Origin of the sequence: Nocardiopsis suaedae, from assembly GCF_027706745.1 — a bacterium.
Taxonomy (GTDB): domain Bacteria; phylum Actinomycetota; class Actinomycetes; order Streptosporangiales; family Streptosporangiaceae; genus Nocardiopsis_A; species Nocardiopsis_A suaedae.
Genome location: NZ_JAQFWP010000042.1, coordinates 1 through 57671, shown reverse-complemented (window position 1 = coordinate 57671; position 57671 = coordinate 1). Strand labels below are relative to the sequence as shown.

The following is a 57671-nucleotide window of genomic DNA, read 5'->3' as shown; positions in this document are numbered from 1 at the left end:
CGCCAGCGGTGACATCACGCGTCGCGGGCTCGACGACGTCGGCATCGTCGGGCAGCCGAACCCATCGATCGGTCCACCCCACCGGTGCTGACTCGGTGGAAAAGCCGACGACCGGCGTCTCGGCCTCGGCGGCGATCACGGCGGCCCGACGGACATGACCGACCCCGAGGTGGTGTCCGTAGTAACCAATCATTCAGTGGGATAGGCCTTCCTTGCCTGCGCTGCGACCAGAAGTTTGCGTGGGGAGGGCTCGCGCCACAGCATGAACAACACGACAGTGCCCAAGCTGATGGCGGAAGAGATCACACCGGCGATGATCAGAAGGGTGTCTTTTTCAATCAGGGACCAGCCGACGGCTAATGCCACCAGCGAGCTGCCCATGAAGATCGAACGGACACCCCAGTACCCGAGCATGCCAAACCGGAGTGGGTTTCGCTGGACGAACCCCTCCCATCCCAGGGCCCCGTTCCCACGGTGCAGTTCGACGTTCTGCGCAAGATACAGGGCGCATCGGCTGACGGAATGCGCGTGATTGAGCCAGGTGGTGCCGAGGATCAGAGCCAGCACCGGGTAGACGAAGGCCAGGCCGGAACTACTCGTCTGGGCGGCTACTCCGAGCACCGCGCCCACACTCACCACGACCAGTGAAACGATCTGCGACTGCAGTTCGATGAGCTTGATTATCTCCGAACGAATACTCACATATTCCGCGACGACCAGTTCATCGTGAACGGAAACACCGACAGGCTGCTCACCGACGACATCCTCCACGCGACCACCCCACCCCTACCGCTTCGACGCCTCCGAGCCACGGCAGTACTCTCAAAGAAGCACGCAGTTCAGGAGCACGCAAGGCCCGCCCCGGAGCGACTCTTGGAGAGACCGGTCCGAAACTGTTCCGACGCACCGGACAAGGGCTGGGCACAGTGGTGGATCCGGATCAGATCGTTGCCATCGGCGACACTCTGGGGGATGTGTCCAAAGCCCATCCGGGCAAGACAGGCGATGGCGGTGGACACCGGTGATCGCGCGGCGGCGATCACCGGGTCAGCGGATTCCGCGCCACCGTACTGCCGCGAGTAGGGCGGCGACGCTGACGAACGAGACGGCCAGCAGGTAGTAGCCGGGTGACTCCTGCCGCCCCGTGGTGGCCACGAGTGCGGCCGCGATCGTCGGGGTGAACCCCCCGAAGGCCATCACGGTGGTGTTGTAGCTGAAGGACAGGCCGGTGGCACGCGAACGGACCGGGAAGGCGTCGGCCATCACCGAGGGCAGTGCCCCGTAGTACAGCGCCTTCAGCAGGCCCAGGACGACCATGACGACCACCAGCACGCCGAAGGTGCGGGCCGCGGTCAGCCACAGGAACAGCGGGACGACCGAGACGCCGATCAGCAGGGCGGCGGGGAGCATGATCCTGACGCGGCCGACCATGTCGCCGGCCTGGCCGACGAGCGGCGTGACGAAGGTGAGGATCGCCCCGGTGATCACCAAGGACAGGAACGAGAAGGAGGGGGAGAGCCCCAGCTCGCTGATGCCGAACGTCGGCAGGTACTGCAGGATGAAGTTCAGCGTGGTGGACACCACCAGCACGCCGCCCGCGATCAGCAGCCCGCCCCACTGGTACCGGAACAGCCCACCGAGCTGGGCGGACACTCGCTTTGCGCCGTCGTCGGAGTCGGCCATCGCCGGGGAGTCGTCGACATGGCGGCGGATGTAGTAGCCGACCGGCCCCACGAGCAGGCCGAAGGCGAAGGGGATGCGCCAGCCCCACGCCGTCATGTCCGCGTCGGACAGCAGCGCGGTCAGCCCGGCGGCGAACCCCGCCGCGAGGAGCGTCGCCAACCCCTGGCTGGCGAACTGAAAGCTGCCGAGGAAGCCGCGCCGTCGGCCGTTCTGCTCGACGAGCAGCGATGTGGCCGCGCCGAACTCGCCGCCGGCCGCGAACCCCTGGATGAGGCGCGCCGCCACGATGCCCAGCGGCGCGAACAGGCCGATGGTGGCGTAGCCGGGCATGACGACGATCATGCCGGTCCCGATGACCATCAGCCGGATACTGAGGACGAGGGCCTTCTTACGCCCCCGGCGGTCGGCGTAGGAGCCCAGCAGCAGCCCGCCCAGGGGACGGATCAGGTAGGTGACGCCGAACACGCCGAAGGCCTGCACGAGCTGGACGCTGGGGGCGGATTCGGGGAAGAAGACGCGGCCGATGTAGATGGCGAGCATCGCATAGATCGCGATGTCGAACCATTCCAGGGCGTTGCCGATGGTGGCCGCCGCGATCACGCGGACGGGCCGCGTGGTGGGCGCCGGGGCGGCGGCGTCCGGCGACGGGGGCGAGGGCGTGGAAGCGGCGGACGACATGGTTCTCCCAAGGACGGGGACGGGGGGTCAGCGTGGGACGCGTGTACTGGGAGAGCCGACGCTCCTCGGCGTCGTCGCGGTGGACACCGGCGGGGGCGGTGCCTCCCCTTCGCCCGCCGCCCCCAGGTCATGGAACAGTCCCGCGGCCATCTCCAGGCCCTGGCGGGCCACGGTCACCAGCAGGTGTTCGTCGGGGGCGTGCTGCCGGCAGCCGGGGTAGGAGTGCGGCATCCAGATCGTGGGCACCTGGAGGAGGTCGGTGAACACGTGGTTGGGCAGGGAGCCGCCGATGTTCGGCAGGACGGTCACCGGCCCGCCGACACTGCGTTCCAATGAGGCGGCCGCCCAGTGCACCCATGGGTGGTCGAGGTCGGTGCGGCTGGCGGGGAACGCCTGGGGGATGCGCACGCCGACCATGGGGTAGCCCTGGGCATCGAGGTGGGCCCGCAGGGACCGGGCCATTCCGTCGAGGTCGGTGCCGACCACGAACCGTAGTTGGAGCACGGCGCGGGCGCGGCCGGGGATCGCGTTGACCGGGGCGTCGACGTCCCCGGCGTCGAGCGCGATGACCTCCACCGTGTTCCACCCGTACAGCCGTTCGGCCGGGGTGAGCGCAGGGTCGGCCCAGTCGGTGTCGATCGCGCCCCCGTCCGGAGACGTGGTGAGGTGGACCCGGGACAGTGCGGTGCGGACCGGGTCCGGCAGGCGCTCGGGGAGCAGCGCGGGGCAGGTGATGCCGCCGTGCCCGTCGACCAGTGTGCCGATGGCGCCGGTGAGGGTGGTGGCGGCATTGCGCAGCAGCCCGCCCCAGTTTCCCGAATGGTGGTCGGCGGGACGGAGGTCCGCGTCGAGCTCGATGGTGGCCCCGCCGCGCGCGCCGAGGAACAGGGTGGGGGTCGAGGCGGTGAGCCGGGGGCCGTCCGAGGCGATCAGCACGTCGGCTCGGAGTTCGTCCCGGTGGGCGCGGACGAATGCGTCCAGCCCCGGCGAGCCGATCTCTTCGCCGGTTTCGAACAGCATCGTGAGGTTGAACCCCAGGCGCCCCCGTACGGCCAGAACCGCCCGGAGCGCGGCGAGGTTGATCAGATGCTGGCCTTTGTTGTCGGCCGTGCCCCGGCCGTACCAGCGGTCCCCGACGGCGGTGAGGGTCCACGGGTCGCGGCCGTCGCCCCACTGGCCCGCCTGGCCGTCGACGACGTCGGCGTGCCCGTAGCACACGACGGTGGGGCGTTCCTCGTCCTCGACGCGGGTGGCGATGAGGAACGGGCCGCCGGCGTCGGCGGGGTTGGCGGCGAGGGTGACGGTGCACCCCAGCTCCTCGAGGATCGGCCCCAGCGCATCGCGCAGGTATGCCTTCAGCGCAACGCTCCCTTCGGGGCGTCGGCTCTCCGTGGGGTAGGCGACGAGTTCCGAGAGCTCGGCGAAGAACGCCCCGGAGTCGAGGTAGTCCCTGGCCGCGGCGGTGGCGGTGGTGCGGTCCATATGTGTTGCCCCTGATAGCACTGCCGGTGTGCCAGGAGATTAACCGTGGGCGTACAGTTGTGGCCAATGCCGATTTTCGGTGCCTGCCTTGCAATCGACGCAACGATGCCGGTGGTTCACTGTGCCCCTCGTCCCCGCCGCCCTGCGTTACTTCCGTGAGGTCGCCCAGACCGGCTCGATCGCCGTGGCGGCGGACAACCGCCACATCACGCCCTCCTCCATCAGCCGGCAGATCGCCAAGCTGGAGTCGGAGATCGGACGCCCGCTGTTCGACCGGCATCCCCGGGGGATGACGCTCACCGAGGCCGGCCGCCGGCTGCTGGCCCACGTCCACCGCAGCGAGCTGGACGCCTCGGCGCTGCTGGCCGAGATGCGCACCCTGGACCCCGCCGGGTTCCGCAGGATCGTCGTGGCCTGCACCGAAGGCTTCGCGCATTCCGTGGTGCCCCAGGCGATGTCCCGGCTGCGGCTGATCCACCCCGCGATCACCTTCCGCCTCGACGTCGTCGGCCGTGAGGAGGCGACCCGCCGCGTGGCCGAAGGGGACGCCGACGTGGCCGCCACCTTCGCCATCGGAGGGCAGGAGGACGTGTCCGTCGACCACTCCGCCGTGGTGCCCACCTTCGTCGCGGTGCGGGGGGACCACCCCTTGGCCGACCGGGACCGGGTCGGCTTCGCCGAGCTGTGCGACCACCCGCTCGCCCTGTCGGCCGAGGGCGCCAGCCAGCGCGAGCTGTTCGACATCGCCGCCCGCATCGAAGGGGTGGAGGCCACCGTCGCCCTCGAGTGCGACCGGTTGGCCCCGGTCTACGCGTTCGTCCGCTCCGGCGGAGGAGCGGCCCTGGTCAGTGGCCTGGGCATGGACGGCGACCCGGACGGGGGCCTGGTCCACATCCCTCTGGCCCACCCCGTCTTCGACCGGCGCCGTGCCCAGATCCAGACGATGATCGGCGGCCGCAGGGGACCTGCGGTGTCCGACTTCATCAACCTCCTGGTCTCCCTGCTCCCCCATGGGGACACCGGGCGGGGGTCCGGTCCAGGCCGTACCCGCCCGCAGTGACGGGTGCCCCTGGCAGGGCTCCCGCCCCCCGTGAGGGGCGGCGGCGCATGCGCGCGGGGAGTCGGCGGGAAGGGGGCCATCGGCTCGGGAGACGCGCATCACCGCGGCCGAGCAGGCGGCGAAGACCAGGGCGCCGACCGGTGGACGGCGGGCGTCGGGGCGGGATCCGGGATTCGATGCGTCTTGCGGGAATATCTGTCTAGGAAGATACTGTTCCGTCAGGCAATGATCCGCGGGACGCGGATCCCGTCACCGGGAGGCTCACACCCCATGAAGCTCGTCTACGTCTTCGACGCCTACTGCGGATGGTCGTACGGCTTCGCGCCCACCCTGGCCGAGGTCGTTCGGCGCCACCGGGACCTGGAGGTCGACGTGGTCTCCGGGGGCCTGTTCACCGGCGCGCGCCGCGTGCCGATCAGGGAGTTCGGGTACGTCCAGGGCGCCAACGCCAAGATCACCGAACTGACCGGGGCGGCGTTCGGCGCCGGATACGCGCGGCTCATCGCGGACGGCTCGTTCGTCATGGACTCCGAGGCCGCCGCCCGGGGCGTGGCGGCGCTGAGGCGGATCGCGCCCGACCGCGCCGTGGAACTGGCCGCCGCCCTGCAGCACGCGTTCTACGTCGACGGCCTGAGCCTGTCCGACCCGGCGACCTACCGCACGGTCGCCGAGGCGAACGGCCTGGATCCGGACACCGTCGCCGACGCCTTCTCCGCACCGGAGTCGGCGGCCGAAGCCGAGGCGGACTTCTCGCGGTCGGCCGCACTGGGGGTCGACGCCTACCCCACCCTGCTGGCCCTCGACGGCGGCCGCGCGACACGACTCGCCGTCGGCCACGCCGGTGCCGACGAAATCGACCGGCGCCTGGCTACCTTTGCCCCTACGTCCTGACGCCCGACCTGCGGCGTTCTCATCCGACGCCCTGCCCGACCCCCGCGCCGTACCTCCGTACGGGCCGCATCTCCACATGAAAGGCCACGCCATGAGCACGCTCGACTACCAGGTCTTCGACCTGAACTTCCCCGCCGGTTCCAAGAACAAGACCGCCACCCTGATCACCGGCGAGGAGCAGGCGGTCCTCATCGACGCCGGGTTCACCCGCGCCGACGGCCACCGGCTGGCCGCCGAGGTCCTCGACTCCGGCAAGGAGCTGACCACGGTCGTCATCAGCCACGGCGACCCCGACTTCTACTGGGGCGCCGAGGTGGTCGCCGACGCCTTCCCCGAGGCCGAGATCGTCGCCACGCCGCCGGTGATCGAGCACATCGGGAAGTCCTATGAAGGAAAGCTCAAGGCGTGGGAGGCCGTGGGGGCCAACCGCCCGACCCGCCTGGTCGAGATGGCCGAGCTGACCGGCGACATCACCCTCGAGGGACACGTGTTCCAGCTCAAGGGCGGCCACCCGGCGCTGGCCGACCGCCACTACCTGTGGCAGGCCGACCAGCGGGCCATCGTCGGCGGTGTGCTGCTCTTCCAGAACGAGCACGTCTGGGTCGCCGACACCGCCGCCCCCGAGGAGCGCGCCGCGTGGATCGAGGTGCTCGACGAGATGGCGGCGCTGGCGCCCGCCTTCGCCGTCCCGGGCCACCGGCTGCCGACCGACGCCCTCGACGCGAGCCCGATCGCCTACACCCGCGACTACCTCACCGCCTTCGAGGCCGAACTCGACAAGGCCGACAGCGGCGCGGAGCTGACCGACGCGATGGTCGCCCTGTACCCGGATTCGGGGATGCTCATCGCGGCCCAGCTCGGCGCGAAGGTCGTCAAGGGCGAAATGTCCTGGGGCTGACCGGCCCCTCCCGCAGTCCGGTGCCGGTGGACCCGACACATCGGCACCGGACCGGGACCGCCGCTCCGCACGTTCCCGCCCGCACTCGACCCGAAAGGACCCCGCCATGACCGGACCTTCCGACTTCGCGACCTCCCCTGCCCCCGCCGACGTGGTACGGCGCCAGTACATCGCCTCCGCCGACGGCGATCTCGAAGCCCTGCGCGCCACGCTGGCCCCCGACGTGGAGTGGACCGAGATGGCGGGCTTCCCGCTGGCCGGTACCTACCGCACCCCCGAGGGCGTCACGTCCGCCGTCATGGAACGGCTGGCCGAGGAGTGGGACGGCTGGGCGGCCCATGACGACACCTACGTCGTCGACGGCGAGAACGTCGTCGTCCTGGCCCGCTACACGGCGACCAACAAGGCCACGGGCAAGGACATCGACGTCCGCGTCGCCCACCACTTCACCGTCCGCGGCGGGCTCATCGTGCGCTTCGAGCAGTTCGTGGACACCGCCAAGGTGCGCGAGGCGATGGAGGACTGACCCACGGGGCGCCCCGGCCGGTCGGAGGGGCGCTCCGCCGCCGGAGACGCCGGTCGCGCGGGCCGGTGTGCCCCGACGAGCCCGATGATCCGAAGATGCCCGACGCCGTCCTGGACGATCCCGTCGGCACCGCACTTGGATACGGGTGGAATCGAGCTCGTCGGGGCCGGGAACCCGGTGGTGGACGGTGGTGCGCGGCTTCGCCCTGCTCCACGCCTGCCTTGGCCGCCCGACCACCACGGCCCCGGGTCTCCGCACAACGATACGAACGTCCGCCCGTGACGGGCCCGTGGGCACTGTCGCCGCGGCACCGGGCGGCGGAGTGTGGCGATACGGGGCCGTTCCGCCGGAGCACCGCACCGCGCGGACGGGCCGCCCGAGCGACGAACGAGGAGAGGGCGATGCGGAGCACCGTCGCCGACGTCATGACGACCGCGGTCGTCTCGGTCACCGAGGACTCCGGGTACAAGCAGATCGTGCAGGCCCTGGTGGAGCACGGGGTCAGCGCGCTGCCGGTCCTGGACGCCGAAGGCCGGGTCCTCGGTGTGGTGTCCGAGGAGGACCTCCTGCACGAGGAGTTCAAGGGCGTGGGCGGCGGAGGCGACCGCCGGCCGCCGCTGGGGTCCCGGCTGCGCGAACGGCTCCGGAGTTCCGCCGCCCCGTCCGCGCACTCCGACGAGGACGCCGTGGCCACCACCGCGGCCCGGCTGATGACCAGCCCGGCGGTCACGACCCGCCCCGAAGCCCCCGTCGTGGCGGCCGCCCGGCTGATGGCGCGGCGGGGGGTCAAGCGCCTGCCCGTGGTCGACGACGGTGGCACGCTGGTCGGCGTGGTCTCCCGCCGCGACCTGCTGCGCGTGTTCCTGAAGGGCGACGGCGACATCGCCACCGCCGTCGATGCCGAGATCGGCTTCTTCCTCGACACGCCGGACGCCGCCCGCGTCTCCGCGGTGGTGGCGGACGGGGTGGTCACGCTGGCCGGGACGGTGCGCCGGCGCAGCGGGGCGCGCGCCCTGGCCCGGCTCATCGGCCGGATCGACGGCGTGGTCGCCGTCGACGACGAGCTGGCCTGGGAGACCGACGACCTCCTGGCCCCCCGCACCGAGCCGTGAGAGCGGGGGCCGGTGCGTCCGGGCGGGCCCCCGTACCCGACGGTGTCCGCGGAACAGCCGAGACGAAGGAGCGACCATGCTGGTCGATGCCGTGATGACCGCACCGCGTGCCGTGCTCTCCGCGGAGGCGACGGTGAGCGAGGCCGCCCGCCTGTTCGTCGAGCGCGGTGTGGCGGCCGCCCCGGTCCTCGACGGAAGCGGAGGGCTTCTCGGCATCGTCACGGAGATCGACCTTCTGCGGGAACGGTACGAGTACGACCCCCGGGCCTCGGCGCGTCCGGTGGCGGAGCCCCCGGCGCCATTGGCGGAGCGCGTCTCCGACGTGATGACGCGCGAGGTGGTGACCGTCACCGAGAACACCGACGCGGCCCGGTTGGTCGACCTGATGGTGCGCGACCGGATCCGGTGGGTCCCCGTGGTGCGTGCGGGGCGCGTGGTGGGCATGGTGGGCCGCGGTGACCTGCTGCGGATGCAATGGCGGCCCGACGCCGAAACCACGTCCGACCTGCGCTCCGCGCTCGCCGAGGGGGCGCCCTATCTGCACTGGTGGACGGCGGAGGTCCGGGACGGGGTGGCCTACCTCGATTGTCGCGGCGCCGGCCCCGAGGAGTGCCGGACGGCGGAGGGGGTCGCCCGTACCGTAGCCGGGGTCGGTCGCGTGGTCGTCGACGCCTGAGGCGCGAGGGCCCGAGGCCGCTGCGCAAGGACGTACGGAGGGCCCCACCGCACGGGCGGAAGTGCCCTGCCCCCGATCAGTCCTGCGCCCCGATGGTGGAACCATGGCGAACCCTGAGAGGGCCGATGGCGGTCCCGTCCACCCGCGCGCCCACGCCCTGCCCGCCACAGAGGTGGCCCGGTTCCTGGGCACCGACCCGTCGGAGGGACTGGCCCCCCGTGAGGCCCTGCGCCGCCTCGCCGCCCACGGCCCCAACGCCCTGCCCCGGCGCAGAGGGCCCGGTCACGTCCTGCGCCTGCTGCGGCAGTTCCACAGCCCGCTGGTGTACGTCCTGATCGCCGCCGCAGCGGTGACCCTGGCCATGGGCCACCTCGTCGACTCCGGCGTGATCGCCGGGGTCGTGCTGCTGAACGCGGCCATCGGCTACGTACAGGAGTCGCGGGCACGGCGCGCCCTGGACGCGCTGGCGCGCATGGTCCGCGTCGAGGCCACGGTCGTGCGCGGCGGGGCGACGCGCCGCGTCCCGGCCGAGGAGCTCGTCCCCGGGGACCTGGTGACGCTGCAGGCCGGCGACAAGCTGCCCGCCGACCTGCGGCTGACCGCCACCGACACGCTCGAGGCGGACGAGTCCGCGCTGACCGGCGAGGCCGCACCGGTCGCCAAGTCCGCGGCCGCCGTCGGCCCGGACGCCCTGCTCGCCGACCGCACCGGCATGGCCTACTCCGGGACGGTCGCCACCCGCGGCTCCGGCCGCGGCATCGTCGTGGCCACCGGCGCCGACACCGAGGTCGGCGCGATCGACCGGCTCGTGGCCTCCGCCGACCGGAACCCCACCCCGCTGACCCGCCGGCTCGGCGTGTTCGGCCGCCGCCTGACCGCCGCCATCGTCGCGCTGGCGGTGCTCACCTTCGCGGTCGGGACCCTCTACGGGGAGGCGCCGGACCGGATGTTCACCGCCGCGGTCGCCCTGGCGGTGGGCGCCATCCCCGAGGGCCTTCCGGCCGCGGTCACCATCGTCCTGGCGATCGGCGCGGTGCGCATGGCCCGGCGCAACGCGATCATCCGCGGCCTGACCGCCGCCGAGACGCTCGGCGCGACCACCGTCATCTGCACCGACAAGACCGGCACGCTCACCGCCAACGCGATGACCGTCATCCGCGTGCTGGCCGGCGGGGCCGAGCGCGAACCCGGCCTCCGCCGCCTGGCCGAGGGCACCGGGAGGGGCGGCGGGCACGCGATGCGCGAGTGCCTGCTGGCCGGCGTGCTGTGCAACGACGCGGAGCTCACCGGTTCGGGCGGGCAGGAGCGGATCGTCGGCGACCCCACCGAAGCGGCGCTTCTGGCCGCCGCACGCGTCGAGGGCATCGACCCGTCCGGGGAGGCGGCCCTGGCGCCCCGCACAGGCGCCCTGGCGTTCACCTCCGAACGCAAGCTGATGGCCACGGCCCACCGGTGTGCCGACGGCCGCCTGCGCGGCTACGTCAAAGGGGCGCCGGAACGGGTGCTGCCGCTGTGCTCCGGCCGTATGGGGCCCGACGGGCGCGACCGCGCGCTGGACGTCGAGGACGAGCGGCAGAGGGCCCAGAGCTGGGCGGCGCAGGGGTTGCGCGTCATGGCCTTCGCCCGGTTCGCTCCCGAACGGGAGGGCCCCGTCCGCGAAGAGGACCTGCCCGGCCGCCTCACCCTGCTCGGCCTCCAGGTGATGCACGACCCCCCGCGCCCGCAGGCCGTCGAGGCGGTGGCCGCCTGCCGTGCGGCGGGAATCGGCGTACGGATGCTCACCGGCGACCACGGAGCGACGGCGCGCGCCATCGCCGACCGGTTCGGCATCGAGGGGCCCGCGCTCACCGGCGCCGAGATCGACGCCGCCGACGAGGACACCCTGGCGGGGACGGCGGTGTTCGCCCGCGTCTCCCCCGAACAGAAGCTCCGCCTGGTCCGGCTGCTGCAGCGCCGCGGCGAGATCGTGGCCATGACGGGCGACGGCGTCAACGACGCCCCCGCCCTGCGCCAGGCCGACATCGGGGTGGCCATGGGGCGGGTCGGCACCGACGCCGCCAAAGAAGCGGCCGACATGGTGCTCACCGACGACGACTTCGCCACCATCGAGGCCGCCGTGGAGGAAGGCCGCGGCGTGTTCGACAACCTCCGCCGCTTCCTGGCCTGGACCCTGCCCACCAACATCGGCGAGGGCCTGGTCGTGATGGCGGCGGTCGTCCTCGGCGCCACCCTGCCGATCCTCCCGGCGCAGATCCTGTGGATCAACATGACCACGGCGGGCTTCCTGGGGATCACGCTGGCCTTCGAACCGGTGTCCCCCGGTGTCATGCGGCGCCCGCCCCGGCCGCCCCGCGCGCCGATCCTCAGCCGCGACCTGGTCCGCAGGATCGTCCTGGTCTCCTTCATCCTGGTGGTGGGGTCCTTCGGCGTCTTCCACCACGCGCTGGCCACGGGTGCGGCGCTCGATGAGGCGCGCACCGCCGCGGTCAATGTGTTCGTCGTCGTGGAGGCGGCCTACCTCCTCAACTGCCGGTCGCTGGACCGGCTGCGCGCCCCCGTCCGCAACCCATGGGTGTACGCGGGGATCGCCGCCATGGCCCTGTTGCAGGCGCTGCTGACCTACACACCGGTGATGAACGCCCTCTTCCACACCGCCCCGGTCGGGTGGGCGAGCTGGACGGTGATCATCGGAGTGGGGATCCTCGGCTACGCCGCCGTGGAGGTCGACAAGGCCGTCTGGCGGCGCTCGGACGCCCGCCGCATGTGGGCAGGGCGAGCGGCGCCCGGAACCGGTGGAGGGGCCGGCCCCCGGGCCGGCACCGCCCCCGTGCAGGACCGCGCCTGAGCGGCTGGGTCCCGCGCCGTTCCGTCAGTCGGTCCCGCCCTCGATGGCGGCGTGGTCGAGCATCTGGTAGTCGTCCTCCTCGACCTGTCCGCGGGCGGCGATGACCTCCGCACCGCCCTGCGGCATCGCGCCGATCAGGCCGGTCGAGGCGGCCTGGGCGGCCCCGATCACCGTCCTGTGCGTGTTGCCGACGATGCCCAGCTCGGAGTACTGCTCCAGCCGGGTGCGGGAGTCGGCGATGTCGAGGTTGCGCATGGTGAGCTGGCCGATCCGGTCCACGGGGCCGAACGCGGCGTCCTCGGTGCGCTCCATGGACAGCTTGTCCGGGTGGTAGCTGAACGCCGGGCCGGTGGTGTCCATGATCGAGTAGTCCTCGCCGCGGCGCAGCCGCAGCACCACCTCGCCGGTGACCGCCGTGCCCACCCAGCGCTGCAGGGACTCGCGGATCATCAGCGCCTGCGGGTCGAGCCAGCGCCCCTCGTACATCAGGCGGCCCAGGCGCCGCCCCTCGTTGTGGTACTGGGCGAGGGTGTCCTCGTTGTGGACCGCGTTGACCAGCCGCTCGTAGGCGGCGTGCAGCAGCGCCATGCCCGGGGCCTCGTAGACGCCGCGGCTCTTGGCCTCGATCACCCGGTTCTCGATCTGGTCGGACATGCCCAGGCCGTGCCGCCCGCCGATGGCGTTGGCCTCCATCACCAGGGCGACCGGGTCGGAGAACTCCTTGCCGTTGATCGACACCGGGCGCCCCTGGACGAAGCCGACCGCCACGTCCTCGGCGGGGATCTCCACCCCGGGGTCCCAGAACCGGACGCCCATGATCGGCTCGACGGTCTCGACCCCGGTGTCCAGGTGCTCCAGGGTCTTGGCCTCGTGCGTGGCGCCCCAGATGTTGGCGTCGGTGGAGTAGGCCTTCTCGGTGCTGTCCCGGTAGGGCAGCCCGTGGGCCACGAGCCACTCCGACATCTCCGTGCGGCCGCCGAGCTCGGAGACGAAGTCGGCGTCCAGCCACGGCTTGTAGATGCGCAGGTGCGGGTTGGCGAGCAGGCCGTAGCGGTAGAACCGCTCGATGTCGTTGCCCTTGAACGTGGAGCCGTCGCCCCAGATCTGCACGTCGTCCTCGAGCATCGCCCGGACGAGCAGGGTGCCGGTGACGGCGCGGCCGATCGGCGTGGTGTTGAAGTAGGCGCGCCCGCCCGAGCGGATGTGGAACGCCCCGCAGGTGAGTGCGGCCAGGCCCTCCTCGACCAGTGCCGCACGGCAGTCGACGAGGCGGGCGACCTCGGCGCCGTAGTCGCCGGCGCGGCTGGGCACCGACGCGATGTCGGGCTCGTCGTACTGGCCGATGTCGGCGGTGTAGGCGCACGGGACGGCGCCCCGGTCGCGCATCCAGGCGACCGCGACGGAGGTGTCGAGTCCGCCGGAGAAGGCGATGCCGACGCGCTCGCCGACGGGCAGGGAAGTGAGAACCTTGGACATAGGAAAATCATGCACCACTATGAATGAACATGCAAAACCGCCCGCCCCGCAGCCCCGGCACCCCGCCCCCGTTGCCTTCCGCCGCCCCCCGCTCTATTCTTCAAATCACCTATTCAAATTGTTGACTAAGGAGGTTGCGGTGTACCCCTTCCGCGCGGCCGTCGAGGCCGGGGACCACGAGGCCGTCGAGGCGCTGCTGGCCGACGACGTCGTCTTCACCAGCCCCGTCGCCTACCGCCCCTACCCGGGCAAGGCGATCACCGCCGCCGTCCTGCGCGGCGTCCTGCGCGTGTTCGAGGACTTCCGCTACGTCCGCGAGGTCGCCGACCCCGCCGGGCGCGACCTCGTCCTCGTCTTCACCGCCACGGTGGGCGACAAGGACGTCCACGGCTGCGACATCCTGCACTTCGACGAGGACGGCCTCATCGACGACTTCACGGTGATGGTCCGCCCCCTCTCCGGCGCCCACGCACTGGCCGAGGCCATGGGGGCCCAGTTCGAGCGCATCCGGCGGGAGGCGGAAGGCGTGACCAGGACCTGACGGCCCAGCGGTCGTACGTCCACCACCGCCCCCGGCACGCCAGCACGGCTCCGGACCCGCCAGGCCGCATCGCTACCCGCCCCGCCCCGTGCGAGGTGCAATCGCACCACCGCCTCGACGCGATCGGAGCCAGGGAGCCGAGATGCTCATCTGGACCGCTCGCGCATGGGCCGTGGCACTCGTCGTCACGATCATCCGCGTTCGCCCGGACGGAGGCGGGGCTGCCCGGCCGCTTCGCGACGACGGGCCGCTACACGCGCACGCCGGACGGCGGGCCGACCCCGGCACCGGACATCGGGCCGGGCGGGGCCGCCGCGCGGCCCCGCCCCTGCCGTCAGCTCCTCGGACGCGGGTCGAAGCCGGCCCTCAGGTAGCACTCGTCGATCAGCCGCATCGCCGCCAGGGCGTCCTCGGCGCCGAAGGGCAGCGGGACGCCCTCGTCCAGGCGACGGGCGAAGGCCTCCAGCTGATAGGTGTACGAGGACCGGCGTCCCAGATCCTCGACGCGTTCCCCCTGCGGCGTGCGGACGGCGATGCGGCCGTCGCGGTCGGGCCTGACGAAGTCGAGGACGGTCGCCTCGCCCCGGGCTCCGACCACCCGGAACCGGGTCCGCCACCGGTCGTCCGCCATGTGGCAGCGCGCCGAGCCGGTGGCCCCGCCGGGGAAGGCGAGGTCGGCCTCCAGCCACTCGTCCAGACCCGGGAAGCCGGGACGCTCGCCGCCGCGCGCCGCGGTCAGGCGGGGCGCACCGCCCGTCCACGGCGCCAGCATTCGCTGGGCGTGCAGCGCGTAGCATCCCAGGTCCATCAGTGCGCCGCCGGCCAGGGGCAGGGACCAGCGGACGTCGTCGTCGGGCGGGGCGGGCATGGACACCGAGGTCTCCACACGGCGCACCTCACCGAGCTCGCCCGACTCCAGCAGCTCGTGCAGGCGCCGGACGACAGGGTGGAAGTGGTAGTGGAACCCCTCCATGAACACCGTGCCCGCCGCGGCCGCGGCCGAGCGGACGGCGGCGGCCTCCTCGGCGTTGCTCGCCGACGGCTTCTCCGTCAGCACGTGCTTGCCCGCCGCCAGGGCGGCCAGGTTCCACGGCCCGTGCAGCCCGTTGGGCAACGGGTTATAGACGACATCGACCTCCGGGTCGGCGACCAGGGCGGCGTAGGACTCCGCGACACGCTCGACGCCGTGGGCGGCGGCGAACTCCTCGGCCCGGGCGGGATCGCGTGCGGCCACCGCGACGAGGCGGTGGCCGCACGTGCGCGCGGGGTCGGCGATCGCCCTTTCGGCGATGCGGGCCGCGCCCAGGACACCGATACGCATGGGGCATGCTCCTTCGGTCGGTTCCGTTGTCGTGGACACGCTCCCAGGGCGCCCTTCGACCAGAGCCCCCAGGGCCCGCAACCGGGGCCGACCGGCGGGGGGCGTCCCGCGTCAGCCGTGCCCCTCGCCCGGGGCGTGGGTATGGCCGTCGTCGGCCGGCGGCTGCTCCGCCGGGCCCCGGCCCTGACCTGACGGGTCCTGGCCACCGGTTTCCCCGCCTCCGGAGGGCTCGGCGGGGCCGGTGGACCCGGCGGACGGCTCGGCGGATTCCGCCGCCTCCTCACCACCCCCGTGGCCGTGCCCGCCCTCGGCGTGGCCGTGCCCGCCACCGGCATGGCTGTGCTCCAGCGCGGCGGTCGCGCCGGGCACCGCCGCCGCCCCCAGCACCCCGAAGGCCAGGACCAGCGCGCCCCGGTACCCGCCCGCGGTGAGCACCCCGTGGCGCTCCCGGGGGAGCAACGAGCACAGTGCCCCCGTGACGACGACGGCTCCGAGCGCCGCCGCGACCAGGTCGGCCGCGCCGACGGCCTCGGGGACTCCGGCGGCCGGGCCGAACGGCATCCCGACCAGGCGGCTGACCGCCCACACGCCGAGGACGCCGAGGTTGGCGATCAGGCCGCACACCTGCAGGAAGGTGCTGCGCAGGGCGAGGGCGGCCAGGCCCCACACCAGCTGGAAGAGCGCCGTTGCGGCGAAGAAGGCGCCCGCGGCGAGCCACTCCTCCAGGTGGGCGGGCGTCGCGGCGACGTGGACCGCCCCTGCCGCCAGGCTGGCGGCGGCCGCCACCTGCCGGGCGAGCCCGGCATCGGTCCGGGGCCGGGCTCGGGATCGCGCGCGCCGCGAGCCGAGCGGCTGTTCGGGCGGTGCGTCGGGCCCGGCGGGGACCCGGTACGGCGAGCCGCCGCGGTGGGACCGGGCGGGCGCGGCGCCCGCACCAGGGGACCACGCATCCTCCCGGGCTCCGGGGGCGCGCGGAGGGCCCTGGGCACGGGAGGCGGAGGTCCGCAGGGACGCGGGATCGCCGGAGCCGCCCTCCGGCGGCCGTCCGTCCGGCCGGCCCCGGTGGCGCCCCTCGTCGGGGCCCAGGTACCACGGCCTGCCGGGGCGTTCGTCATCGTGATCGGTCACGGCGTCTCCTTGCTTCAGGTCGGACGGCGGCGCGCGGGCGCCGCCGGGGTCCGCGCACGCCTCGGGCGCGCGCCTGGAGGCGGCCCGGCGCGGGCCGCGGCATCTAGACCCGGTTGACCTGGAGTTCGGAGACGAGGTCGGGCGGCGAGCGCCCAAGGGAGAGTTCCGGGACGTCGGGAACGCGGCAGCGTCCCGTTTCGGGGACGACGACGTCGAGGAGCGGTCCGGCGGGCAGGGCGGCGGGCGCGGCGTCGCCGGGAGACGGCGGCACCGTACGCCCGCAGGCCGGGTCCTCTTCGTGGCCTTCGCCCTGCGTCCCCTCGTGCGCTGCCCCGTGCTGCCCCTCATGGGCGTGCGCGTGGGCGGCGACGTCGGCACCGAAAGCGTGACCATGCGGACCGAGCTGGTGACCGAGAGCGATGAAGGCGCCGAGGCAGACCAGCCACAGGGCCACTCGCGGCTTTTCGGTCACGGGTCCGGATACCTCGATGCGTTCGCGGTACTCACCAGGGGGTGGAACGCCGCAGCGCGGCGGCCTGCACCATAGTAACCACGCCGCACCGTTCACCAGGGGTGGAGTAACCCGAAGGGCACGACGGGCAGGATTCCTCCGCCCCCGGCCAGGTCGCCCCACACCGGGATCGGCGGCCGCACACCCGCCGAGCGCGTTCCCGACCTCCCCGAACACCACACTCAGGCCCTGTCCGGAGTCCCCCCCGCCGGCCCCTCCGTCGTTGATCTCGGAGAAGTCGGGCTCAAGACAGCGGTGGTTTCTCGTGTTTCAGTGCAACTTTTCGTAGGTGTGCTGGACGCTAGGGGTGGAGTGTGGCCCGACCAGGGGTTCTGACGCTGGGACACCGCAGAACTCCGGACAGGGCCTAGCGCAGGACCCGCTCGGCGAGCAGGTGGGCGACGGCCCAGTCCTGGATGGCGACCCCGACGGACTTGAACACGGTCCTCGGTCCGAAGCCGCCGCCCTTGGCGAGCGCGGGGCCGAGTTCGGTGAGGTCCGCCCCGGTGATCGCGCCCGCCTCCAACGCGTGGACGACCTCCCCGGACTCCTCCAGGGCCGCCTCGCGCTCGTCGATCACCACGTCGGCACCGGCCAGCAGGTCGTCGGGCAGCTCCCGCATCGTGGGCCGGAACGCGCCGATGGCGTTGACGTGTACCCGCTCGGGCAGGTCGTCCGCGGTGAACAGCGGAACGGTGGAGGTCGTGGCGCAGCAGACGATCGGCGCGCCGCCGACGGCCGCGCGGGCGTCGGCGGCGGTCTCCAGGCGCACGCCGTCGAGTTCGGGCCGGAGCCGCTCGACCAGGGCGCGGGCGCGCTCGGGGGCGGTGGCGACCACGGTCAGGCGGCGCAGCGGCCGGACCGCGTGGACCGCCCGCACCTGGTCGGGCGCCTGCCCGCCGGCGCCGATGAGCACCAGTTCGTCGGCGCCGGGGTCGGCGAGCAGGTCGGTCGCGGCGCCGACCGCGGCCCCGGTGCGCAGAGCGGTCACGGTCCCGGCGTGGGCCACGACCCGGTCGGTGCTGTGCGCCTCGCTCCACACCACCGTCCCGTCGATCGCGGGTGCGCGGTCGAAGTTCAGGCTCAGGAACTTGGTCACCGCCGAGGAGGTGGGCCGGTGGTGGACCGGCATGACGAGGAACCCGCCGTCGTCGAGGACGGTGCGCACGGGCATCTCGAAGGCGCCGTCGGCCAGGTCGGCGAAACCCCGGCGGACGGCCGCGATGGCCTCGGGCATCGTCACCGCGCCGCGGATGTCGTGCTCGTCGAGCATGATCGCCGTCATGGGGCCTCCCAGGGGGCGGGGGTGGGGCCTCACACCTTAAACGTCGGGTGAGGCCGTTCCCCGGCGGGCTGTGTCATGCCTGGGCATGATGACGCCGGACTCCCCTCCCCTGAGGCCGGTCGGCCTGCGCGAACAGGCCCCCGAGGCCGTGCGCACGCAACGCCCTGGGCCGGATCGAACCAGGAGAGGTGGTCAGCGTGACCGCCGTGGCCGCCGAACCCGGAGTCTCGATGACACCCGTCCGCTGGTGTCCATGGTCGGCCGGCTCCGCGACCAGGCGCGCATGCGGGGACCGCAGAAGCTCGCGGACCGGGGGGAGCTGACCGACTCCGCCCAGGAACACGAGGCCATCGTGGAAGCGGTCGCCGCACGCGACGCGGACCTGACGGCCGAACCCGCCCGGCGCCACCTGGCCCACAGCCGCGGAATCCGGGCCGGGGCCGCCGAGAGCAGGGGCTGAGGGCACCCGCGCGAACACAGTGCTCGGGGCGGCGCCCCTGGCGGTCAACCCGCGGCCCTTGCAAGACGTCATGCGGGTAAGAGCCAGCGGCTTCCCGGGAAGCCGCCGATCGGACCCCAGGAGACGCCATGCCGCTCCCGTCCCCGGCCCGGCTTCGCGCCGGGCGCGCCCTCCTCGCCGCCGCGGCCGTGCCGGCGCTGCTGCTCACCGCGACTACCGCCACGGCGGCGACGGCCGAGTCGGCCGCGGATTCCGCATCCGGCCCCGAGACCCACCGCATCGCCACCACAACCTTCGGATCGGACCTGAAGATCGCCCTGACCGCGCACCGTTCCGGTGAGTACGAGGCGATCGTCGAACTCATTGCCTTCCGTCACGGGAAGGGCGGATGGAGGCCGGTCGACCGCGCCCCGGTCGGGGACACCTGGTTCTGGTACCCCCTCACCGGAAAGGGGGCCGTCTGCGACCTCGCCCTGTCCGATCGGCCCGACGACGAACCGAGCGCCACCGTCAGCCTCGTGCTGACCCCGTCCCTGGGATGCTCGGAGTCGATCACCGTTCCCATCGACGCTTAGCCCCGGCGCCGCCTCGCCCGGTACACATGCGGCGGCCCCCTGCCGGGACCCGATGGTCCGGCAGGGGGCCGCGTGTCCCCTGGTGCCCGAGGTCGGCTCAGCGCCGGTCGGTGCCCACGGTCGTGCCCTGCTGATCGGCAGCGGGGGGCGCCACAGCGGCGGAGCCGTCCCCTGCGGCGTCCTCCGTCCGCCCGTCGGCGTGGCGGCGCTCCAGCGCCGAGCCCTCGACGTCGATGTCGGGCAGGAGCCGGTCGAGACGGCGCGGCAGCCACCACGCCGCGTCCCCGGCCAGGTGCATGAGCGCAGGGATCAGCACCATCCGCACCACGAACGCGTCCAGCAGCACGCCGAACGCCAGGGCGAACCCGATCGAGCTGATCATCGCCGTCTCGGAGAAGATGAACCCCCCGAAGACCGAGATCATGATGATCGCCGCGGCGGTGACCACCGCGCGCCCGGCCCGCAGCCCCTGCACCACGGCGAACCGCGCCGGCGCCTTGTGCACGTAGGCCTCGCGCATGCCCGTGCCGATGAACAGCATGTAGTCCATGGCCAGGCCGAACAGGATGCCCACCAGGAGCGTCGGCAGGAAGTTCAACACCGGCCCCTGGTTCTCCAGGCCGATCAGCCCGCCGAGCCAGCCCCACTGGTAGGCGGCGACCACGCCGCCGAGGGCGGCGAAGAAGGAGAGGATGAACCCCAGCGTCGCCACGACCGGGACGAAGAGCGAGCGGAACACCAGCAGCAGGATGACCAGCGACAGGCCGATGACCACGGTCAGGTAGCCCGGCAGCGCGTCGCTCAGCGTCTCGGAGATGTCGATGTTCCCGCTGGCCATGCCCGCCACCCCGAGTGGCTCCAGGCCGCGGATCGGCTCGGTGTCGCGCAGCGTGTGCACCAGCTCCTCGGTCGAGGCGCTGGACGGCCCCTCCTCCGGGACGACCTGGAAGATCGCCAGCGTGAAGTCGTCGTTCATCCCGATCGGAGCCACCGCGGCGACACCGTCCTGGGCCGCGATCTCCTCGGCGACCTGGAACTGGTAGTCCGGCGCCTTCGCCTCGGCGGCGTCGGTGTCCGGGCCGCCCGGCAGCTCCGCGGCGACCAGCAGCGGCCCGTTCTGCCCCTCGCCGAACTCCTCGGCGATGGCGGTGTAGGCCCGGTGCTGGGTGGACTCGGCGGGCTCGGAGGAGCCGTCCGGCATGCCCAGCCGCAGGTCGAGCGCGGGCAGGGCGATGACGCCGAGGACCGCCACGGCGGCGGCGGCGCGGCCGATCGCGCCCAGGGCCGTCATCGGCTCCGGCGCCGACGCGCGCCCCCGCCGGTCCGGTGCGCCGCCGGGCGTACCGCCCTCGCCCGCCGCGTCCCCGCCGAGGCGGGCGCGCTCGCGCCGGGACAGGATGCGCGGGCCGATCAGCGCCAGCAGCGCCGGGACCAGGCTGACCGCGATCAGTACGGCGACCACGATCGCGATCGCGCCCACACTGCCCATCAGGCCGAGGAACCCGATCCCGGTCATGTTCAGGCCGAGCAGCGCGATCAGCACCGTGGCACCGGCGAAGACCACCGCGTTGCCCGCGGTCCCGTTGGCCAGGCCGATGGACTCGGCGACCGGCAGGCCGTCCTTGAGCTGGCGGCGGTGCCGGTTGACGATGAACAGCGCGTAGTCGATGCCGACCGCCAGGCCGAGCATCAGGCCCAGGATCGGGGTGATGGAGGCCATCTCCAGGACGCCGGACAGGGACATGGCGATCATGGAGGCGACCCCGACGCCGACCAGAGCCGTCAGGATCGGCAGGCCCGCGCCGACCAGGGTGCCCAGCATGACCAGCAGCACGACCGCCGCCACGACGAGCCCCACGGCCTCGGCGGGGCCGAAGAGCTGGGGCAGGCTCATCGCGATGTCGTTGGCGAAGTCCACGGTGGTCCCGTCGACGGGGTCGTCCTCGAAGACCGCCATGACGGCGTCCTTGGTCTCCTGGGGCACCTCCTCCTGGGCCTGGGTGAAGGAGACGTTGACCAGCGCGGTGGCACCGTCCTCGGAGACCATGCGGATGTCGGAGGACATCTCCATCAGGGCCTCGCCCTGTTCGAGCTTCTCGGCCTCGGCGTCGAGCTGCTCCCGCCCGGCGTCGATCTCGGCCTGGCGGGCGTCGAGGCCCTCCTCCAGCCGGTCGATCATGCCGGAGGCCTCGGCCTGTTCGCGCCCGGCGTCGAGCTCCTCCTGGCCCGACTCCAGCTCGGCGCGGCCGTCCTCCAGCTGCTCGCGGCCGTCGGCCAGTTCGGCCTCGCCGTCGGCCCGCTCCTGCTCGGTGGCGAACGGGTCGACGGCGTCCTCGACCCCGGATACGCCGGACGCCTCGTCGACGCGCTCGGCGATGGCCTCCTTCTGCGCGTCGGTGAAGGGCTCTCCGTCGTCGGTCCGGTAGACGATGGTGCCCGCACCGCCGCCCATGCCGTCGAACTCCTGGGAGAGGAGCCGGTTGACCTCGTCGGTGGGCGTCCCGGGGATGGAGAAGCCGTCCTTGAGCTCGCCGGAGAACAGGGCGAACGCGCCCCCGGCGGCCACGAGCAGGGCGAGCCATACCGCGACGGCGGTCTTGGGGAGGCGCGCCGCGGCGCGCCCGATTCTGTAGAGGAACTCAGCCATGGTCACCTGCAGGACGGTGGAGTGGTGTGGGCAAGGGGTGCGTCAGCCGGCGCCGTGGTCGGAGCCGGAGGCGGCGTCGGGGGCGGTGCCTGCGTCGGTGCCGGAGCCGGTGGGCACGGGGGCGTACCCGGCGCGGGCGAGGGCGGCCATGCGGTCGAGGAGTCCGTCCCAGACCCGCCGGGACTCCTCGGTGACCTCGCCGCCGGTGGCCGCCTCCCAGTGCTCCACGGCCACCAGGCAGCCGCTGACGAAGGCACCGCAGGCCAGGTCCACATCGACGGGGGCGAGGCCGGGGTGGTGGCGGCGCAGGGTCGCCGCGAGGCGGGCGTTGAGGTCGGTGAAGGCACGCTCGAACAGCATGGCCTGGCGCGGACCGGGCTCGGGGCGGTCGCCGCCGAGGATGCGCTTGAGCCGGGGGATGAGCTCCACCAGGCCGCCGTCGCGCACGGCGTCGACGAGGCGGTCGAGGAGCCGGATCTGCCCGCCGGGGCCCACCGGGACCCCGGCGAGGAAGGCGTCGATCCCGTCGACGATCGCCTCCAGCTCTCCGCTGAGCACTTCGAGGACGACCTCGTCGAGGGAGCCGAAGTGGTTGAAGACGGTGCGCCGGGAGACGTCGGCCCGCTCGGCGAGCTGGTCGACGGTGAAGTGCGCGCCGTCGGTCTCGTGCATGAGGTCCGAGGCGGCCCCGACGATGGCCCGCCGGTGCCGGGCCTTGAGCGCGTCCCGCCGATCCCCCTGCGCGGCCCCCCGGTTGTCGTGGTGCATGGGCCCCAATCTAGGGTCGTCGATGCACTGAGTGCAACGACGCACTGAGTGCATCCGGTCACGGCCGACGGAGGGCGCGGCGCACTCCCCTCTCCCCGCCGCCACATGTCGCTTACCCGCCTGCCGCAACACCCCTGGACACGGCGGTTGCGGGGAAACGATTTCCGAAAACCGCCTACTGTCACTCTGACGTAAAGAGATCGTCGACTCCATGACCGACGAAGAATGGCGGCCGCCGGAAGTCCTCCTCGCCGTCGATCTGGTGATTCTGACCCTCCGCTCGTCCCGGCTCCATGTGCTGCTCGTCGAACGGGGGATCGAGCCCTACGCGGGCGCACAGGCCCTTCCCGGCGGCTTCCTGAACAACGCGAGCGAGGACATCGCGGTCGCCGCCGAGCGCGAGCTGCGCGAGGAGGCCGAACTCGACGCATCCCGCCTGCACCTGGAGCAGCTGGGCACGTACGGTGCCCCGGACCGCGACCCGCGGGGGCGGGTGGTCTCCGTCGCCTACCAGGCCATCGCGCCCGGCCTGCCCAGCCCGGTCGCAGGCACCGACGCCGCGGCGGCCGAGTGGCGGCCCGTGGACGACGTCGACTCCGGCCGCCTGAAGCTCGCCTTCGACCACGAGCGCATTCTCGCCGACGGCCTGGAACGGGCCCGCGGCAAGCTCGAGCACTCCTCCCTCGCCACGGCCTTCTGCGCGGAGGTCTTCACGATCTCCGAGCTCCGGCAGGTCTACGAGGCCGTCTGGGGCGTCCCGCTCGATCAGCGCAACTTCTCCCGCAAGGTCCAGGGCGTCCCGGGCTTCATCGTCCCCGCCGGCACGCCCCGCCGCACGACCGGCGGGCGCCCCGCCCGCCTGTTCCGCGCCGGGCCGCGGGAGACCCTCGATCCCCCACTCACCCGCCCGGCCCCGTCCCGGACCCGAGAGGTGACCGAATGACGAGCACCCCCGTGGCGGTCCTCACCGCCTTCAACCTCGAATATGAGGCCGTCCGCCGACGGCTCGTCGCACCGCGAACGTACCGGCACGAAAGGGGGACGCGGTTCGAGATCGGTTCCCTCACTTCCGGAGGGAGCATCGTCCTGGGCCTCACCGGCAAAGGGAACCACCCCGCCGCGGTCTTGGCCGAACGAGTGATCCAGGAGTTCGCCCCGCATGCGCTGCTCTTCGTCGGAGTGGCCGGGGCGCTGTGGGACGCCACCCCACTTGGCGACGTCGTCATGGCGACGCAGGTGTACGCCTACCACGGAGGTACCAGCGAGGACGACGGGCTCAAGGCACGCCCGCGGGCGTGGGAGGCCCCTCACGAGATCAGTCAGATCGGCGCTCACCTGGGAAGGGTCCGCGACTGGGCGGAGCCTGCTGGACCCGCTTTCCGCACACCCGAGGTCCATTTCGGGCCCATCGCCGCCGGAGAGGTCGTGCAGAACTCCCGTATCTCCAGCGAAGCGCGGTGGATCCGGAACACCTACAACGACGCGCTTGCGATCGAGATGGAGGCGGCGGGCGTTGCCCAAGCCGGACACCTGAACGGATCCCCCGTGGCCGTCATCCGCGGAATCAGCGACCGCGCCGACGGGACGAAAGCCACCGACGATGACCGGGCATGGCAGCCCGTCGCCGCCGCGAACGCCGCAGCGTTCGCCACCTGCCTCGCCGAGGAGATCTTCAAGGAACAGGAGCAGCGCATGATGCACCCGGCAGACTTCCCAAAGGGCTGGCACACCGTCAACAACGACTCCTCCGGACGCGTGGGCATCCAGGCCGGGAGCATCTCCGGTACCAACTACGTCTACATGACCTCCGATGCCTCCGAGGCGGACGCCCCGGCCCTCGCCGAGGAGGAGTTGCGGAGATTCCGCATCGACCTGGTGCGCGAACACTCCTCCGGAACGATCGACGCGCTCACCCTGGAAGCGGCGGAGACCGAACTCGACCTCACCCATAAGGCGCTGGAAGCGGCCGGCTCGGAGGAGAGGAGAAGGGCGGTGCTCCCTCTCAGGCGGCTGCGAGGGCTGGTCACTGGAAACGCGGCCCTCGAGGCGAGGGTGGACGGCTACATCACCGCGGCCCAGGGAGCCTCATGACCGCCCAGGCCACTGAAACCTATAACGACGCGGGGCCTGGGGCGACGATCGGCATCCAGGCGGCGAGCGTTCACGGCTCGAACGTCTACCAGGTCTTCAACGAGTCGTCCCCGGCCGAGAAGTATCGGGTCGGAGTCCGCTTCCTGGAGAACGGCGCACCGAACAAGGCCCACAAGCTCATAGACGAAGCTATCGCTTGTGGACACGACACCGCCGAAGCGCACTTCCATAGGGCGCTATCCCTTCTCAGCAAACGCCCCTACCGCGACCTGACGTCCTCGGAACGGGACCGCCTCCTCCGTCTGCCGAAGGACCTCACCACACACCCCGATGACGACTGGAAGCGCGCTTCGGACGTGGTCTGCGAGCTCCTGGCCTGTATGGAGGACCCGGACTCCGATCACACACTCGCCCTCCAAGACCTCGATGCCCTGCCCCGCCTTCAGCACGACAGGATCCTCCGCCATCTCGACCAGATTCTCACCGGCCACCTCAAGGACAGCGTGTGGTCCGAGACCCTCGCGACGGCAATGGCCGCGAGGGCGGACAACGGCCGCACCGACCGGGTCTGGGCCTATTTCCACCCCGACCCCGCCAAACCGAGGCGCCTCAAGGGCCCCGCTGCCGTCCTCCCTCATGGGGCCTGGCCACGGGCGGTCGCTTGGTCCGCCCCGTTCGTTTTCGCGCTCGGCCACCTCATCTGGTCGGCGCTCATCAACGCCGAACCACTCCCGATCCTCTCTCTCCTCCTCCTGGCCGCCGCCGGATACGTCGCGCTCCACCAGGGGCGGGAGTGGCACTTTCGAGCGGGAAGACTGAAGGAGAAGGAGCACGAGCACGCAGGCCGATTCAGAAGGGAACGCCTCCCAGAAGAAGGGTTCACGGATCGCGTCGATGACGCCTTCTCATATTACTTCGGCAAATATCGGCCGAAGGATGCGAAGAGAAAAGACTGGCTTACCGACTCAGTCGGCATCCGCACCACGCTGCGCGACGAGGTCGTAGAGCTCTACCGCGAAAGCAGGACTCCGGCCGAGAAGATCCACTGGCTGATCCGGTTTATGGCCCGCGATGTCCGCGACCGCTGGGAGTCGGACACGTTGTTCGATTTCCGCGACAGGTACGCCGTCGCAGGGGCGACCAAGCTCTGGTGCTGGATCTCGTGCCTCACACTCGCGCCCGCAAGCGCCGGGGTCCTCTTCGGAGCGCTCCAGGCGAATCCGCTGACGGCAGCCCTGGCGGCCGTGGCCTCGGTCGTGACAGGCAGGTTCGCCGTCCCTTGGTGGCTGTACATCAGCAGCGAGTACCGACGCGCCGCCGACACGGAACAGGAGCGTGCCGGAGCACTTGCGGAACGCCGGCGCGAATACGACCGCTGGAAGTCGAAGCTCGATTCGACACGCCCTTCCGAAGAAGAGATGGAGGAGTGGCTCAACTGCGACAAGACGGTAATACTCAACGATGCACTGAAACAACACAGCCTCGCTTGGCACGACATTCTCGGCCATGCCTTCCTCCAGGCGCCACACCGTCCTTGCAAACGAGCCAGGGTCACGGACGGACCCTGGCGGTACTCGAAATACAACATGGTCGTGTTCCTCCTGACGGAGGACGGCGTACGTGAAGTCGGCGCTAAACTCGACTTTGAACGCGCGCAGACCGACGGCCAGCAACGCGACAACTTCCGATTCGAATCGATCTCTTCCGTTCATGTGGACCAGACGGCCGGATCCGGCTACACGCTCAGCCTGACACTGATGAACGGAGAGCCGAAGCGGGTCCTCGTCAATGAGCCGGAGAGCGACCCGTCGGAGCCCGATGAGGACCCGGAGGAGATCACCGAGATCAGCCTCGACGCGGCCGGCTTCAGCTCTACGCTGAGGATTCTCGAGGGCATCGCCGCAGAAGGGAAGAACTGGCTCGACCGCGATCGGCGGTCGGGCCCATCCGGCCACACACCGCCAGGGGACTGGCCGGACTGATCCCTCCCGTCCCTCCCGCGGGCCGGGCGCCCGACCCGGGGCGTCCGGCCCCGACCGTGCCGCGGTGCCGGGTTCAGCCCGAGGGGCGCTCTTCGAGGCGGATGAAGGGGCCGAGCAGCCTCGCCAGCTCCGAGCGCCCCTCGACCGAGAGCTTGCGGTAGACGCGGGTCAGGTGCTGTTCGACCGTGCTGACCGTGATGTAGAAGCGCTTGGCGATCTGGCGGTTTGAGCGGCCCTCGGCGGCCAGTACGGCGACGCGCCACTCCGCCTCCGACAGGGCGGGCCGCACGTGGGACGCGGCCGCGGCGGGGCCCGTGCCGAGCGCCGCGGGATCCGCCGTGCGCGGCTCGGGGACGGCGGCCTGGGCCTCCCATCCCGCACCGGCCGTGAGCCGCTCATAGGAGGCCCCGCACACGTCGGCGAGCCACCTGGCCTCCTGGAGCAGGGGGCGCGCCTCCTGGTGGGCACCGTTCTCCATGCGCACCCGGCCCAGGCCGACGAGTGCGTAGGCCAGGTCGAGGCGGGCACGGCAGTCCCGCAGGACCGATACGGCCTCCTCCAGGTACCGCTCCCGCCGGGCGGGGTCGCCGACGGCGGCCATGATGCGCAGGGCCCTGCCCCGGGCCGGACCGCCGTCCAGTCTCGCCAGTTCCTCCTCGGCCAGCTTCCGTGCCTCCCGGCGCCTCCCCATGGCCAGATACGCCTCGGCGGCGCTGGTCCTCCAGCGCGCGACCCGGTACAGCCCGTCCATCCCCGGCTCCAATGCCGTCTCGCATGCGGTGAAGTCGCCCAAGGCGGCGTTCGGACGGCCTGTGGCCAGGTAGTGGTGCCCGCGCGCCAGGAGGTACGTCGAGCCGAGCCGTGTCCGGAAGAGCATGTCGGGGACCGGGCGCTCAAGGTAGCGCGCGGCCGTTTCGGGCCTGCCCAGAAGGGTGTGTGCGACCACCGCCGTGCCCAGCGGAGCACTGAGGAACACCCCCCACCCCTCGTCCGGGAGGAGTTCGAGCGCGGTGTCGGCGAGCTCGGCCGCCCGGCGCAGGTCCCCGCGGGCCAGTGCGGCGCCCGCGCGCAGGCTGGCGGCGGCCGCGTGGGAGGCGGGGAAGGAGGCGGCCGGGTACCGGGCCATCAGCTCCTCTCCCAGCCGCTCCGCGAGCGGGAACGCGCCGTAGTCCACGAGCGCCGTCCCCACCAGGCACGCCGTGATGCACTCCTGGTGGCGCTCCTGCTCCGGTCCCATCAGCGGAACCGGGGCCGTCGCGGGACCGTCCCGGTGGGGCGCGCCGTCCGCGCCCGCGGGACCGGCCGGAAGGTCGGCGGGATCGACGGGCAGGCCCAGGACCCGCTCGGTCCAGGCGGCCATGGTGGCCGCGATCCCGGGCAGGGCCTCCCCCGGGGCGCCCGGCGCACCGAGCTCTTCGGGAGGGTCGGTGTGGATGAGGGCGAACAGCAATCGCGCGGCCTGGATCCGCTCGCGGCCGTCCGGTGTCGCGGCGGCGGTCCCGGCGATCCGCACCGCCACCTCGTGCGCCTCCTCCCGGCCGAACAGCAGCAGCCACGTGAGCAGGAGGTTCAGTTCCCGGCCGTCGAGCAGACCGGAGCGCATGCCGGCCAGGAGGTGGTCGGTCCCCGGACACGCCATGGCGGGATTGATGTGCCACTGGGCGGCGGCCCGCTCCAGCACCACGGCGCACCGCTGCCGCTCATCGAGGTCGGCCCGCTCGGCGAGGCGCAGGCACCGCACCGCCTCCTCGGTGCGCCCGTCGCGGATCAGCCGTTCGGCGGCGGTGCGCAGGAGGACGACCTGCGCCGGCGTCGGCCGTTCGTCCGCGGCCACCAGGTGGGGGGCGACGGCCTCCGCCGGGGCGCCCTCCTCGGCCAGCAGCTCGGCACAGCGGCGGTGGAGCCGGGAGCGCTCGGCGCGGTCCAGCGATTCCAGGACGGCGGACCGCGCGGCGGGGTGGCGGAAACCGGCTCCGTCCAGCAGCCCGGCGCGGTCCAGCGTTCGGACCTGGCGCCCGGTGGCCGCCGCCCCGCCTTCCGAGAGGCGAGCGGCCAGCTCGGGCGTGGCGTGCTCACCGAGCACGGCGAGGGCGCGCGCACACTCCAGCAGGGGCGGATGGCGACGGAGCAGGCCGAGGTAGGCCACCGCGAGCACCTTGCCCGTACCGTCGGCGGCCTCCGGGGCGTCGGCACCGTGCGCCGGGGCGCCTCGGAGCCCGGAGGCGTCGCAGAGCAGGGCCTGGACGAGCGCACGGTTCCCGCCGCTGATGCCGTGCAGGTAGGCGGACCACCCCGCCGACACGGTGCCGAGCCTTTCCTCCACGAGCCTGCGGACCCCCGAGCCGGTCAGGGCGGCGAGCTCGACCGTGCGGCGGCCCGGGGTGTCGGGGAGCTCCGGCCGCCCGTCGGCGATCCCCTCCCTCCGCGTTCCGACACAGGTCAGTACGGTGATGATCCCGGTGCACCGCGCGCGCCGGGCCAAGTGGAGCAGGCACTGCCAGGAGGCCGGATCGGCGTGGTGCGCGTCGTCGACGGCGACCACCAGCGGGGTGTCGCGGGCGAGCCCGCGCAGGGCGTCGGCCAGGTCCCGAAGGAGGGGGGCCGGAACGTCTCCCCCGTGCACGGGCGGGGCACCGGTCTCGATCAGCCGCACCAGGGAGCGGCGGGCGTCCGGGGAGATGCCGGGCGAACAGGCGAACTGTTCCAGGATGGAGTAGGGGAGCCCGCGTTCGGCGTGGAATCCCGTGGCGGACAGGAACGGGGCCCCCGCCTCCTCCGCCAGTTCGAGGAAACGCCTCATCAGGGTCGTCTTCCCTGACCCCGGCCCCCCGTACACCACGAGACCGCCGCCTCGGTCGCACTGATCCCCCTGCAGCATTTCCTCGAATGCCCTCGCGCAGGTCTCAGGGGTTTCCGTCCTCATCCGACCGCCTCTAAATCCAGAATCAGGCTCTTCGATCTGGGGGATGGAAACGATTAAGCAGCATCTGGGATTGTAGCGGAACACTGGCTGTCCGTGATCGGCCCGAGCGGCACGGCAGCCATTCTTGACGGCTCCTTGACAGGGGGGCCGGGCCGTTCCGCACGGCCGCGCGGAACGGCCCGGCCGGGGTCCTCACTTCACGGCGACGACCATGTACTCGGGACCGTCCAGGTGGCGGACGGTGATGCCGCCGAAACCCGCGTCGGCCATCCATTCCCGGCACTGCGCCCCGGTGTACCCCCGCCCGCCGACGGAGACCAGGGAGACGTTGAGGCTTGTGAGCATCCCCATGGTGTTGGTCCGGCGGCCGTCGTCGATGAGCGACTCATAGACCAGGAGCCTGCCCCCGGGCTCCAGGGCCTCGTGGGCCTTGCGGACGAGCATCCGCTTGACCTCCTCGTCCCAGTCGTGCAGCACGTGGCCCATCACGATGACGTCCCCGGCCGGGAGGGGGTCGGTGAAGAAGTCCCCGCCGACGAAGCGGGCGCGGCCGGCCGCACCCGCCTGCCCCAGGTGCTCGGCGAACCGGGCGCCCACCTCCGGAAGGTCGAACCCGGTACCGCTCAGGTGGGGGTGGGCGCCGAGCACCTGGGCCAGGAACGCGCCCTCGGAGCAGCCCACGTCCACGACCGTCCGCACGCCGGACCAGTCGAACGCCCCGGCGATGGCGCGGTTGGCGCCCATGCTGTACCCGGTCATGGCCCGGACGAAGCCGGTCACCTGGTCGGCGGTGGAGAACGCCTCGCCGAAGGTGTCGCTGCCGGGGTCGGCGCCGCGCAGGACGCCGTCGCCCGCGGCGCCGCCGTCCCCGCCGCCCGAGGCGGCCAGAGCGGAGGCGAAGTCGAGCCGGTCCCCGCTGCGCAGCCCCTCGGTGAGCCGGGACCACCAGCCGAACCCGGCGTTCAGGAAGGAGAGGTATCCGCTGATGTCCGTGACGGGCTTGGCGGGGTCGAGGTACTCGGCGGCCACGGGGGCGTTCCGGTAGACCCCGTCCTCGCGCTCCAGGACCCCCATGGAGACCAGCGCGTCGAGGAAGTCACCCGCCCCCCGGCCTTTCACACCGAGCGCCGCGCACAGCTCGCCGCCGTTTCGCGGCCGTTTCGCCAGCTCGGCGAACACCCCCAGCTCGACCGCGCTCAACAGCACTTTCGAGCGCCAGAATGCGGTCGCGATGGCGATGATGTCATGGGGCGAACGGAGGCCGTCTTCCGGCATGGTCATCGATTTCTCCTTCTCGGGAACGAAGAACGAAACGGGGTTCGCAGTGGGCACGCGCCGGATCAGGCGAGCCCGAGATCGGTGTAAACGGCGTCGCACACGGCCAGGGTCCTTTTCCGGTGCTCGTCCTGCATCGTCTTTCCATTGAGGTGCAGTGCGACCACGAGCCCGGCGTCCGGGTCGGCGAACGCCAGGGAGGTCCACAGCCCGTAGTGCCCGAAGGTCCGGACCGAGGCGTGGCGGCTGAACGCGGTGTAGGCCTCCCCCAGGTGGTGGGACTCCACCCGGAACCCCAGCCCCCAGTCGGCGTTGCCGAAGGGGTCGGTCAGGCCGACCCGGTGGCGGGCCGTCATCGCCGCGGTGGTCTGGGGCAGCAGGATCCGGCCCCCGGGACCGGACCCGCCCCGCAGCAGCGCCTCGAAGAAGCGCCCGAGGTCGCGCACCGGACCCCGCATGTTCAGCCCGTGGATGGGGCGGGTGCACGCGGCTTCCGTCGCGTACCAGTGCGTGGCCTGGGGCGGGAACGCGCCGCCGGTGATGTGGATCAGCGGGAGCCGGTCCTTCTCCGCCCGGTACTCCCCCGGTGTGAGCACCATCCGGGTGTCGGACATCGCGCAGGGCCGCAGGACCTCCTCGGCCGCGAAGCGCTCGTAGTCGCGGCCGTCGACGGCCCGGACGACCTCCGCCAGCAGGAACCACGCCCACCACGGCGCGTAGTTGATCCTCCGGCCCGGCTCCCCGGCGGGGATCCGCATCGTCCGTACCTGCTCGCGGCGGACGGCGACCGGCGCGGCGAACGCCCCGTGCAGCGGGTCCAGGGCCATCGGGACCGGCGTGGTGTGCGTGAGCATCTGGTAGAGGGTGATGTGCTCGCGCCCCTCCCCCGTGAACCAGGGCAGGTAGTCGGCGACCGGGCGCATCGGGTCGACGAGTCCGCGCTCCCAGAGCCGTCCGATGGCCACGGCCCCGACCGTCTTGGAGCAGCAGTACCAGATCGGCCGCGACCGGCGGGTGAAGGGCACGCCCGGCCGGGCCTGGCCGAAGGCGGCGGACACCGCGGTCCCGGAGGGGGCGTGGCCCACGTAGAGCTGCGCCCCCGGCGTGGTGCGGCCGAGCTCGGCGCGCAGCGCCGCGACCGTCCCGGGCAGGGCGTCGGCGGCCTCCCGGACCGCCGCGGCCTCCGCGCCGGCCTCCCCCTGGTCCCCGGGCGCCCGGTCCCGGCCCCTCTGCGGGGGCCGGGACCGGGGCGGGTCGGCTGTCCGGCGGCGCAGCCGCGCCAGCGCCCCGGACACGTCCTGCTCCAGGACGCGGTCGAGGAAGAACAGGAAGAGGAAGGCCCCTTCCAAACGCAGCCCCCCGTGCTCGAACAGGCGCGTGCGCTCCTCCTGGCCTCCCAGGAGCAGTGTCCGCGCGTCCGCGTGGGAGAGGGTGAAGGCGAGCCCCGGCCGCTCGGACCCGGCCTCCGCGCGGAACCGGAGCCCGCCCGTGGCCAGGTCGGCCGTGATCTCCACGGTGTCGGCCGTCGCCCGGGGCGCGTCGGTGACGCACAGGCGGACCCGCACGGCCGAGTCCCCGTCGGCCGGGAGGCCGGCGAACGCGGCCGAGGCGCAGGCGAGCCACTCAGGGGAGAACAGCGGGTACCGGGCCCCGGGGGCCTCCCCCGCGGCCACCGTCCCCGCCCCGGGGGATGCGGCCTCCATCACGCCCTCCGGGCCACGGTGAACCGGACCCGGACGGAGCTGGTCAGGCTCCCGTCGGGGGCCTGAAGGCGGAACAGCTCCCTGTTCACGGCCGCGACGGCCTCCTGCCGCCGCTCCTCGGGCACGCTCTCCCAGAACCCGCGTGCCGCCGTCGACCACACCCAGCGCCACCAGTGCTCGGCGTCCGCGAACCGGGTGACGCAGTCCTCCTCGACCGTCTCGGCCCCGGTGAATCCGGCCCCGGTGAGCACGCCGTGCAGTGCCTCCACCGAGCGGAACGGGCTGTCCTCGGGCAGCCGGTGCGAGGATCCCGCCGTGCCGTAGGGGGCGCTGGCCGCGAAGACCGGCTCCCACCGCGGGTCCTGCGGCCCCCACCAGGAGACCGCGAGCCGGCCGCCGGGCCGGAGGAGCTCGCGGTACCGGGCCACCGCGGCCCGCGGCCGGGGGAAGAAGAACAGGGAGATGCCCGCCAGGACGGTGTCGAAGGAGCCGGGGGCGGTCGGAACGCCGTCCAGACCGGTGACGGTCTCGGCGTCGCCGACGACGGCCCGCGCGTGGCTCAGCCCGAGGCGGTCGACCTCGGCGCGGGCGCGGGCGACCATGCCCGGGGAGAGGTCCACCCCGACGGCCTCGCCTTCGGCGCCGACCGCCAGCGCCGCGGGCACCAGCGCGGCTCCGGTGCCGCACCCGGCGTCCAGGACGCGCTGCCCCGCCGACATCCCGGCGTGCGCGACCAGCCGCCGGCCGAGGTCGGCGAAGTGCTCGACGCCCACGCGCTCGTAAGTCGGGGCGCTCCGGTCGAACAGCCCGGCGAGTCCGGCCTTCAGTCCGGCCCCGGTGTCGGTGTCACCGCCGTGCGCGACGCCGCTCATATCGCTTCCGCCTTCCCTCGTTCACCGTCTCGGCCGTACGCCCGGCCGTCGTGCGTCTGGGCCCCGGGGCACCGGACCGTCCCGGTGCGCGCCGAGGCGTAGACGGCCGCGACCGCGTCCACGGCCCGCCGCCCGTCCTCTCCGTCCACGAGCGGGCGCCGGCCCTCGCGCACCGCGTCGCAGAAGTCCGCCAGCTGGTCCCGGTGGGGCTGGTAGAGCAGGCCGTTGCGGTCCCGGGTGCGGTCCCGCTCCAGTTCGGCGGCGTACTCCGCCGACCGGTCCCCGTCCCCGAACGCCCCGTAGTCGCGGGCCCGGTCGCCCTCCCGGGCGGTGTGGAACCAGGCCAGCTCGTCATCGTCCACCACGACCGAGCCCCGGTCGCCGTTCACCGCGATCCCGGCGGTCCGGCCCGGGTACGCCGCGGTCGTGGCCAGCAGGGTGCCGAGCGCTCCGGAGGCGAAGCGCAGGCTCGCGGCGACCGTGTCCTCCACCTCGATGTCCCGGTGGGCCATCAGGCCCGTGAAGGCCGACGCCTCGACCACCGGCCCGGCGAGCCACTGCGCCACGTCCACGGCGTGCACCGCCTGGTTCATCAGGGCGCCGCCGCCGTCGAGGTCCCACGTGCCGCGCCAGGTGCCCGAGGAGTAGTAGGACTGCGACCGCCACCAGGGGACGTCGATCATCACCGAGGTGAGGCGTCCCAGCTCCCCCGCCTCGATCGCCGACCGGGCCAGGCGGACCGCCGGATCGAAGCGGTGCTGGGAGACGACGCCGAGCACGGCGCCCTTCCGCCGTGCGGCCGTCACCAGCCGTTCCGCCGCCTCGGGCGAGACGTCGACGGGCTTTTCGACCAGGACGTGCTTGCCCGCCTCCAGGGCGGCCTCCCCGATCCCGGCGTGCGTCCCGCTGGGCGTGCACACCACGACCGCGTCCACGTCCGCGCGGGCGAGCAGCCCGGCCGTACTGTGCGGGGCGCACCCCAGTTCGGCGGCCAGGGGGCCGGCGCTCGCGGCGTCGCGCGCGGCGACGCCGACCAGCCGCGCCCGCGCGGCGAGCTCGGGGTCCCTCCGGGACAGCAGCCTGCCGAGGAAGCCGCCGATGGACCCGCAACCGATGATTCCGATACCGAGCATCGGCGCCTCACCCGACCGGCAGGATCGCGTTGCCCAGGTAGTTCGGCAGCCCGGTGAGGCGCCGCTCCTGGTCGTCGAGGTCGGCGGGGTACTCCCGGCGGTAGCGCCGGGTCACCTCTTCGACCGCCTCCCAGGTCTCGGGGACGGCGCCGCCGTTGTAGCGCGCCGCGAGCCCGTCGTACAGGCTCGTCCCCGGCCGCAGGAAGAGCTGGTTGATGCCGAACCAGGCGGGGATGTCGGCGGCCCAGTCGACCAGCCAGTCCGACATGCACGCCTCGTCGTCGGGCAGTCCCAGGAGGATGAAGGCGAACGGGGTGATCCCGGCGTCGCGCAGCTTGAGGACGGCGTCGCGGACCTGCTTCTCCGTGACGCGCTTGTGCACGCCCGTCCCGGCCACCGCGGGAGACTCCGCCCCGAGCCACATGCCCTGGCAGCCGGCATCGGCCCAGGCGGTGACGTCGTTCTTCAGCACGATCTCCGCACGCGTCTGGCCGACCCACCCGATGCCCCGGCCGCGCATGCGCGCACACAGCTCGGTGTAGAAGGACCGGTTGATCCCGAAGACGTAGTCGAGGAAGAACTGGAACTCCAGCCCCGCCTCCCGCTGGGCCTCGACCTCGGCGATCACACCGTCGACCGGGCGGGTCCGCATGCGGGTGCCGAAGGGCAGGTGGCAGAAGGTGCAGCCGTAGGCGCAGCCGCGGGCCGCCATCACCATCCCGCAGGGGCCGGGCTGGGGCAGGTCGTCGGCGATCACCTCGGCCGTGTAGCGGGCCATGGGGACCATGTCGTAGGCCGGGAGCCCGAACTCCTCCATGGGGATGTTCGGGTAGGGCGTGGGCCGGTCGGAGACGAGGGCCAGCGGGGAGGAGGGCGCGGTGTCGCCGGACAGGACCGGGGCCGAGGCGCCTCCGGCCAGGCCGCGCACCGCCTGCACGGCGGCCGAGTCGGCCTCCCCGAGGGCGACGTGGTCGGTTCCGAGGGAGCGCAGGGTGGCGTGGGGCATGTGGGTCCCGTGCGGCCCCACGGCGACGGTCCGGGCGCCGGGGAAGCGCTCCCGGGCCAGGTCCGCGGCCCGCCTGATCGGCCGCAGGTCCAGCGGGTAGCACTGGGCGCGGTCGGCGATGGCGGACCAGACCAGCACGGTGTCGGGTGCGGCCCCCTCCGGGGCCGGGCCGTCGAGCCTCTGGTCCCACACGGTGACCTCGTGCCCGTCGGCGCGGAGCCGGTTGGCGGCGGTGAGGACGTCCAGGGGGACCTGGACGAAGTACTGATCGAACGGGTTCGCGGGTACGACCAGGCAGATTCGGTGCATGAGCGGATGACCTCGCTATCGGGCGACGGGGCCTGCGGACAGGGCCGGGGACGGGGCACGGTGCGCGGCGTCGGCCAGGCGGCCGATCCGCGCGGTGGGGCGCAGGTCGATCCCGGGCGGCTCGGCCTCGCCGAACAGGGCGGACATCGACCACCTCAGCGCGTTGTCCATTGGGGAGTCGTGGATCAGCCACTCGTTCCGGGTGCCCGGCCCCTCGACGCTCATCCGGTGGGTGTTGCCCGGCAGCGGTGTGCCGTCCGTGAGCGTCGCGGGGGCCAGTTCCAGGCTGATCCGCACGGGTCCGGCGACGGCGTCGACCTGCCGGTGCCGGGTCTCGCCCCGGGCCCGGGGCCGGTGGAGCCACCCGGGGGCGGGCAGACCCGGCACGTCGGGCCCGGCGATGGTGGAGTACAGCTCGACGGCGGTCCCGTCGACGACGGCCGTCTCGTGGGCGGCGGTGCTGGTGAGCTCGGGGTCGGCCGCCACCCTCAGGGTGTGCTCCCGGGGGTCGGTGCGCAGGTACCGGCCGAAGGACTCCTCCGGCAGGACGCCGCCGACCAGGGCGAGCATGTGCAGCCACTCGTATCCGAAGATCCCGTGGTCCCGGTCGACGAACCGCCCCGCCGCGATGTCCTCCCGGCGGTCCTTGCCGAACCCCACGCGCAGGGTCTGCAAGGGGTAGGCGGCGGCGGGCCCCTTCAGGACGGACCGCAGCACCGCCATCGCGTGGGCGTGCCGGTACTGGTTCATGAGCACGGCGCGGGCCCGGGGGTGGTCGGCGAGCAGCGCCCTGAAGCGGGGGAGCTCCCGCGGCCGGCAGGCGGGCTTCTCCACCACGACCCGCGCGCCGGGGTCGGCGGCCAGCACCTCGGCGAGCACGGACACGTGGGTGGAGGTGGGCGTGCAGACCGACCACGCGTCGACCGGCCGCCCGCCCGCCGCTTCGGCGACCCGGCGGTGGGCGCGGCCCCCGGCCTCCTGTGCGCCGAGGGCGGGGTCGACCACGCTCACGGCGTATCCGAGGCCCGTGAGCACCCGTTCATGCAGGCGCCCGGCCACTCCGTGGCCGACCACGCACACGTGCGTCCTGGCATCGTTCGCATCGCAGGCCACGGCGCCTCACCGCCCCGCCGCGCCGGCCGCGCCGGCCGGACCGGAGGGCGCCGGTGCCGCCGGAGGGCGGCGGGGGCCGGCGAGGTACTCCTCGTAGTAGGCGCTGAAGAGCCCCGCGTCGTCGATCGCCCGGTCGACCGGGTCCAAGTGGACACCGGGGGTGAAGGCGTCGGCGTTCCGGCACAGCTCCTTGGCGGCGATGAGGGTCCCCGCCCGGTAGGCGTCGTAGCCGCGGTTGGGGATCCCCTCGTACTCGAAGAGGTTGAGCGACCGGCCGTCCCCCAGGAGCGTGGCCGTTCCGCCCGACGGAAGGGTGTAGCGCACCCCGACGGAGGGCACGGTCGTGGCTTCGAGCCCCGACAGGCCCTCGCTCAGGAGGCTGAAGTCCTTGGTCGCGAACCCGGCGAGGTGGACGCCGTCGGGCAGCAGCGGCAGGTCCTCCCCGGTGAGCGCGAGCTCCCCGGTGTCCCCGACGACCAGGAACGGCGTGTGGGCGCTCAGCCCTTCGGCGGCGGTGGGGAAGGCCTCGAACCCGTGCTCGGCGGCGGTGATGAGCGCGAGGACGTCGGTGTCCACCACACCGACCCGGCAGCCCAGGGAGCGCAGCAGGTGCGCCACGCGGGCCCCCAGCGTGCCGAAGCCCAGAACCAGGACGCGGCGGCCGATGAACTTCTCCCCGGGCAGGATGGCGCGGAGCCGGCGGACGCAGGAGTCCGCGATCTCGTTGTAGCCCAGCATGGTCTTCAGCCGCGACCGGGCGACGTTGAGGACGGGGACGGCCAGCTCGCCCGGGGCCTCGGCGATGCGCTTGAGACCGCTCACGGTGAGTTCGACGGCGGCGTCGATGCGGGCCGCGCCCCGGTCCCGGGCACCGCTCCCCTGGGCCAGAAGCCCGCCGTCGTCGACCACGAGGACCTTGCGTCCGGCCTCGTGCGCACGGCGGATGAACTCGTCGACACGCTCGCTCACGCCGAGGGCGCGGGCGCGGGCCGCCTCGTCGGCCGTGCCGTTGATGACGGAGTTGTCGAGGACGTCGCTCCGGTAGCCGCGCTCCAGGAACCAGGCGTGGACGCGGTCGCGGTGCAGGGTGCGGTCGCCTTTGGAGAGGGCGAAGATCCAGTCCCGGTCGATCCCGGCGCGTTCCATACCGAGCAGGAAGCCGATGCTGTTCTCGACGTAGTGGTCGCGGAAGACCAGGGCCCAGTCGGACAGCGCGGGCTCGGGGCCGGAGTACCGCGCGACCAGGGGCATGGCGCGGACGATGGAGTCGATCTCGGCGTCGGTGTAGCACCGGCCCTTGCGGACCAGTGTCCGGACGACGCGGTCGAACACGGACCGCGCCTCCTCGGACACGGGACCGGACGCGGTGAGGAGCACCCGCCGCCGTTCGGGGGACGGGACCACGGGGTCAAGGGTGTCGGGCCCGGTATCGGCGAGGGGGCGGGTGCGCACATCCAGGCGCAGGCCGCCGATGCGGGCCGTGATGTTCCCGGAGCCGCGGTCCTCGACGTCGGCGCCGGTGCCGCGGAGGACGGCCCACACGGCACGGCCGACCTCCGCGTCGGACATCCGGCCGTCGACCACCTCGAAGAGATCGCCGCCACGGACGCCGGTGACGGCCGCTACGGGCTCGGTCGCAGGGACAGACATTTTCCATCCTCATTTCACGTATTTCACGTAACGAATGTCCGGGTCCGGGGCCGCGCCGGAAGCGGTCCGCCTCCCGCGTCCCTTTCCATCGGCGGGCGCGACCACCGGCCGATGATGTCCCGGTGAACGCGCTCTAATACCAGACCAGAACCGCTCCCGCAGCCGTCATCCCGCCTCCCACCGCCGCCAGCAGAATCCGCTCTCCGCGGCGGAAGGGGCGCTGGCGCTGCGAATACCGAAGGGTGACGGGGATGGAGGCGGCCCCGGTGTTCCCGAACTCCGGTCCGGTCATCGGGACGCGCTCGGGATCGGCCCCCAGCTCGGCCGCCACTTTTTCGACGAGGCGCGGGTTGGCCTGGTGGAATATGAAACGGTCGATGTCGCCGATCGAGAGCCCGGCGTCCTTCACCGTCTCCTCGACGACCTCCGGAAGGACCCCGAGAAGGTACTCCCGGACCGATCTCCCCTCCATACGGAAACAGTGTTCGCCCCGTCGGCGCGCCTCGGGCGTCAGCGGCCTGCGGGTCCCTCCGGCCGGTACCTCCACGAGTGCGTGCAGGCTCCCGTGGGAGACCAGCCGCGTCGCGCGGATCCCGTAGCCGTCCGGTACGGTGCCGAGCAGGGCGGCGCCGGCGCCGTCGCCGAAGAGGCCGACCGTGCGGCGGTCGCCGCGGTCCATGACGGAGGAGAACTTGTCCGCCCCCACGACCAGGGCGTAGGCACCGTGGGACGGACGGATCGCGAGCAGCCCCGCGGCGGACTCCAGCGCGTACACGAATCCGGAGCACACGGCGTTGACATCGAACGCGGCACCGGGTTCGGTGCCCAGCCCGGCCTGGACCACCGCGGCCGTCGCGGGCTGGGGCCGGTCCGGGGTGGCGGTCGCGACGACCAGCGGGCCGATCTCCCGCTCGGTCACCTGGGCCCGCCCGAGCAGGTCGCGGGCGGCGCGCAGGGCGAGGTCGGAGGTGGCCTCGCCGTCCGGCGCGTAGCGCCGGCGCCTGATCCCGGTGCGCTCCTCGAACCACTCCCCGGGGACGCCGGTCCACTCGCCCACCTGTGCGTTTTCCACCGTCTCATCGGGGACATGTGACCCTAGTGCGAGAATTCCGATCGGCATGCGGCGACCCCCCTGGTCTCCTGTGCTTTCGGCGGGAACTGGTCCGCGTTCGCGGCGCCGGGACGGGCCACTTCCGGCAGAACGCGCGCGGACGTCGGGAATCACAATGGAATACCGGGGTGTGAGCGCTCCCATTCCACCCGAGACCGGCCGCCCCATTCAGCGGTGAATTCCCCGGTCGGCCCCGACCCGGCAAGGAGGAATCGGTTCAGAGCGCCCCTGCGCGAACCCTCTTCCACCTCCCGACCCCAACGCCTCTCCACTGGGCGGGATAAACCGTACGAAGAAGCACTTTCGACGATCATCCCCCTACGACCCCTATGACCCCCTACCGAAGGGCGCGAACGAGAATGGGTCAACGGATGGCAGGATGTATACGCGGCCCCGGCCGGGCGCCCCAGCCGAAAGGATCCCTCCTCCCCCGTTGACGCACCCCCGGGGAACGCCTACGTTTTCGGAAAGCGCTTTCTCGCTTTTGGAAGCGACCCCGTCCCCCTCAGGCGCCCCGCCCCCACGCCTTGCGGGCGCCCTGTCCCCGCAGGTGCCGACGGTGCGTCCGCGCCGCCGTCGGCCACCCCACGATTCGCACTGCCCCCAGGAGGCATCCCCCATGGCAGGTCCGATGGAAGGAAATCGCATTCCCCGGCGCCCTCGGCGCGCCGCCCTGGCCGTACCGGCGGCCGGCGCGCTCGCCGCCGGCCTGCTCAGCGCCGCGGGAGCGGTCTCCGCCGCACCCGCTGCCGCCGCCGGCTCCCCCGTCGGGTACGCCTCCATGAACGGCGGCACCACCGGCGGCTTCGGAGCCGGAACCGTCCACGAGCACGTCCTCAGCGAGTACTGGCCCGGCAGCGGGCACGGCAGCCCCGGCGACGCCCTGTACGAGCTGCTCAAGGAGCACCGCGGCAAGAGCGGCGAAGGCCTCGTCGTGTACATCGACGAGACCGTCTCCGCCGACGGCTTCTCCGAGAGCAAGATGGACGTCAAGGACCTGGAGAACGTCTCGCTCCTGGGCGTCGGAGAGCGGGGCGAGTTCGACGGCGTCGGCATCAACATCCGCAACGCCCACAACGTCGTCGTCCGCAACCTGGAGATCCACCACGTCGACCAGGGCGAGAAGGACGGTATCGGCGTCCAGGCCGACAGCAGCAACGTGTGGATCGACCACAACGAGATCCACAACGAGTTCCAGGGCGCCGACAAGGACCACTACGACGGCCTGATCGACATCAAGAACGGCTCGGAGTACATCACCGTCTCCTGGAACCACCTGCACGACTCCTGGAAGACGATGCTGACCGCGAGCAGCGACGGCGAGGACGCGGCCTCCGACAGGATCACCTTCATGAACAACCACTTCGAGAACGTCAACTCGCGGGTCCCGCTCATCCGGCGTTCCGAGGTGCACATGCTGAACAACTACTTCGAGGACATCGCCGCCTCGGCGATCAACTGCCGGATGGGCGCGCAGGTGCTCGTCGAGGGCAACTACTTCCAGCGCACGGGATCCGGAGAGACCGAGGGCCACGCCGGGCAGATCGAGGGCGCGGTCGGCTGGTGGTACGGCAGCGACGAGACCGGCTATTGGAACCTGGTGGACAACGCCTTCGAGGAGACCCCGCACGAGCACCTGGAGTCGACGACCGACTTCACGGTGCCCTACTCCTACGACGCGCTCAGCCCTGAGGACGCCAGGGCCCAGGTCGAGCAGAACGCCGGAAACGGCGTCATCGACGTGACGCCTTAAGAGGCTCCCGCCCGCGACGGCGGGGCGGCCCCGGCCGCCCCGCCGTTCTGCGGCCGCCGCGAGTTGACCGGCGCCCGCCGAGGCGGAATCGTCGCTCCGGACCACCGCCCCCCTCACCGTGGAGCCCCGAATGAGCGACCCCGCTCCCCCGTCCATCGACCCGCAGGTCCCCCACTCCGCCCGGGTGTGGAACTACTGGCTGGGCGGCAAGGACAACTACCCGGCCGACCGCGCCGCGGGCGACGAGGTGCTGGCCCGCATCCCCGACATCCCGGACGGGGCCCGCGCCGAGCGCGCCTTCCTCATCCGGGCCGTCCGCCACCTGGTCCATGAGGCGGGGATCCGGCAGTTCCTGGACATCGGCACCGGCCTGCCGACGATGAACAACACGCACGAGGTCGCCCAGAGCCTGGCGCCCGAGTCCCGCATCGTCTACGTCGACAACGACCCCCTCGTGATGGTGCACGCCCGCGCGCTCCTGGACAGCACCCCCGAGGGCGCGACCGACTACATCGAGGCCGACCTGCACGACCCGGACACGATCCTCGCCCGGTGCGCCGCGACGCTGGACCTCGACCGGCCGGTCGGGCTGATGCTGCTCGGCGTGGTCAACCACATCATGGACACCGACGCGTCCTACCGGGTCGTGTCCCGCCTCGTCGACGCCCTCGCGCCCGGCAGCCACCTGGTGCTGACCCATTCGACCGCCGAGATCCACGGCGAACCGATGCTCGAGGCGATGCGGGAGATGAACGAGCGCGGCGGCACCCCGATCACCGCCCGCGGCCGCACGGAGATCGAAGGCTACTTCCGCGGGACCGAGCTGCTGGACCCGGGGGTGGTGTCCTGTTCCCTGTGGCGGCCGGAGGGGGCCGAGGTCGGGAGCGTGACCGAGGTGTACCTGTTCGGCGGTGTCGGCCGCGTCCGCTGAGGAGCCCCCGCCCCCGGGCGCCTTCAGAGCGTGCAGGTGCAGGGCGGGGAGGTCGCCACGGTGACGGCCGCGGCCCCCAGGGTCAGTGCGGGCGGGCTGAGCAGCATCACGGCGGCGGCCACGGCGGCCACGACGCGCCGCCCGGTCCCGCCCGCCCGCGCCGGGCCCAGCAGGCGGCGCGCCCGCTCCACCGGGCAGGCGCCGTCGGCGCCCAGCGCCTCCGGGGCGCGCCGCGCCGGGCCCGCCGGCAGCGCCATCGCCCCGAGGGCGTGCAGCAGCTATGCAGCACCCACGGTGCGGGCGGCCCGGTCGTCGGCGGCCCACTCGACGAGCACCGGGACCTCGCGGGCGGCCGCACGGAGCAGCGGAACGCCCGGGAACGCCGCGTCGAGCAGCCGGGCCCAGGCCACCAGCAGGTGGTGGCGGCCGCGCAGGTGCGCCTGCTCGTGGGCGAGGACGGCGCGCATCTGCCGGGAGGACAGGGCGTCCAGGGCGCCGCTGGTGACCACGACCCCCGTGCCCGGCACGCAGTAGGCGTGCGGCCGGTCGGCGTCGACCAGCCACACCCGCCGCCCGCCGACGGTGCGGCGGCGGGCGCCGGCGGTGAGCCCGCGCCGGTGGTCGCGCCGCCAGCGCGCGGCGTCCCGGCCGCGGCGCAGCGTCACCCAGGCGAACCGTGCGGCGGCGAGCGCGGCGGCGGGGCCGAGCACCGCCGCCCAGGTGGCGGCGTCGTTGGCGCGGACCGCCTGCAGGAGGGTGACGCAGGCGGTGACGAAGCCCTTCAGTCCCGGGCCCATGACCTCGGCGGCCAGCAGGACCACCATCGCGGCGCCGGTGAGCAGCCACGCGGCGGTGGCCAGGGTCCACAGGCCGAGCATGGCCCCGGGGCCCAGAACCCCGGCGCGCCCGGCGCGGCCGAGCAGGGAGGGCCCGGCGACGGCGAGCAGCAGCGCGGCGGACAGGGCGGTCGCGGCGGCGGTCACTCCTCGTCCTCTCGGGGCGCTTGGGCCAGGAGGGAGCGCAGCACGTCGACGTCCTCGGGGGACATCTCGTCGACGAAGCGGAGCAGGGCGGCGCGCGGGTCGCCGCTGTCGGTGAGTGCGCCGTGCATGCGGCGGGCGGCGTAGCCGGCGCGGTCGCGGAGCGGGCGGTAGAACCACACCCGTCCGGTGCGCCGCCGCTCCACCCAGCCCTTGCGGCGCAGGTTCTCCATGACGGTGGAGATGGTGGTGTAGGCGGGCGTGCGCCCGGGCAGCGCCTCGACGGCCTGGCGGACGCTCATCTCGCCGTCTCCGGCGTCCCAGAGCAGGTCGAGGACGGCCGCCTCCAGCGGCCCCAGTCCGGCGTCCTCCATCGGTCGCCTCCTCCTGTCCTTGTACCTGACAGATCTACGGTCCAGGGTGCGTCATCGGCGGAGTGCCTCGCGCACTCGGGAGCGCGGCGAAGGCGTCGCCCATGCCCTCTGAGGCGATCGGGAGCAGCACCGGGCCGTCGGGCGCCGCCGCGACGGGGGCGGGCCACTCCCCTGCCCCCATGGTGTCGCCGCTGCGCATGTCCACGGCCCGCGTCCCCGGTGGCCGCCCGCCCTGGGTGTCGCCTGTCGTGTCCTCGTCTCCCGGATTCCCGGTCGACAGGTACAGCACCCCGTCGACGATCGCTTCGGTGCGGTCTCCGGGTACGGCGTCCTGCCGCCAGAGCCGCCGCGGGGCGCCGGTGCCCGCTTCGAGGCCGACCACGGTCCCGCCTCCGTCCAGGGCCGTCCCGGAGGCGACGGCCTCCCCGCCCTGCGTGCCGACGAGGCGCGGTTCCTCTTCGGGCCCGAACGCGGCCAGTCTCTGGCCGGTGCGGAGGTCGTGCACGGTGTACGCGACGACCGCGCTTGTGCCGCCCCCGTTCGTGCCCTCCTCGCTCCATGACACGACGGTCGCCGCGCTCGCGTCGGTCTCCGGGCGCGGCCCGGGGCCGGGCTTCGCACCGGACGCATCGTTGGGCGGGGACAGGTCCGCGCCGTTCCACAGCTCCCGGCCGGTGGCCGTGTCCAGCGCGCGCAGGCGCCCGTCCCGCTCGGTGAGCAGGGCCCCCTGGTATTCGTGCAGGACCGTGGCGCCCCCGTCCTCGGACTCGTGCACGGCCATTGCTCCCGTGGACGGGTCCACCGCCGCCTTTGGGCCGGACGCCCCGCCCATCACCGATCCGGCCGTGGCGCCGAAGACGAGCCCCGGGCCGACGAGCGTGCCGGGCACCTCGACCGGCCCCCAGGCCAGGGTCCCCTCGTCGGGGCGGTAGGCGGCGGCCGTGGTGCGGGTGGCGAGCCCTCCTCCCTTGGGGTCGGCGTCGCTGTCCAGCACCACGACCAGGTCGCCGCCGTCGGCGTCCCGGGTGGCCGCGAACGCGGTGCAGCTCGGGTTCCGGGCGAGCGACCAGCGGGTGGCGCCGTCGGGGCCGACGCCGAGGAAGGCCAGGTCGCCGCCGGACTCCTCGGGCATGACCAGCCCCACGAAGCCGTCGCCGACCGCTTTGGGCGGCGCGGAGAAGGGGGCCGCCCACACGGCCTCGGACTCCAGGGCGGGCGGGACTCCGGCGGCCGGGACCGCCGGAGCGGGGCTCGGCGGGTCGTCGCGCACCACGGCGTCGGCGGTCTCCCTGGGCTCCGGTCCGGTGCAGGCGGTGAGCAGGAGCAGGGCGGCCGCCCCGGCCGCCGGGGCCGCGGCCCTCCGGGGGTCGGGGAACCGGGTCACCGGTCCGCCTCTCCTCCGCGGGCTCCGGCCGGGGCCGCCTCCTCTTCCTCGGCGCGTTCCCCGGCGTGTTCCCCGTCGCGGCGCGCCTTCCGGTTCCTCCGTGCCCGAACGGCGGCCACCGCCAGCAGCGCGACGGCCGCCGCGCCGAGGACCAGCAGGTCGCTCCACTCGCCCAGCGCCGTCAGCGGCTGCTGGATCCGGTAGGCGAGGTCCTCCAGGGAGCCGACGCCGGGCAGGGCGCCCATCGACGCCGTGCCGTCGTAGACGAGGAACAGCACGCCGATGGCGATGAAGATCAGCCCGGACACCAGGCTGTTGGTGTGCAGCCGCAGCCGCCCGACGGTCACCCCCCGCCCGCGCAGCCAGGTCCGGCGGCCCAGGTCGAAGCGGTCCCACAGCAGCGCCAGCAGGAACAGCGGCAGGGCCATGCCCAGCGCGTAGGCGGCGAGCAGCAGCCCGCCGCGCACGGCCCCTCCGGTGGCGGCGACGGTGAGCACCGCGCCCAGGATCGGTCCGGAGCAGAATCCGGCGAGGCCGTAGACCGCCCCCAGCCCGTAGACCGACAGGGCCCCGGTGCGCCCGGACAGGCGGGCCTGCAGCCGCACGAGCGGGCCGACGGCCACGCCCAGGCCGAGGATCTGCGCGGCCCCCATGGCGATGACCGACCACCCGGCCACGGCCACCAGCAGTTCCCGGTTGCCGTAGAAGAACCCGGCGACGGCGGCGGATCCGGCGCCCAGCGGGACCAGGGTGGTGCACAGCCCGGCGTAGAAGACGGCGGTGCGCCCGAGCAGCCCGGCGGGGTTGCCGAAGGCGTAGGCGAAGAACGACGGGAGGAGCAGTGCGCTGCACGGGCTGAGCAGGGCGAGCAGGCCGCCGAGCAGGGCGGCGAGGTAGCCGACGTCCACCGGTCAGCCCTCCCCGTCCGATGCGTCCGCCCCGCCCCCGGCGTCGGCCAGGGCCTGGTCGATGGTCTGCGTGAACACATCGAGCGGCTGTGCGCCGATGACGGGCTTCCCGTTGACGAGGAAGGCGGGGGTGCCGGTCACCCCGATGCCGCGCCCTTCGGCGAAGTCCGCCTCGACCTCGTCCGCGAGGTCCTGGCGCTCCAGGTCCTCGGCGAAGGTGTCGGCGTCCAGGCCGATGTCCTCGGCGATGGCGGCCAGCTCCCCGCCGACGGCCTCGGGGGCGGTGCCCTCCAGGTCGTCGTGGGCGGCGTAGACGGCCTCGTGGTAGTCCCAGAACGCGCCCTGTTCGGCGGCGGCGCGGGCGCCGACGGCCATGGTGCGGGAGGTCTCGCCCTTGTAGGGGAACTCGCGCCACTCGATGCGCAGGTCGCCCGGTTCGACGTAGCGGTCGACCAGTTCGGGCTGGGTGTTCTCGACCCATTTGGCGCAGAACGGGCATTGGAAGTCGGAGTAGGCGATGAGGACGACGGGCGCGTCGGGGTCGCCGAGGGCGGTCGGGTCGTCGGCGTCGCGGCGGGCCAGGGACTCGCCCATCTCGCGCAGGCCGTCGGAGGTCCCGGCGGCGTCCGGGGCCCCCGCCCCGCCGGAGGCGGAGGACCCGGCGGCCTCCTCGCCGCCCCCGGTGAGGCGGACCGCGACGCCGACCGCGATCACCACCACGACGGCGGCGCTGAGCAGCAGCGGCCAGAGCGCTCCGGGCTCCCGCTGGGCGGCGGGCTTCTCGCGCGGCATGGTTCTCCCTTCGGCGGCACGTTCTTCTATGCACAATAGAAGAATCTCTATGCTACATAGAATTCAGTGGCCCTCCGCCCGCCCCCGCGGACGGTGGGCCTGTGATCCCGGTCCCGAACAGAGGAGGACGCGCCCGATGCGCCATTGGACGGGCAGGCAGTGGCTCACGGCCGCCGCGGGCACCGCGGCGGCACTGGTCGTGCTGGGGGTGCCGGCCGTGCTGATCCCCAACGGCCTGTTCACCCGGGAGATCGACCCGACGTGGTGGTCCTATCCGGTGTGGGCGGCCACCTCGGTGCTGTCGGGGCTGCTGCTGGCCACCTACGTGCGAACGGGGCCGCGGGACCGGGCCCCCGCCGACGCCCCCGGGCCGGGCCGCACCGGGCTGGGCGGCACCGTGCTGTCCTGGTTCGCGATCGGCTGCCCGGTGTGCAACAAGCTGGTGCTGTCGGCCTTGGGCACGTCCGGGGCGCTGACCTGGTTCGCCCCGCTGCAGCCCGTCCTGGCGGCCGTGGGGCCGGTGCTCCTGGCCGCCGCCCTGCGCTCCCGGCTGCGCGCACAGAGGGCGTGCAGGGTCGGCGCTCCGGCGTGATCCACGGGGAGCAGGACCGCCTCGCGCGGTGTTCGTCCAGGCCCCTACGCTGACCGTGTGCGCGTCCCGCATGGGCAGGACCCGCATCACGCGCATCGGAGGAGGCGAGGAGGCACGGTGACCGCAGACCCCGGCGACCACGCGCCCGCCGTCCCGCACCGGGAGCGGTACCTGGAGGATTACCCGGTCGGCGAGACCGCCGAGTTCGGGAGGGCGACCGTGGTCGAGGACGAGATCATCGCCTTCGCCGAGCGGTTCGACCCGCAGTCCTTCCACCTGGACCCGGCCGGCGCCCAGGACGGCCCCTTCGGCGGGCTCATCGCGAGCGGGTGGCACACCGCCTCGCTCATGATGCGGCTGTACGCCGAGGGCTACCTCTCCCCCAGGGCGAGCCTGGGCGGCCCCGGCGTCGACGAGCTGCGCTGGACCGAGCCGGTGCGGCCGGGCGACACCCTGACCCTGCGCACAGAGGTCCTGGAGGCCCGGAAGTCCTCCTCCAAACCCGACCGGGGCCTACTCCGCACCCGGGTGGAGCTGTTCAACCAGCGCGACCGGAAGGTCTTCCACGCCGTCGTCCTCAACATCCTGCGCACCCGCCCGGAATGACCGTCGCGCGGCCGTCAGGCCTCCCAGGCGATCGCTCGGATCCCCGGTTTCCGGTCGAGGATGTGAACGGGGTCGAGGATGCGGTCGGTCGGTGCCGCATAGAGGCCGTCATCCCCCTCCTCGTTCTGCTCCACGTATGCCATCCACGTCCCGTCACCTGAGAACGCCACGCCGCCCATGTCGTTGTAAGGGCGCGCGAACAGTTCTCGCGTCGCCGAACCGCCGCGGGCCACCGACCAGCCGCGCGGTGTGGACTGCTCGTTACTCGCGTACTCGACCGTTGCGACGAACAGCCACGGGCGGCCGCCGGAGAGGAGAGAGCGGCAAGGGGGACCACCACGGCCAGCGCGCCCATAAGGGCCGCCGCGCGGAGCGTTCGGGGATGGCGGAATTTCGGCCCAGGTCCGGTCCTCCCAACGGGATCGCGGCGTTCCCCGTGGAAACGCCGCAAGGCACGTACGAGGGGAAGGACGCACCCCCGCACCCGCCGTTGGCCCCGTGTCCCGCTCCGGCCCCGCCCGTCCGCATCCGGTCCAGGGGGGTGACGCGCCACCGGCCCCCTCTGTGCGAGGGCGGCCGACGGCGCCCTCCGGCTCAGTCCAGGACCGCCCTGGCCGTGGCGTGGCGGTCCTCCCGTGCCGTGCGGATGTGCAGGTCCACACCCTCAGGGGTCGGCTCGCCGCAGGCCATCACCTGTTCTCCGGCGTAGACCGGCCTGCGCAGGCGGTAGGAGTAGGAGCGCACCGCCCGCTCCGGGGCGTTGCGCCGGACGACGTCGAGCATCAGCAGGGCCAGCAGCGGCCCGTGGACCAGCAGCCCGGGGTGGTTCGCCTCCTCCACGGTGTAGGGCAGGTCGTAGTGGATCCGGTGGGGGTTCGCCGTCAGCGCGCTCACCTGGAACAGCAGGACCGGATCGGTGTGCAGGGCCAGCGACCACCGGCCGTTCGCGGCCGGGGCCTCCTCCGGCCCGCAGGGCCGCACACCGGGCGCGGGGGCACGACCCGAGCGGTACACGATGTCCTGCTCCTCCACCGCGCACCGGCGCCCGTGCTGGCGCAGCTCGCGGCGCTCGGTGACGAAGAGCAGGTCCCCGCTCCCGCCCCGTTTGGGCTCCACCGCCGCCAGACTGCTGACGCACTCCGCCGGTTCGCCGAGCACCAGCGGCGCGTCGACGGTGAGCCGTCCGCCGGCGAACATCCGGTGCCGGTCCGGGATCGGGGGCAGCAGGCGCCCGTCCTCCTGGTGGCCGTCCTCGCCCAGCTCCGAGCGGCGCGGCCAGTGCAGGAAATAGAACCAGTGCCACAGCGGCGGAAGCGGGTCCCCCGCCCGGGCCACCGGCGCGGGCTCGTCCAGGACGGCGGACGCGGCCGCCGCGGGCGCCGCGGGCATGGGGTCCCGAACGGTGGCGGGCTCGGGGGCCCACGCCCCCACGAAGCCCTGGAGTCCGGAGTTCATCGTGTCCTCGCTGGATCGGAACGGCGGGTCGGAACGATCATGCCGGGTTCCGGAGGCCGGTGGGAAGGAGAAGGCCCGCGTGCCCGGGGCGCATGCGGCGCACCGCGTTCACGGACCGGGCGTGCCGACCGCGGGCATGCCGAAGCGGAAGCGGGCGAAGCCGTCGGGCAGCTCGCGTGCGTGCGGGGTGTTGAGCCACAGCCGCAGCAGGTCGCGCACCTGTCCCGGTGCGTCCTCGTAGGCGGTGCGCCCGTGCACGACGACGTTGTTGTTGAGGAGCTGCAGGTCTCCAGGCCGCAGGTGCATGTCGACGCGCAGCTCGTCGCTTCCGGCCGCCTCCTCGAACAGGTCCAGCGCCCGCCGCTGCAGCGGGCTGAGCGGCACGCCCGTCTTCTCCGCCGCCGACTCGATGTAGGCGCGGTGGTAGTACCGGCAGCTCAGCCTGCCGCCGAAGTAGCCGAAGACGGCGTTGCGGTAGTAGGGCACCTCCCCGTCGGCCTCCTCGCCCCGGCGGTCGTAGACGAACCCCGAGTAGTACAGGCCCAGCAGCTCCCGGTGGTGTTCCAGCAGGCGGTTGTGCACACTGGCGGAGCTGGCCAGGGTGCTCAGCCCGCCGTCGGCCGAGTTCTGCAGCACCAGCAGCCCGACCACGTCGGCGCTGTCGGTGTGGAAGGGCAGAGCCTCGCGGGTCTGGTAGGCCCGCAGCCGCGGGTCGGACAGGCCGCCGCGCCCGTAGTCGGTGACGTGGGCGACCAGGTCGCCGGAGGCGTTCTGGGAGACCGGGCGGCCCATGTGCAGGGCGATGCCCATGGCCAGCAGGGTGGCCTCGTCCGTGGTCAGGCGGTGCACGGGGAACCCGCGCAGGACGGTGAACCCGCGCCCGTACTCCAGTTCGCGCACGGCGTCCGCCAGCGGCCCCGAGAGGGCGGGGAAGGCGAAGTCATCGCGGGTCAGCTCCGCCGGGGGCACGCGGTCCCGGCCGGTGCGGCGCAGGCGCTCCAAGGCCGCACCGATCTCCTCGGCGTGCTCGTCGCCGAGGCGGACCTGCCAGTCCTCCTCGGAGCGGAAGTCGGACCGCCGCCAGGCGCACGGTTCGTCCACGCGCTCCAGGCAGACCGCGGATTCGTCGGTTGTCGGCATGCCGCACCGCCTCCGGACCCGATGGCACCGGCCATGGTAACCGTGCGCCACCGGGCCGTTCCAGATCCGGCGCCCGGCCCGTTGCGGCCACCGCCGCCGCACCGTGTTGGGCCCCCTCCGGAGGCGTCCGCGCGGAGCGGCGCGGGTACCCCTTGTGGGGATCGGCCCCGCCGGACGACACCGGAGAGAGGATGCGCGCGCTGGAACCGCCCCGCCCCCACGGCCTTGCGGCCACCACCCGCGCCCTCGCCGCAGCGGCGGCCGCCCTCCTGGTGGTGACGGGGTGCGGCGCACCCGACGACGGCGGGGACGGGGACCAGGTGCGCGTGGGGCTCGTCGCCGAGCCCGCGTCGCTCGACTTCACCTCCAATGACGGGGCGGCGATCCCCCAGGCGATGCTGAGCAACGTCTACGAAGGGCTGGTGGAGCTCGACGAGGAGGGGGAGGTCCGGCCGCTGCTCGCGGAGGACTACGAGCGCTCGGAGGACGGCCGCACCTACACCTTCCGGCTGCGCGAAGGGGTGCGCTTCAGCGACGGGGCCGAGTTCACCGCCGAGGACGCCGTGTTCTCCATCGAGCGGGTCAAGGAGGAGTGGACCATCGGCCTGGCCGACCGGATGGACGTCGTCCAGGAGGCGACCGCCACCGACGCGCACACTCTGGAGGTGCGGCTGGAGCACCCCAGCAACGGGTGGCTGTACGCGATGGCCAGCCGCATCGGGGCGATGTTCAGCCGCACCGGGGTGGACGACCTGGCGACCGACCCGGTCGGCACCGGCCCCTACACCCTCGACACATGGGAGCGCGGCGACCGGCTGACCCTCCAGCGCAACCCGGACTACTGGGGCGAGGCGCCGCAGGTGCCCACGGTGGTGTTCCGGTACTTCCAGGACCCGGGCGCCATGAACAGGACCATGCTCGCCGGGGGCCTCGACGCCATCCCCAACCTCCAGGAGCCCGAGGAGCTGGGCGGCTTCACCCCCGACGGCGGGTTTCGGGTCGCCGAGGGCACCACGCACGGCGAAGTGGTGCTGGCGATGAACAACGACGAGCCGCCGCTGGACGACGTGCGGGTGCGGCGGGCCGTGCGCCACGCGATCGACCGCGAGGCGCTGCTGGAGACCGCCTGGGGCGGGCACGGCACCCTCATCGGGTCGATGGTGCCGCCGCTCGACCCCTGGTACGAGGACCTCACCGGCGTCCACCCCTACGACCCCGACCGCGCCCGCGGCCTGGTGGAAGAGGCCGGGGCCGGCGGCGAGACGCTGCGTCTGCGCGTGCCCAACCTGCCGTACGCGGTCAACTCCGCCCAGGTGGTGCAGTCCGAGGTGGAGAAGACCGGGATGGACGTGGAGATCGAGTCCCTGGAGTTCCCCGCGCGCTGGTTGGAGGAGGTGCACGGCGCCGGCGACTACGACATGTCGATCATCGCCCACGTGGAGCCCCGCGACCTGCACCTGTTCGCCGACCCGGACTACTACTTCCACTACGGCGGCGAGGAGTTCGCCTCCCTGCTGGAGGAGGCCGACCGCGGCTCCCCCGAGGAGCAGGTGGCCAAGACCCGCGAGGCGGCGCGGGTGCTGTCGGAGGACGCGGCGGCCGACTGGCTGTTCCTCATGCCCAACCTCACGGTGGCCCGCGAAGGCCTGGCCGGGCTGCCGCGCGACCAGGTCGGGGAGGCGTTCACCGCCAAGACGCTGCGCTGGGAGGAAGAGGGGTAGCCGATGGTCCGGGGTCAGCGCACCGGTCCGGCCAACGCGATCACCGACGTGGCCGGGGTGCGCGTCGGGCACGCGCACCGCACCGGAGGCGGGTGGCGGACCGGCGCCACCGTGGTGCTCGCGCCCCCCGAGGGCGCGGTGGGCGGCGTGGACGTGCGCGGTGCGGCGCCGGGCACCCGCGAGACCGACCTGCTCGACCCGCGCAACCTGGTGGAGCGGGTGCACGCGGTGGTGCTGAGCGGCGGGTCGGCGTTCGGACTGGACGCGGCGGGAGGGGTGGTGCACCGGCTCGCCGACGCCGGGGTGGGGCTGCCGGTGGGCGGGCCGGGCGAGTGCGTGCCGATCGTGCCCGCGGCGGTCCTGTTCGACCTGAAGCGGGGCGGGGAGTTCCGCGCCGTTCCCGACGCGGCGATGGGCGCGGCCGCCTATGACGACGCCGTGGCCGCGCCGGAGGGTCGGCCCCCGGCGGCGGGGGCGGTCGGCGCGGGGACGGGCGCGGTGGTCGGCGGGCTGGCCGGGGGCATCGGGTCGGCGAGCGCGGTGCTGCCGGACGGCACCGTGGTCGGCGCCCTTGTCGCGGTGAACGGCGCCGGGAGCGCGGTCGCGCCCGGGACCGGGGAGGTGTACGGGGCGCAGGAGCCGCTCGGCGGGGAGTTCGGCGGACTGCGCACCCCCTCGGCCGAGGAGGTCGCGGCCTGGGGAGGGCCGGCCGAGGTGCGGCTCGCGGCGGAGAACACCACCATCGGCGTGGTCGCCACCGGCCTCGGGCTGTCCAAGGCGCAGGCCTCCAAGCTGGCGTCGGCCGCCCACGACGGCCTGGGGCGGGCGGTGCGGCCGTCGCACACCATGGTCGACGGGGACACGGTGTTCGCGCTGTCGACCGGTTCCACCGGCGCGGGCCCGGCGGAGCTGGAGGCCTTCCAGCAGGTGCTGGGCGCGGCCCCGGAGGTGTTCGCCCGCGCGATCGCCCATGCCGTCCTGGCCGCCGAAGGCGGCCCGCACGCCCGGTCGTACCGGTCGGTGTTCCCGTCGGCGTTCCCCGGCGGCGGGGGCAGTGGGCCGGGCGGCGAGAGCGGGGGGCCGGGCGGCGAGGCCGGTGGGCCGGGCGGCGGAGGCGGCGGCGGGACCGCGTGATCGGCCACGCCCTGCGCGCCGCCGGGTGGCTGGCCGCGAGCCTCGCCCTGGCCAGCGTCGCCGTGTTCGCGTGCCTGCAGCTCCTTCCGGGCGACCCGGCGCGGGTGGCACTGGGGCTGAACGCCGACCCGGCCGCGCTGGCCGAGCTGCGCTCGCGCTACGGCCTGGACCGCCCGGCGGCGGTGCGCTACCTGGACTGGGCGGCCGGGCTGCCGCGCGGCGACTTCGGTACCTCCCACGTGACCGGGCTGGAGGTGGCCCCACAGATCGCCGAGCGGGCCGGGGTGACGTTCTGGCTGGTGCTGGGTGCCCTGGTGGTGGCGGTCGCGGTGGCGCTGCCCGCGGGGACGGCGGCCGCGGCGGCGCGCGGGCGGCCCCTGGCCGGGGCGGTCGCGGTGCTCAGCCAGCTCGGGGTGGCCGTGCCGGCGTTCCTCCTGGGGACGCTGCTGACCTATGCGCTGGCGGTGCGGGCCGGGTGGCTTCCGGCCACCGGGTACACCGCGCTCGGCGCCGACCCGGGGGAATGGGCGCGGCGGATGGTGATGCCGTGGCTGTCGCTGGGGCTGGTCCAGGGGGCGGTGCTCACCCGTTTCACCCGGTCGGCGTTCCTGCGGGTGCTCGGGGAGGACTATGTGCGCACGGCCCGCGCCAAGGGGGTGGGGCGTGCGGGGGTGCTGCTCCGGCACGGGCTGCCCAACGCGGGGGTGGCGCTGCTGACCGTCATCGGGCTGCAGATCGGCACACTCCTGGCGGGCACGGTGGTGGTGGAGCGGGTGTTCGTCGTGCCGGGGCTGGGCGACCTGCTGCTGCGCGGGGTGTCGGACCGCGACCTGGTCCTGGTGCAGGGCGTGGTGGTGGTGATGGTTGCGGTGGTGCTGGCCGTCAGCGCCCTCAGCGACCTGCTGTACAAGGTGATCGACCCGCGGCTGAGGAGCGCGCGGTGAGGCCGGTGCGGCCCCGCCGGGCACCGCGGAGGGCGGTGCCGCCCCGGCGGACGGGCGCGGCGTCGCTGGCGGCCGGCGGGGTGCTGGTCGGAGCGGTCGTCGCCACCGCGCTGCTGTCGCTGGTGTGGACGCCGCACCCGCCCGAGGCGGTCGACACCGGGGCGGCGCTGCTGCCGCCCGGCGGGGAGCACCCGCTGGGCACCGACCGGTTCGGGCGGGACGTGCTCAGCCGGATCATGGCCGGGGCGCGGGTCACCCTGCAGGCGGGGGTGAGCGCGGTGGTGATCGCGGCGGCGGTGGGCGTCCCGCTGGGGATCGCGGCGGCGATGGCGCCGACGTGGCTGTCCCGGCTGGTGCTGCGCGCCAACGACCTGGTGCTGGCGTTCCCGGCGCTACTGCTGTGCATCATGCTCAGCGCGGTCTACGGCGGGAGCACCCTGACGGCGATGGCGGCCATCGGCGTCGCCACGGTGCCGCTGTTCGCGCGGCTGGCGCGGGCGGCGGCGCTGCCGGTGCTGGCGAGCGAGTACACGGCGGCGGCCCGGGCCGCCGGGCGGGGGCGGGTGGCCGTGGCGGTGCGCCACGTGCTGCCCAACATCGCCGACGTGCTCATCGTGCAGGCGTCGGTGGCGTTCGCCATCGCGATCCTGGCCGAGGCCGCCCTGTCCTACCTGGGACTGGGCACCCAGCCGCCGACGCCGTCGTGGGGGCGCATGCTGCAGGAGGCGCAAGGGCTGTTGTCGTCGGCGCCGCTGCTGTCGCTGTGGCCGGGGCTGGCGGTCGCCGTCGCGGTGCTCGGCTTCAACCTGGTCGGGGACGGGCTGCGGGACCTGCTGGACGCCGGAGGGGCGCGGGAGGGGTGAGCCCGGTGCTGGAGGTCGAGGGGCTGCGGGTGCGGCGCGGCGGGACCGAGCTGGTGCGCGGGGTGGACCTGCGCTTGGAGGCGGGGGCCTTCCTCGGGCTGGTCGGGGCGAGCGGAGCGGGGAAGTCGCTGACCGCGCTGGCGGTGGCGGGGCTGCTGGACGACGGGCTGGAGGCGGCGGGCAGCGTGCGCCTGGCGGGGGTCGGCCACGACCTGGTGGGGGCGCCCGAGCGGGCGATGCGGGCGGTACGGGGGCGGCGGATCGGCATGGTGTTCCAGGAGCCGATGGCGGCGCTGAACCCGCTGCACCGGGTGGGGACCCAGGTGGCCGAGGCGGTGCGGGTGCACGCCGACCGGCTGGGGCGGGCCGAGGCGCGGGAGAGGGCGGTGGGGCTGCTGGGGCGGATGGGGCTGCCCCGGCCCGAACGACTGGCGCGGGCCTACCCGCACCAGTTGTCGGGCGGCCAGCGGCAGCGGGTGGTGCTGGCCATGGCGGTGGCCGACGACCCGGCGCTGCTGGTGTGCGACGAGCCCGCGACCGCGCTCGACGCCACGGTACGGCGGCGGGTGCTGGACCTGATCGGGCAGGCGGCGCGCGAGCGCGGTGCGGCGGTGCTGTACATCAGCCACGACCTGAGGGAGGTGGCGCGGCTGTGCGACCGGGTGGCGGTGATGGACCGGGGCGCGGTGGTGGAGTCGGGGCCCACCGCGCGGGTGTTGGAGGAGCCGCGGCATGAGGCGGCGCGGACGCTGGTCCGCGCGGCGGCGCCGCGCCCGTCTCCGTCGTCCTCTCCGTCCTCCTCCCTCGCGGACTCCTCCTCCGTCGCCCGCCATCCTCCTACCTCTCCGTCTACTCCTCCCTCTCCCACTCCCCCTGTCTCCCCTGCTCCCCCTCCCGCCCACGCACCTCCCCCGCCGGTCATTCGCGCCGAGGGGCTGACCCGCCGGTTCCGTGTCCCGGGGAGCGGGGTGCTGCCGTGGGGCGGGGCGCTGACGGCGCTCGACGCGGTGGACCTGGAGGTGCCCGAAGGGGCGGGGTTCGGTGTGGTCGGCGAGTCGGGGGCGGGCAAGTCGACGCTGGTGCGGCTGCTGGCGGGCCTGGACCGGGCGACGGCCGGGACGCTGGAGGTGGCGGGGGTGCGCGTCGACGGGGCGAGCGAGCGGGGGCTGCGCCCGCTGCGCAGGGCGGTGCAGGTGGTCTACCAGGACCCGCAGGGGTCGCTGGACCCGCGGATGCGGGTCGGGGACATCGTGGCCGAGCCCTTGGTGGGCGCGGGGGTTCCCCGGCAGGAGCGTGCGGCACGGGTGGCCGGGGTGCTGGAGTCGGTGGGGCTGTCCCCGCAGGACGCACGGCGGCGGCCGCGCCACTTCTCCGGGGGCCAGCGCCAGCGGATCGCGATCGCGCGGGCACTGGCACCGCGGCCACGGGTGCTGCTGGCGGACGAGCCGGTGAGCGCACTGGACATGTCGGTGCGCGGGCAGATCATGGACCTGCTGCTGAAGCTGGCCGCGAGCGAGGGGCTGACCTTGGTGATCGTGTCGCACGACCTGGAGGTGGTGCGGGCGCTGTGCAGCCGGGTGGCGATCATGAGACAGGGGAGGATCGTGGAGCAGGGCCTGGTCGAGCGGGTGTGGAAGCACCCGGAGCACGAATACACAAGGGAGCTGCTGGAGGCGTCCCGCCTGTAGTGCGGCGGAACGTCCGAGGACGGAGAACCTCGAGAGCGGTGACGGGAACGGCGCCGGGAGCGGCGACAGAAGCGGTGACGGGAACGGCGCCGGAGGGCGACAGAAGCGGTGACGGGAACGGCGCCGGAGGGCGACAGCCTGCACCGTTGTCGGCCTCCGGGTGGGTGCGTGGTCGCCGTGTTTGGCAGCGACGGCATGAGCGGGGCGGTTCCCCGGACCTGCCTGCCGAGCGGCGGGTTCCTCGCGGTCCGGGTGGTCAGGCGGCTCGGCCGGTACCCCGCTGACGGACCCCGGCCGGGCGACGGGCCACCGGGGTGCGAGGTCGAAGGCGGCGACGACGAAGGTCGGCACCCCTACCTGCAACGCTGTCGGCCGCACGGCGCGTGCGTGGTCACCGGGATGGGCGGCAACGGCCGAAGCCGGGCGGTTCCCTAACCCCGCTTGCCGGCCGGCAGGCCCCTCGCGGTGCGGGTGGGCGGCGCGGCCAGGAACGTGAGGCTTGTTCGCGTTCGTGGCGGCCGCCGGGCCTGCGCCCCGCTCCTCCAGGGGCGAGGGGCGCCAAGATCCGTCCGGCGGCCGGCCCACGGGGCATAGTCTCAACCACCGTGCAGCCCTCACCGGAGAACCTCCCGCATGGTGAGACGAACCGGCCGGGGTTCGCGCTCTCCGACACCC

At 73.5% G+C, this 57671-nt stretch carries 48 protein-coding genes and 1 pseudogene (1 of these 49 running past the window's edge); 22 read left to right on the top strand and 27 right to left on the bottom strand.

Features of this window, described 5'->3' with window-relative positions; genetic code table 11:
* The 4 genes from O4U47_RS20435 to O4U47_RS20420 all read right to left on the bottom strand — a co-directional run.
* Positions 1-193: the 5' portion of a glycosyltransferase gene (locus tag O4U47_RS20435; protein WP_270679521.1), read on the bottom strand. Its footprint begins 836 nt before the window's first position; 193 of the gene's 1029 nt are visible here — the first part of the coding sequence; it begins with the start codon at positions 191-193; its stop codon lies off the left edge, out of view.
* Positions 190-771, bottom strand: coding sequence for a hypothetical protein (locus O4U47_RS20430; protein ID WP_270679520.1), 582 nt, complete (start codon positions 769-771; stop codon positions 190-192). The genes O4U47_RS20435 and O4U47_RS20430 overlap by 4 nt, the downstream gene beginning before the upstream one ends.
* A 276-nt stretch (positions 772-1047) precedes the next feature.
* Positions 1048-2361, bottom strand: coding sequence for an MFS transporter (locus tag O4U47_RS20425; protein WP_270679519.1), 1314 nt, complete (start codon positions 2359-2361; stop codon positions 1048-1050).
* 27 nt (positions 2362-2388) lie between these two features.
* Positions 2389-3843: a M20 family metallopeptidase gene (locus O4U47_RS20420; protein WP_270679518.1), complete on the bottom strand. Its 1455-nt coding sequence runs from the start codon at positions 3841-3843 to the stop codon at positions 2389-2391.
* A 121-nt stretch (positions 3844-3964) separates the two neighbouring features.
* On the opposite strand from O4U47_RS20420, the gene O4U47_RS20415 reads away from it, so the two are divergent.
* From O4U47_RS20415 to O4U47_RS20385, 7 genes are all read left to right on the top strand, one after another.
* Entirely contained in the window at positions 3965-4903 is a 939-nt protein-coding gene (locus O4U47_RS20415; RefSeq protein WP_270679517.1) for a LysR family transcriptional regulator, read from the top strand.
* 270 nt (positions 4904-5173) lie between these two features.
* Positions 5174-5794: a DsbA family protein gene (locus O4U47_RS20410; RefSeq protein WP_270679516.1), complete on the top strand. Its 621-nt coding sequence runs from the start codon at positions 5174-5176 to the stop codon at positions 5792-5794.
* Between the two features lie 91 nt (positions 5795-5885).
* Positions 5886-6692, top strand: coding sequence for an MBL fold metallo-hydrolase (locus O4U47_RS20405; RefSeq protein ID WP_270679515.1), 807 nt, complete (start codon positions 5886-5888; stop codon positions 6690-6692).
* 106 nt (positions 6693-6798) lie between these two features.
* On the top strand, positions 6799-7218 hold the full coding sequence (locus O4U47_RS20400) for a nuclear transport factor 2 family protein (RefSeq protein WP_270679514.1): 420 nt from the start codon (positions 6799-6801) through the stop codon (positions 7216-7218).
* Positions 7219-7619: 401 nt separating this feature from the next.
* Positions 7620-8330, top strand: a complete 711-nt coding sequence (locus O4U47_RS20395; RefSeq protein ID WP_270679513.1) for a CBS domain-containing protein — start codon at positions 7620-7622, stop codon at positions 8328-8330.
* 76 nt (positions 8331-8406) lie between these two features.
* The gene (locus O4U47_RS20390) at positions 8407-9006 is read left to right on the top strand and encodes a CBS domain-containing protein (protein WP_270679512.1); all 600 of its coding nucleotides are present in this window, start codon (positions 8407-8409) and stop codon (positions 9004-9006) included.
* A 103-nt stretch (positions 9007-9109) separates the two neighbouring features.
* On the top strand, positions 9110-11851 hold the full coding sequence (locus O4U47_RS20385; protein ID WP_270679511.1) for a cation-translocating P-type ATPase: 2742 nt from the start codon (positions 9110-9112) through the stop codon (positions 11849-11851).
* A gap of 24 nt (positions 11852-11875) precedes the next feature.
* On the opposite strand, the gene argG is transcribed toward O4U47_RS20385, so the two are convergent.
* A complete protein-coding gene (argG, locus tag O4U47_RS20380; protein WP_270679510.1) occupies positions 11876-13327 on the bottom strand; it encodes an argininosuccinate synthase in 1452 nt (483 codons plus the stop codon).
* Between the two features lie 139 nt (positions 13328-13466).
* On the opposite strand from argG, the gene O4U47_RS20375 reads away from it, so the two are divergent.
* Positions 13467-13868, top strand: a complete 402-nt coding sequence (locus tag O4U47_RS20375) for a nuclear transport factor 2 family protein (protein ID WP_270679509.1) — start codon at positions 13467-13469, stop codon at positions 13866-13868.
* 334 nt (positions 13869-14202) lie between these two features.
* Here the strand turns inward: O4U47_RS20375 and O4U47_RS20370 are convergent, their stop codons facing one another.
* From O4U47_RS20370 to O4U47_RS20355, 4 genes are all read right to left on the bottom strand, one after another.
* Complete coding sequence (locus O4U47_RS20370) at positions 14203-15189, bottom strand: Gfo/Idh/MocA family protein (RefSeq protein ID WP_270679508.1); 987 nt, start codon at positions 15187-15189, stop codon at positions 14203-14205.
* A gap of 111 nt (positions 15190-15300) precedes the next feature.
* On the bottom strand, positions 15301-16317 hold the full coding sequence (locus tag O4U47_RS20365) for a hypothetical protein (RefSeq protein ID WP_270679507.1): 1017 nt from the start codon (positions 16315-16317) through the stop codon (positions 15301-15303).
* A 103-nt stretch (positions 16318-16420) separates the two neighbouring features.
* Positions 16421-16789: a hypothetical protein gene (locus O4U47_RS20360; protein ID WP_270679506.1), complete on the bottom strand. Its 369-nt coding sequence runs from the start codon at positions 16787-16789 to the stop codon at positions 16421-16423.
* A 406-nt stretch (positions 16790-17195) separates the two neighbouring features.
* A complete protein-coding gene (locus O4U47_RS20355) occupies positions 17196-18113 on the bottom strand; it encodes an ornithine cyclodeaminase family protein (RefSeq protein ID WP_270679505.1) in 918 nt (305 codons plus the stop codon).
* Positions 18114-18366: 253 nt separating this feature from the next.
* Here O4U47_RS20355 and O4U47_RS20350 point away from each other — a divergent pair, with 253 nt between their 5' ends.
* Entirely contained in the window at positions 18367-18573 is a 207-nt protein-coding gene (locus tag O4U47_RS20350; protein ID WP_270679504.1) for an FCD domain-containing protein, read from the top strand.
* Positions 18574-18701: 128 nt separating this feature from the next.
* Positions 18702-19148: a hypothetical protein gene (locus tag O4U47_RS20345; RefSeq protein ID WP_270679503.1), complete on the top strand. Its 447-nt coding sequence runs from the start codon at positions 18702-18704 to the stop codon at positions 19146-19148.
* Between the two features lie 97 nt (positions 19149-19245).
* Here the strand turns inward: O4U47_RS20345 and O4U47_RS20340 are convergent, their stop codons facing one another.
* Both O4U47_RS20340 and O4U47_RS20335 read right to left on the bottom strand, forming a co-directional pair.
* Positions 19246-21795 (bottom strand): MMPL family transporter, encoded by a 2550-nt coding sequence (locus O4U47_RS20340; protein WP_270679524.1) that lies wholly within the window; start codon positions 21793-21795, stop codon positions 19246-19248.
* A 42-nt stretch (positions 21796-21837) separates the two neighbouring features.
* Positions 21838-22563 (bottom strand): TetR/AcrR family transcriptional regulator, encoded by a 726-nt coding sequence (locus O4U47_RS20335; RefSeq protein WP_270679502.1) that lies wholly within the window; start codon positions 22561-22563, stop codon positions 21838-21840.
* A gap of 211 nt (positions 22564-22774) precedes the next feature.
* On the opposite strand from O4U47_RS20335, the gene O4U47_RS20330 reads away from it, so the two are divergent.
* From O4U47_RS20330 to O4U47_RS20320, 3 genes are read left to right on the top strand one after another with little or no spacing between them, the layout of a single operon-like run.
* Positions 22775-23506, top strand: a complete 732-nt coding sequence (locus tag O4U47_RS20330; protein ID WP_270679501.1) for an NUDIX hydrolase — start codon at positions 22775-22777, stop codon at positions 23504-23506.
* On the top strand, positions 23503-24654 hold the full coding sequence (locus O4U47_RS20325; RefSeq protein WP_270679500.1) for a 5'-methylthioadenosine/S-adenosylhomocysteine nucleosidase family protein: 1152 nt from the start codon (positions 23503-23505) through the stop codon (positions 24652-24654). Before O4U47_RS20330 ends, O4U47_RS20325 begins: the two co-directional genes overlap by 4 nt.
* A complete protein-coding gene (locus O4U47_RS20320) occupies positions 24651-26636 on the top strand; it encodes a hypothetical protein (RefSeq protein ID WP_270679499.1) in 1986 nt (661 codons plus the stop codon). The genes O4U47_RS20325 and O4U47_RS20320 overlap by 4 nt, the downstream gene beginning before the upstream one ends.
* Before the next feature lie 73 nt (positions 26637-26709).
* Here the strand turns inward: O4U47_RS20320 and O4U47_RS20315 are convergent, their stop codons facing one another.
* The 9 genes from O4U47_RS20315 to O4U47_RS20275 all read right to left on the bottom strand — a co-directional run bounded on the left by O4U47_RS20315 (position 26710) and on the right by O4U47_RS20275 (position 39740).
* Positions 26710-29514 carry a helix-turn-helix transcriptional regulator gene (locus O4U47_RS20315; RefSeq protein WP_333563665.1) on the bottom strand — a complete coding sequence of 935 codons (2805 nt, stop codon included), beginning with the start codon at positions 29512-29514 and terminating at the stop codon, positions 26710-26712.
* A 237-nt stretch (positions 29515-29751) separates the two neighbouring features.
* Positions 29752-30840, bottom strand: a complete 1089-nt coding sequence (locus tag O4U47_RS20310; protein ID WP_270679497.1) for a methyltransferase — start codon at positions 30838-30840, stop codon at positions 29752-29754.
* 59 nt (positions 30841-30899) lie between these two features.
* Positions 30900-32537, bottom strand: a complete 1638-nt coding sequence (locus tag O4U47_RS20305) for a serine hydrolase domain-containing protein (protein WP_270679496.1) — start codon at positions 32535-32537, stop codon at positions 30900-30902.
* Complete coding sequence (locus O4U47_RS20300) at positions 32537-33409, bottom strand: class I SAM-dependent methyltransferase (RefSeq protein WP_270679495.1); 873 nt, start codon at positions 33407-33409, stop codon at positions 32537-32539. Before O4U47_RS20300 ends, O4U47_RS20305 begins: the two co-directional genes overlap by 1 nt.
* The gene (locus tag O4U47_RS20295; RefSeq protein ID WP_270679494.1) at positions 33406-34542 is read right to left on the bottom strand and encodes a Gfo/Idh/MocA family protein; all 1137 of its coding nucleotides are present in this window, start codon (positions 34540-34542) and stop codon (positions 33406-33408) included. The genes O4U47_RS20300 and O4U47_RS20295 overlap by 4 nt, the downstream gene beginning before the upstream one ends.
* A gap of 7 nt (positions 34543-34549) precedes the next feature.
* On the bottom strand, positions 34550-35857 hold the full coding sequence (locus tag O4U47_RS20290) for a B12-binding domain-containing radical SAM protein (protein WP_270679493.1): 1308 nt from the start codon (positions 35855-35857) through the stop codon (positions 34550-34552).
* 15 nt (positions 35858-35872) lie between these two features.
* Complete coding sequence (locus tag O4U47_RS20285; protein ID WP_270679492.1) at positions 35873-36931, bottom strand: Gfo/Idh/MocA family oxidoreductase; 1059 nt, start codon at positions 36929-36931, stop codon at positions 35873-35875.
* 45 nt (positions 36932-36976) lie between these two features.
* A complete protein-coding gene (locus O4U47_RS20280) occupies positions 36977-38620 on the bottom strand; it encodes a Rossmann-fold NAD(P)-binding domain-containing protein (protein ID WP_270679491.1) in 1644 nt (547 codons plus the stop codon).
* Between the two features lie 133 nt (positions 38621-38753).
* Positions 38754-39740 carry a 3-oxoacyl-ACP synthase III family protein gene (locus O4U47_RS20275; RefSeq protein ID WP_270679490.1) on the bottom strand — a complete coding sequence of 329 codons (987 nt, stop codon included), beginning with the start codon at positions 39738-39740 and terminating at the stop codon, positions 38754-38756.
* A 610-nt stretch (positions 39741-40350) separates the two neighbouring features.
* Here O4U47_RS20275 and O4U47_RS20270 point away from each other — a divergent pair.
* Together O4U47_RS20270 and O4U47_RS20265 are read left to right on the top strand one after the other, a co-directional pair.
* Positions 40351-41484, top strand: coding sequence for a pectate lyase family protein (locus O4U47_RS20270; RefSeq protein WP_270679489.1), 1134 nt, complete (start codon positions 40351-40353; stop codon positions 41482-41484).
* Between the two features lie 130 nt (positions 41485-41614).
* Positions 41615-42415, top strand: a complete 801-nt coding sequence (locus O4U47_RS20265) for an SAM-dependent methyltransferase (protein WP_270679488.1) — start codon at positions 41615-41617, stop codon at positions 42413-42415.
* Between the two features lie 23 nt (positions 42416-42438).
* On the opposite strand, the pseudogene O4U47_RS20260 reads toward O4U47_RS20265, so the two are convergent.
* The 5 genes and pseudogenes from O4U47_RS20260 to O4U47_RS20240 form a co-directional block, all read right to left on the bottom strand.
* Positions 42439-43398, bottom strand: a pseudogene (locus tag O4U47_RS20260) (M56 family metallopeptidase).
* Complete coding sequence (locus O4U47_RS20255; RefSeq protein WP_270679487.1) at positions 43395-43769, bottom strand: BlaI/MecI/CopY family transcriptional regulator; 375 nt, start codon at positions 43767-43769, stop codon at positions 43395-43397. Before O4U47_RS20255 ends, O4U47_RS20260 begins: the two are co-directional and overlap by 4 nt.
* Positions 43770-43803: 34 nt before the next feature.
* Positions 43804-45153: a hypothetical protein gene (locus O4U47_RS20250; RefSeq protein ID WP_270679486.1), complete on the bottom strand. Its 1350-nt coding sequence runs from the start codon at positions 45151-45153 to the stop codon at positions 43804-43806.
* Complete coding sequence (locus O4U47_RS20245; RefSeq protein ID WP_270679485.1) at positions 45150-46061, bottom strand: cytochrome c biogenesis CcdA family protein; 912 nt, start codon at positions 46059-46061, stop codon at positions 45150-45152. The genes O4U47_RS20250 and O4U47_RS20245 overlap by 4 nt, the downstream gene beginning before the upstream one ends.
* 3 nt (positions 46062-46064) lie before the next feature.
* On the bottom strand, positions 46065-46853 hold the full coding sequence (locus tag O4U47_RS20240; RefSeq protein WP_270679484.1) for a DsbA family protein: 789 nt from the start codon (positions 46851-46853) through the stop codon (positions 46065-46067).
* Between the two features lie 136 nt (positions 46854-46989).
* Here O4U47_RS20240 and O4U47_RS20235 point away from each other — a divergent pair, with 136 nt between their 5' ends.
* The gene (locus O4U47_RS20235; protein WP_270679483.1) at positions 46990-47445 is read left to right on the top strand and encodes a hypothetical protein; all 456 of its coding nucleotides are present in this window, start codon (positions 46990-46992) and stop codon (positions 47443-47445) included.
* Between the two features lie 117 nt (positions 47446-47562).
* A complete protein-coding gene (locus O4U47_RS20230; RefSeq protein ID WP_270679482.1) occupies positions 47563-48051 on the top strand; it encodes a MaoC family dehydratase in 489 nt (162 codons plus the stop codon).
* Between the two features lie 594 nt (positions 48052-48645).
* On the opposite strand, the gene O4U47_RS20225 is transcribed toward O4U47_RS20230, so the two are convergent.
* Both O4U47_RS20225 and O4U47_RS20220 read right to left on the bottom strand, forming a co-directional pair.
* Positions 48646-49506 (bottom strand): hypothetical protein, encoded by an 861-nt coding sequence (locus O4U47_RS20225; protein ID WP_270679481.1) that lies wholly within the window; start codon positions 49504-49506, stop codon positions 48646-48648.
* 108 nt (positions 49507-49614) lie between these two features.
* Positions 49615-50646 carry a TauD/TfdA family dioxygenase gene (locus O4U47_RS20220; protein ID WP_270679480.1) on the bottom strand — a complete coding sequence of 344 codons (1032 nt, stop codon included), beginning with the start codon at positions 50644-50646 and terminating at the stop codon, positions 49615-49617.
* A 191-nt stretch (positions 50647-50837) separates the two neighbouring features.
* On the opposite strand from O4U47_RS20220, the gene O4U47_RS20215 reads away from it, so the two are divergent.
* Genes O4U47_RS20215 through O4U47_RS20195 form a run of 5 tightly spaced genes read left to right on the top strand, consistent with a single transcriptional unit; the run spans position 50838 to position 56996 of the window.
* Complete coding sequence (locus tag O4U47_RS20215) at positions 50838-52367, top strand: ABC transporter substrate-binding protein (RefSeq protein WP_270679479.1); 1530 nt, start codon at positions 50838-50840, stop codon at positions 52365-52367.
* A 3-nt stretch (positions 52368-52370) separates the two neighbouring features.
* Entirely contained in the window at positions 52371-53501 is a 1131-nt protein-coding gene (locus tag O4U47_RS20210) for a P1 family peptidase (protein ID WP_270679478.1), read from the top strand.
* A complete protein-coding gene (locus O4U47_RS20205; protein ID WP_270679477.1) occupies positions 53498-54445 on the top strand; it encodes an ABC transporter permease in 948 nt (315 codons plus the stop codon). The genes O4U47_RS20210 and O4U47_RS20205 overlap by 4 nt, the downstream gene beginning before the upstream one ends.
* Before the next feature lie 35 nt (positions 54446-54480).
* Entirely contained in the window at positions 54481-55308 is an 828-nt protein-coding gene (locus tag O4U47_RS20200; RefSeq protein ID WP_270679476.1) for an ABC transporter permease, read from the top strand.
* Positions 55305-56996, top strand: a complete 1692-nt coding sequence (locus tag O4U47_RS20195; protein ID WP_270679475.1) for a dipeptide ABC transporter ATP-binding protein — start codon at positions 55305-55307, stop codon at positions 56994-56996. Before O4U47_RS20200 ends, O4U47_RS20195 begins: the two co-directional genes overlap by 4 nt.
* Positions 56997-57671: the final 675 nt, after the last annotated feature.

Coding starts and splice junctions, on each gene's coding strand:
- O4U47_RS20425 (WP_270679519.1), bottom strand. CDS start 2,361: ATGTCGTCCGCCGCTTCCACGCCCTCGCCCCCGTCGCCGGACGCCGCC.
- O4U47_RS20420 (WP_270679518.1), bottom strand. CDS start 3,843: ATGGACCGCACCACCGCCACCGCCGCGGCCAGGGACTACCTCGACTCC.
- O4U47_RS20410 (WP_270679516.1), top strand. CDS start 5,174: ATGAAGCTCGTCTACGTCTTCGACGCCTACTGCGGATGGTCGTACGGC.
- O4U47_RS20405 (WP_270679515.1), top strand. CDS start 5,886: ATGAGCACGCTCGACTACCAGGTCTTCGACCTGAACTTCCCCGCCGGT.
- O4U47_RS20400 (WP_270679514.1), top strand. CDS start 6,799: ATGACCGGACCTTCCGACTTCGCGACCTCCCCTGCCCCCGCCGACGTG.
- O4U47_RS20395 (WP_270679513.1), top strand. CDS start 7,620: ATGCGGAGCACCGTCGCCGACGTCATGACGACCGCGGTCGTCTCGGTC.
- O4U47_RS20390 (WP_270679512.1), top strand. CDS start 8,407: ATGCTGGTCGATGCCGTGATGACCGCACCGCGTGCCGTGCTCTCCGCG.
- O4U47_RS20385 (WP_270679511.1), top strand. CDS start 9,110: ATGGCGAACCCTGAGAGGGCCGATGGCGGTCCCGTCCACCCGCGCGCC.
- argG (WP_270679510.1), bottom strand. CDS start 13,327: ATGTCCAAGGTTCTCACTTCCCTGCCCGTCGGCGAGCGCGTCGGCATC.
- O4U47_RS20370 (WP_270679508.1), bottom strand. CDS start 15,189: ATGCGTATCGGTGTCCTGGGCGCGGCCCGCATCGCCGAAAGGGCGATC.
- O4U47_RS20355 (WP_270679505.1), bottom strand. CDS start 18,113: ATGACGGCGATCATGCTCGACGAGCACGACATCCGCGGCGCGGTGACG.
- O4U47_RS20350 (WP_270679504.1), top strand. CDS start 18,367: ATGGTCGGCCGGCTCCGCGACCAGGCGCGCATGCGGGGACCGCAGAAG.
- O4U47_RS20345 (WP_270679503.1), top strand. CDS start 18,702: ATGCCGCTCCCGTCCCCGGCCCGGCTTCGCGCCGGGCGCGCCCTCCTC.
- O4U47_RS20340 (WP_270679524.1), bottom strand. CDS start 21,795: ATGGCTGAGTTCCTCTACAGAATCGGGCGCGCCGCGGCGCGCCTCCCC.
- O4U47_RS20335 (WP_270679502.1), bottom strand. CDS start 22,563: ATGCACCACGACAACCGGGGGGCCGCGCAGGGGGATCGGCGGGACGCG.
- O4U47_RS20330 (WP_270679501.1), top strand. CDS start 22,775: ATGACCGACGAAGAATGGCGGCCGCCGGAAGTCCTCCTCGCCGTCGAT.
- O4U47_RS20325 (WP_270679500.1), top strand. CDS start 23,503: ATGACGAGCACCCCCGTGGCGGTCCTCACCGCCTTCAACCTCGAATAT.
- O4U47_RS20320 (WP_270679499.1), top strand. CDS start 24,651: ATGACCGCCCAGGCCACTGAAACCTATAACGACGCGGGGCCTGGGGCG.
- O4U47_RS20315 (WP_333563665.1), bottom strand. CDS start 29,514: ATGCTGCAGGGGGATCAGTGCGACCGAGGCGGCGGTCTCGTGGTGTAC.
- O4U47_RS20310 (WP_270679497.1), bottom strand. CDS start 30,840: ATGACCATGCCGGAAGACGGCCTCCGTTCGCCCCATGACATCATCGCC.
- O4U47_RS20305 (WP_270679496.1), bottom strand. CDS start 32,537: ATGGAGGCCGCATCCCCCGGGGCGGGGACGGTGGCCGCGGGGGAGGCC.
- O4U47_RS20300 (WP_270679495.1), bottom strand. CDS start 33,409: ATGAGCGGCGTCGCGCACGGCGGTGACACCGACACCGGGGCCGGACTG.
- O4U47_RS20295 (WP_270679494.1), bottom strand. CDS start 34,542: ATGCTCGGTATCGGAATCATCGGTTGCGGGTCCATCGGCGGCTTCCTC.
- O4U47_RS20290 (WP_270679493.1), bottom strand. CDS start 35,857: ATGCACCGAATCTGCCTGGTCGTACCCGCGAACCCGTTCGATCAGTAC.
- O4U47_RS20280 (WP_270679491.1), bottom strand. CDS start 38,620: ATGTCTGTCCCTGCGACCGAGCCCGTAGCGGCCGTCACCGGCGTCCGT.
- O4U47_RS20275 (WP_270679490.1), bottom strand. CDS start 39,740: ATGCCGATCGGAATTCTCGCACTAGGGTCACATGTCCCCGATGAGACG.
- O4U47_RS20270 (WP_270679489.1), top strand. CDS start 40,351: ATGGCAGGTCCGATGGAAGGAAATCGCATTCCCCGGCGCCCTCGGCGC.
- O4U47_RS20265 (WP_270679488.1), top strand. CDS start 41,615: ATGAGCGACCCCGCTCCCCCGTCCATCGACCCGCAGGTCCCCCACTCC.
- O4U47_RS20255 (WP_270679487.1), bottom strand. CDS start 43,769: ATGGAGGACGCCGGACTGGGGCCGCTGGAGGCGGCCGTCCTCGACCTG.
- O4U47_RS20240 (WP_270679484.1), bottom strand. CDS start 46,853: ATGCCGCGCGAGAAGCCCGCCGCCCAGCGGGAGCCCGGAGCGCTCTGG.
- O4U47_RS20235 (WP_270679483.1), top strand. CDS start 46,990: ATGCGCCATTGGACGGGCAGGCAGTGGCTCACGGCCGCCGCGGGCACC.
- O4U47_RS20225 (WP_270679481.1), bottom strand. CDS start 49,506: ATGAACTCCGGACTCCAGGGCTTCGTGGGGGCGTGGGCCCCCGAGCCC.
- O4U47_RS20220 (WP_270679480.1), bottom strand. CDS start 50,646: ATGCCGACAACCGACGAATCCGCGGTCTGCCTGGAGCGCGTGGACGAA.
- O4U47_RS20215 (WP_270679479.1), top strand. CDS start 50,838: ATGCGCGCGCTGGAACCGCCCCGCCCCCACGGCCTTGCGGCCACCACC.
- O4U47_RS20210 (WP_270679478.1), top strand. CDS start 52,371: ATGGTCCGGGGTCAGCGCACCGGTCCGGCCAACGCGATCACCGACGTG.